Below are 57311 nucleotides of genomic sequence, written 5' to 3' on the forward strand. Positions count from 1 at the left end.
AGCGACATCAGCCGGTGGCATCGCCGACTGGATCGCCAGCGCGAACGCCTGCGCGCTGGGGAATCGCTCTCCTGGCTCCTTGCGCAACGCCCGTTGCAGCACCTGATCGAACGCCGTCGGCAAGCCCGGCACGCGATGCGACGGCGGCTCGAACGTGTCATTGACAACCGCCTGACCGATCGCCGCCATGGTTTTGCCGGTGAACGGGCGAGACCCCGTTAGCATCTCATAGAACAGCACGCCGCACGACCAGATATCGGAATGGAAATCGATCGGGTCCCTGGCGGTGAACTGTTCGGGGGACATGTAGGGCGGCGTGCCCATCACTGTTCCGACCAGCGTCAATTCGCTGTTCTCGATCCGGACGATGCCGAAATCCGCCAGCTTCACCCCGCCATCCGCGGGCAGCATGATGTTGCTTGGCTTGATGTCGCGATGCACCACCGACAGCCGATGGCAGTTGTCCAACGCCTGCAGCACACCGCGCATGATCTCTCCGGCCCGAGCCAGCGTCATCCGTTCGGGGCGGTCCAGCACCGCCTTTAGGGTCTCCCCATCGACGAATTCCATGACGATGTAGGCCTCGCCGTCTTCCTCGCCGTAATCGTAGACCTGCACCACGCCGACGTTCGACAAGCGGCCGGCGACCTGCGCTTCCTGCCGGAATCGGGCCAGTAGTTCCTCAATTTCCAGCACATCCATGTCGCCGGGTCGCACGACCTTGATGGCAACGCGGCGGGTCAGCGACGTGTCCCACGCTTCCCACACCGTCCCGGCCGCACCGCGTCCGACCGGTCGACGAAGCTCGTAGCGGCCCAGTCGTTTGTCCACGTGCCCTCTCTTTCGGATCGCGCACAATATTATAGACTGACGGCAACAAGGCGCGAAGATACTGACCGGGGTTAAATCGGTAGCGAGTGGTTTACCAAGACCGATTTGCCGGATTTGTCACGGCGAAGGAACATGATGCTCGAAGCCAGGCTGACGATCGAAGGCAATCCGCAGCCCATCTCCCTCATCGGCGCCGGCCCCTGGCAGGTCGGTCGTTCGGCTGAGGCGGATGTCGCCTTTCCGGACGACCACTCCTGCTCCCGCCAACAGGCTCGTATTATCCGAACCGACGATGGGTTTGCGATCCAGCACCTGTCGCGCGGCACGCCCACCGCGATCGATGGCGAACCCATCGCCGGCACCGTTCCCCTGCTGGACGGCGCCCGGATCACCTTCGGCGTCCAGCGCGTGCTGTTCACGCTGATCGAGGCGGAATTCCACGAGGCAACGATAATCGGGCGGGCCGAACCCATCATGGCCAGTCCCGATCGCCTGTCGCTGGATCGCAGCCTGACGGTCGGACGGCAGGATCACCCCGGGCAGATCGTGTTCGACCATCCGGCGGTATCCCGCCGCCACGCGGCCTTCGACGTTGCCAACGGTTCGGTCGCCGTGCGCGACCTGGGCAGCACCAACGGCACCTTCGTCAACGGCACGCGCATCGACCGGCCGCACCCGATCGCGCCCGGCGACCGGGTCGATATCGGACCATTCCAACTGACCTTCGACGGCAAGGGGCTCACCAGCACCTCCCGCGCCGGCAACGCCGCGCTCACCGTCAGCGGCGTCAGTTGCGACGTGCGGATGGCCGGCGCCCCCGTGCGCATCCTGGACGGCGCGACGTTCGACATCAAACCGCGTGAATTCGTCTGCATTATCGGTGCCAGCGGGTCGGGCAAATCCACCCTCATGAACATCCTCGCCGGACGCGCCCTGCCCAGCACCGGTGAGGTCATGCTGAACGGCACCAACCTGCACAATTCCTTCGATGCCATGAAGCAGGACATCGCTTTCGTCCCGCAGCAGGACGTGCTGCATGAGCAACTGACGCTGCGCCAGGCGCTGGATTACGCCGCCCAGTTACGCCTGCCGCGCGACACCACCCGCCAGCAACGCCAGTCCATCGTCGAAACCGCCGCGCGTAGCGTCGATCTGTCGGGACGGCTGGACACCAGGATCGGTTTGCTCAGTGGCGGTCAGAAGAAACGGGCAAGCCTGGCCAGCGAGATCCTCAATCGCCCGTCTTTGCTGTTCCTGGACGAAGTGACCAGCGGCCTCGACGAAAGCACCGACTGGGAGATCATGCGCCTGCTGCGACGGCTGGCCGACGAAGGCATGACCATCGTCGTGGTGACCCACACCTTGGCCAATGTCGAGGCGTTCTGTCACAAGGTCGTCTGTATGGGTCGCGGCGGCCACACCACGTTCGTCGGCGCGCCGGACTCCGCGCTGGCCTTCTTCGGCGTGCAACGATTGGGCGAAATCTTCAACCGCATCGAAGAAGACGGCGCCCGATTCTGGCGTGCCCGTTTTGAGGATACCGGATCAGACACGATCATCGACCTCGGCACGGTGCGCCACGCGGCACTTACGCCCGCACCGGTTTCCCGCCGACGCGAAAATCCCCTGCGCATGGCTAGTCTTGTCGCACGTCAGTTCGGGATCCTGACCCATCGCAACACCAGGCTGCTGCTGGCGGATCGGCGTACCTTGGCCATGGCGGCGGTGCAAAGCATCCTGATCGGCGGCCTGATGGGCTACGCATTCGGCACCTTCGGCACCGGTCCCGAAACCGTCACCGGCAAGAACGCCCTGCTCTTCCTGCTCGGTTTGACATCGATATGGTTGGGCTGCAACGGCGCCTCGAAGGACATCGTCGGCGAACTGGTGATCTATAAGCGGGAGCGCGACATCAACCTGTCCACCGCGGCCTTCGTCGCGTCGAAATATGTCGTCACCGGATTGTTCACCATCCTGCAACTCACGATCGTGTTTGCCCTGACCGCCCTGCTGGCGGAACGCATTCCCGGCCGCGCCCTGCCGCAGTTCGGCATCCTGCTGGCGGGCGGCCTGGCAGGCACGGCGATCGGGCTGGTGATCTCGGCCTTTTCCAACACCCGCGACCAGGCCACCACGATCGTTCCGCTGGCGCTGGTGCCGCAGATCATCCTGGCCGGCATCCTGGTGCCGCATCTGCCCGCCCCGGCGACGCTGTTCGCCAAGGTCGCGGTCAGCAGCTTCTGGCTGACCGAGGCCATGAAGTCCGTCTACATCGCCGCAGAGGGCCCGATCGCCAACATGACCGCCGAACCGACCGGCACCGGCGTCCTGATCGTCATCGCCCACGCCGCCGTGTTCCTGCTGATCACCTACCTGGCCGCCCTGCTGCGCCACGGCGGCCGCAGACGGCGCGCCTGACGCGGTCGCACGAAACCGACGCACCGAACCGGCGTTTCCACCGTGGTCCTTGAAGCGGAGCAACGGCGATGGATGATGTCGGGCTGGAAACCAAGCATTACGAGGGACCGGCCGGCGGCTGGGGGTCCCTGGGTGGCATCGGACGTGTCCTCGCGCGCGAACTCTCGACGCCCGCCGTCCTCGAAACGCTGGTTCGGCAGAACAAGACCGAAGGCCACATGTGCACGTCCTGCGCCTGGGGTAAGCCGGCGCATCCCCATATCTTCGAGTTCTGTGAGAACGGCGCGAAGGCGACAATCTGGGAACTGACGCGCGACCGCTGCACGCCCGAATTCTTCGAGCAGCACACCGTGGCCGAACTGCTGACCTGGCAGGACTACGACCTGGAAATGCAGGGCCGGCTGACGCAGCCGATGCGATACGACGCGGCCACGGACAAGTATGTCGCGTGCGAATGGGACCAGGCTTTTGCCGAAATCGGCCACGAACTACGAAAGCTGGAGCCCAAATCGACGGTTTTCTATGCATCGGGAAAAGCCAGTCTTGAGGCGTCTTATCTCTACAGCCTGTTCGCCCGATTTTACGGGCACAACAACCTGCCCGACAGCTCCAACATGTGTCACGAGACAACATCTGTCGGCTTGAAGAAGGTCCTCGGTTCGGCGGTCGGCACCTGCGTGCTGGAGGATTTCGATCACTGCGACGCGATCTTCTACTTCGGGCAGAATCCCGGCACCAACAGCCCCCGGTTCCTGCATCCGCTGCAGGATGCGGTCCGGCGCGGCTGCAAAATCGTCACGTTCAATCCGGTGCGTGAAAAAGGCCTGGAGCGCTTCGTCAATCCGCAAAACCCCATCGAGATGCTGACCGGGCACGGCACCGATCTGTCGTGCATGTATCTACAGGTGCGCCCCGGCGGCGACATCGCGGCCCTGATGGGCCTGTGCAAGCATGTGCTGTGCGTGGATGCACAGCGGCTGCTCGACGGCGAACCCGGCGTGATCGACCGTGCGTTCATCGCCCAGCACACACATGATTTCGGGACCTTCGCGGCGGCCGTGGCTGCCGCCGAATGGGACGAGATCGAGCATGTTTCGGGAATCTCACGCACCGAACTGGAAAGCGCCGCGGACATCTATATCGCGGCGGAACGGACGATCGCCGTTTACGGCATGGGGCTGACGCAGCACGTCCATGGCTCCCAGAGCATCGGCATGCTGGTCAACCTGATGCTGCTGAAGGGCAATGTCGGCCGCCAGGGCGCGGGCGTGTCGCCGGTACGCGGCCATTCCAACGTGCAGGGCCAGCGGACGGTCGGCATCTCCGAAAAGCCGGAGCTTGTGCCTCTCGACAAGCTGGCGACGATGTTCGATTTCGACCCGCCGCGCGAAAAAGGCCTGACCACGGTTGATGCCTGCCAAGGCGTGCTCGATGGGTCGGTCCGAGCCTTCGTCAGCCTGGGCGGCAATTTCGTGCGCGCGATCCCCGAGCGGGAGGCGATGGAGGCGGCTTGGACGAATATGGCACTCACGGTGTCGATCGCCATCAAGCTCAATCGCAGCCACCTGGTTCATGGCAATGCGGCTTACATTCTGCCGTGCCTGGCGCGATCGGAACAGGACATGCAGGCCAGCGGCCCACAATCTGTTTCGATGGAGGATAGTTTCAGTCACATCTATGGGTCGGTCGGGAAACGTGGGCCGGCCAGCACGCATATTTTATCCGAACTGGCGATCGTCGCCGGTATGGCAAAAGCAACGTTGCCGGCGCACCCCAAATGGCGCTGGGATGCGTGGACAGCCGACTATGCCATCGTGCGCGACCTGATCGCCGAGACCTATTCGGAGGAATTTCACGACTTCAATGCGCGCCTGTTCACGCCGGGCGGGTTCTATCGCGGCAACAAAGCGCACGACCGGGTCTGGAAAACCGCAAGCGGCAAGGCCGAGTTCACATCGCCTACCGGACTGTCCGCGTTGGGCGTCGGGGACGCGCCCGGCCGGTTTCATCTGATCACGATGCGGTCGAACGACCAGTTCAATACAACGATTTATGGTTTCAGCGACCGGCTGCGGGGATTGGAAGGATCGCGCATGATCCTGCTGATCAATCCCGGCGACATGGTTCGGCAGGGGTTGAAGGAAGGCGATATTGTCAGCCTGACCTCCGATGCCGGCGACGGCGTCGATCGGCTTGTGGCGGGACTGACCGTCACCCCATTCGACCTGCCCGATGGGTGCCTGGGCGGCTACTATCCCGAAATGAACCCGCTGATACCCCTGTGGCTGCACGACGAAGCGTCCAAGACGCCGGCATCCAAAGGGGTTCCCGTGCGCATCAAAGTCTGACGGCGCCGGTCGGAAAGGCGGCTCGGCCGTGTTTCCCGGCCAGACCGGTTCGGCTATGGTTCACGCCCGGGACCCCTGTCGCCCCAACCACCGGGAGCAAACAACATGCCCACCCTGTCCCCAGCCCGCATCGGCATCGACGTCGGCCGCAAACTGCCCCTGGAGGACGCCATCGCCTGGGCTGCCACCAACGATGTCGGCATCATCGACATCCAACTCGACACCGGTGCCAACGTCGTCACCAGCTTCGACGACCGTCGCGCCCACGCCATCCGCCGGTCGTGCGATCACCACGACATCACCCTGGGCCTGCACACTTTGTCCGCCGTCAACGTCGCCGAATACGCTCCGCTGGTCGCCGACGCCGTCGACGCCTACCTGCACGCCTACATCGACGCCGCCGTCCTGCTGGGTGCGGAATGGATCGTCGTCCACGCCGGCTTTCATTTCTCCGCCGACATCCCGCAGCGCATGCAGGCCGCCCTCGACCGCCTGCGCCGCGTCGCCGACTACGCCGATCACAAATCCGTGCAACTGCTGCTGGAAAACCTGAACAAGGAACCACCGGACGCCGAGGTCCATTACCTGGCCCACACAACCGAGGAATGGCGCTGGTTCTACGAAAAACTCGAATCTCCTGCCCTGCATTTGTCCTTCACCGCCAACCACGCCCACCTTGTCCCCGAGGGCGTCGAAGGCTTCCTCGCCACCATGCCCCTGGCCCGCGTTCGCGAGGTCCGCCTCGCCGACTGTTTTCGCAATGGCAAGGAAGAACATCTGGTCCCCGGCCAAGGCGACTTCGACTTCCTGGGATTGTTCAAGGCCCTTGAAGCAAGAGGTTACACCGGTCACTACATGAACGCATTCGGCTCCCTGAACGACATGCTGGAAGCCCGAACGATGTTTGCCGGAATGGCGATGGACTGACACACTGGCGGTGTCCAAGACCAAGGGGGAACAACAATGCCTCGCCTATCGAAATTGCTGCTGGCCGCGATGGTCGGCAGTGCGCTGCCGCTCGCCGCGATGGCCGACGTGGTGGTGTCGTCCAATGACGGCCACTCCGTGATGGATGCCAAGAAAACCATCGTCGCGCCAAACCCGCTCGGCCGCGACTCCATCACCGTCATCGACGTCAAAGCCTACCCGCCCAAGATCAAGGCAACATTCGACGCCCCCGGCAGCGTCGTCGGCCCGCCCGGCGCGATTTGGCTCAGCAAGGACGAAAGCTGGGGCATCGTCACCTCCGCCACCAAGGCCGACGCGGCGGCCAAAACCGGCGGCATCTCACCCGACGACCGGGTGGCCGTGTTCGACCTGACCGCCAACCCGCCCAAGGTCACCCAGACCCTGGCCGCCGGCGCCGGCGCATCGCAGGTGCGCGTATCCCCCGACGGCACCCTGGCGCTGGTCGCCAACCGCGCCGAGGGCACGGTCTCGGTCTTCACCGTCAAGGACAAGCAACTGACCGCCGCCGGCAAAGTCGATACCGGCAACGCCAAGTCGCTGCCCAGCGCGGTGGTGTTCGTCGATGACAACAACGCCCTGCTGACCCGCGGCGGCGACAACATGGTGAACGTCCTGCACATCGACGCCGGCAAGGTCACCATCGACCCCAGGCCAATCACCACCGGCCTCGCGCCCTACACCATGGACATCAACGGCGCCCACACCCTGGCCGCCGTCTCCAACATGGGCCGCGGCGACGGCGACGAGGATTCCGTCAGCCTCATCGACCTGAAATCCAAACCCTACCGCGTGGTCGGCACAGTCGGCGTCCCCAGCGGTCCGGAGCCGATGAAGTTCTCCCCCGACGGCCGCTTCCTGGCGATTGGCGCGGAAAACGGCAGCACCAAGACCGCGGACAATCCGTTCCACAGCGACCACGGCCTGCTGGGCCTCTACGCGGTGGAGGGCCAGACCCTGCACAAGATCGCCCAAGCCAACACCGGCGCATGGATCGAGGGCATCGCCTTCGCCCGCGACGGCAAGACCGTGCTGGTGCAAGGCATGCAGGACCGCAAGGTCGAGGTCTTCCGCTGGAACGGCAAAACCCTGACCCCAGGCAAAAGCCTGACCATCGACAGCGCCGGCCCGGAATCCTTTGCCACCGCCTGGCCGTAACGAAAATGGGCAGCGCGTGAAGTGCCACGTCGCTGCCCCATCGGCCCGGGTTCACGCCGGCCCAATGTCCCAGACCCACGCCACCCTCTGGCATCGCGCCACGCCGCCCTCGCCGTCATGGCCGGGCGTAGTCCCGGCCATCTACGCACCGGCGGACGAGGCGAGGTCGGCCGACCCACACCCTCACCACCCGCGTCTATACACCCGCCACGACAACCCCAAGCCTCCGCGCCACACGCCGAGCCGTCTGCAGCCGCGTCTCGGATATCCCACGAACCGACAGCCTGGCCTTCTCCAACACACCCGCCGGCGCCGTCTCCGGCGTTCCACTGTTAAACGGCGGCTCCGGGGCATAAGCCATGTAAAGCTGGATCCCCTGCGCGACCTCATCGCCGCGCAGATTGGCCGCGACCCGCAGCGCGCCGTCAATCCCCGCCGTCACCCCGGCGGCAAACACGATGTTGCCATCGACGACAACCCGTTGGTTGACCGGAATGGCACCAAAATACGGCAGCAAATCCATCGACGCCCAATGCGTCGTCGCCCGCCGTCCCAACAGCAACCCAGCCGCGCCGCAGATCAACGCGCCGGTGCAGACCGAGAACACACACACCGCCCCCGCAGCCTGATCCCGCACCCAGGCCAGCACGGTTTCATCCTCCATCAAAGCCTCCTGCCCGAACCCACCCGGGACATGCAGGACATCAAGTTTCGGCGCGTCGGCCAGCGCCGCATCCGGCGTCAACCGCAGCCCCCGCACATCGCGCACCGGTTCAGCGGTCTTGCCGTAGACCCGGTACGTCGCATTCGGGATGCGCGACAACACCTCGAACGGACCGGTCAAATCGATCTGATCCAGCCCCTCAAACAGCAACGAGCCGATCTGCAGATGGGTGTCATGTGGAATCATGTGTGAAACTCCTCCGAGTGAAACTGTCCGAGCGCCCACGGGGCAGCCGGTTGGCGTCGGAACCGATCGCGATAGGCACCGGGCGGCGTTCCCAGATGCCGCAGGAAGGCGCGGCGCATCGTCTCCTCCGTCCCGAATCCGCAGTCGGCCGCCACCGCCGCCAGGCCGGCTTCGGCCTCCTCGAGCCGCCGCCGCGCCGCTTCCACGCGCATCCGGTCCACCATCAGCCCTGGCGAGACACCCAGTTCGCGCACGAACACCCGGGCGAATTGGCGCGGGCTGAACCGCATGCGGTCCGCGAGCATCTCAACCGTCAAAGGCCGGTTCAGGTTGTCGGCGATCCAGGCGACGAGATCGTGCAACCCGGACCCCATGGCGGTCTGCGCGGCCAGCGCGGTGCTGAACTGACCCTGGCCGCCCGGACGCCGCAGGAACATCACCAGCTCACGAGCGATCGCCAGCGCCAGACCGTGGCCATGATCCTCCTCGACCAGGGCCAGCATCAGGTCCATCCCCGCCGTGACCCCCGCCGAGGTCCAGAAATCACCGTCACGGATGTAGATCGGCTCTGCCTCGACACGGACTGCTGGATAGAGGCGCGCCAATTGGTCGCACCACCGCCAATGCGTCACCGCGCGCCTGCCATCCAGCAAACCGGTCGCGGCGAACACGAACGCCCCGGTACAGACCGACGCGACCCGCCTGGATCGGCACGCCAGCGCCCGCACCGCGGCGCGTAATTCCGGCTCCTCCGCCCGATTTCGTGCTCCTTCCCCGCCGGCGAGGACCAGCGTGTCGATCGGCCGGCTGTCGGCGAGCAACTCCGCCAGCGACCGCCCCGCCGCCACACCCACGCCGCATGTGGTGGCAGCCGCGCCCGACCCGTTGCTGGCCGGTACGACCGCCACTTCCACGTCATACAGCGGCACGGCCGCCGCCTTCAGCCGTCCCGCCTGGCCAAACACCTCCGCCGGACCCGCGAGGTCAAGCAATTGGGCCGGGGCGGGTGCGATGATCAGCGCACGCTTCGGCGGCTGGGTGATCGTGAGTGGCGTATTCATGGCGCGACGTTGCCAGGGCTGGGCTATGGCAGCAATGACATTGTCCCCACCATTTCTGCCATAAAACTACAAAGGGCTACCGATTCTGCGCCGCCAGACCGCTCCGAACCTGAAGCCCCCACCGCCGCTGCCCGGTCAGGAACGACACCCATCCCAGGGCAGCCCCGCTGTGCCGCAGCACCTGGAACGTGAACGGCTCGATCACCGCCGCCACAACCGCCCAGACCAGGTTGGCCCGAGCCATATCGCCCAGCCAACGGCGGTACAGCAGCAACGACCACAGATAGAACGCCAGATCCAAACCGATCTTCGCCGCGATCACCCAAGCGACCGGCGCCACCACCGCCGATTGCCCCGCCACCAGCGCAACCAGCAGCAACACAACGCTGGTCAGGCCATACAGCGGCTGCATCGTATCGAACGCCTTCACCGGCAGCATGCGCGTCCCCAATCGGCCATACCGCGCATTGCCCACCATATGCCGGTACCAAAGCTGCGTTTGCAGAAACCCACCGAACCAGCGTCGCCGCTGCCGCAGGAAAGCACCCACGCTAGCCGGCGCATCGGTCCGCGCCCTGGCGCCTCCGATCACATCGGTATGCCAGTCCAGACCATGCCCCACCGCGTAATCGCGCAGCCGATGCGTCAGCTCGTAATCCTCGACCAGGCAGTCGGGATCGAACCCGCCCACATCCAGCACCGCCTGCCGCCGATAAGCCGCGAAAGCGCCGGAGATCAACAGCAGTCCACCCTGCCGCGACCACGCATAGCGCGACAGGAAGTTCCGCATGTATTCATAGGTCTGGAACCACTGAAACAGTCGCCCGCTCAGGTCCCGGCCGCAGATCGGAAACAGCACACCGGTCGCCGCCACCAAGGCCCGATCACGAGCGAACGCCAGCCGCATCGCCGCGACCGCATCAGGTTCCAGGATCGTGTCGGAATCCACCGTCAGGACCAACTCAGTCCCAACCCCCTCCATCGCCATGTTCAACGCCCGCGCTTTCCCACCATGCGGCAGTCGCAGCCAGCGCAGCGACGGATACCGTTCGGATGGCCCGCTCATCCGCCCCAACTCCGGCTGCACCAGCCCATAGTCCCGCATCAGCAGCGCGGCGGTCCCGTCATCCGAACCGTCATCGGCGATCACCACCACCTCCGGCGGCTGGGTCTGCGCCAACAAACCGGCGATGGTCACCGGCAGCACCGCTGCCTCATTCCGAGCCGCCACGATCACACCAAGACTTGGCCGCTCCCCCGGATCGGCCACCACCGGCCGCCGCAGCAGCGGCAACGTCTGCGCGAAGACGAACAACAGCAGCACGGTGTCGTAACCGACATACGCCAGCCCGACCGACCAGGTGAAAACGTTCCCTGCCCCGAAAACCCGAGCGAACAGCACGATCCAAAGCAGCAGCACGCCGCCATGGATCAGCACCGCCCGCAGCGGTGTCGGCGGCGGAACATAGCGCGGCGAGACGGCATGGCGGATACGATCGAGGTCGCTGGTCAAGCCTGTCATACAGATGGTCACCGTTTCGTCGCGGATGGGATGCGGTTGCCCGCTTGCAAATGGATCAGCGTCGCGAATATCAACCCGATGCACTCACATAGACCGGAACCGCTTCGACGTTATTCCCGGGTCGCGGCAACTTTACACTGGCTGATCGCCGCCCTCATTGCGATCAATGTAACGCTCGGTTTCACGGCCGAGCTGTTTCCCGACGCCTGGATCCGCCCGGCCATCGACCTGCACAAATCCGTCGGCTTCACCGTGCTCGGCCTGGTGCTGCTGCGGATCCTGTGGCGCCTCTCCCATCCGCCACCGCCACTGCCGCGATCCTACCCCAGGCTGGAGCGGATCGGCGCCCACGCCGCCCATATCGCGCTCTACGGCCTGATCTTGCTGCTGCCGATTTCCGGCTGGATGCACGATTCCGCGTTCAAGGACGCCGCCGCCCATCCGTTGCAAATCTTCTGGATCATCCCCTGGTTCCGCATCGGCGCCCTCGCCCATCTGGAACCGGCGACGAAGGAGGTCGTCCACGGCCAGCTATTCGCCCTGCACGTCTGGGCCGGCTACGCGCTGTACGCCTTGGTCGCGCTGCACATCCTGGCCGCGCTGAAGCATCAGTTCATCGACCGGGAGCCGGAATTCCAGCGGATGCGCATAGGCCGGCCACCGGCCACATAACGCTAATTCAACCGCGGGTCAGGCACCCGCGCCGCCACCAGCACATCCACCGCCAGTGCCCCCGCCTCCAGCAACGCCGCCGTACAGGCATTGGCCGTCGCCCCCGACGTCATCACGTCGTCAACCAACAGCACCGCCCGGCCCGCAACCACCCCAACCCGAGACGGCCGCACCACAAACGACCCTGCTACCTCGCGCGCCCGCTCCTCCGGCGACTTCTCATCCAACGGCGCCGTCCGCCGGGTCCGAACCAACGCGTCGGGCACCACGGCGCGGCCCGCCAGCCGCCCCACCGCGTAAGCCAGCACCGCCGCCTGGTTATACTTGCGCTCAAACAACCGCCGCCGGTGCAGCGGCACCGGGATCAGCACATCAGCCCGCCCCAGCAGCGCCGCACCGGCTCGGGTCATCATCGGAGCCAGGATCTGGGCCAGTTCGACCCGATCGCCATGCTTCAGCGGCAGGATCAGCCGCCGCGCCTGCTCGTCATACCGCAACGCCGCCCTGGCCTGCCGGAACAGCGGCGCATGCGCGCGGCACCCCGGACACAATTCCTCCGGCCCGCCTTGCTCCACCGAGGCAAACGGCACCCCGCAGCCGGCACACAGCGGGGCGGTAACGAAATTCGTTCCACCGAAGCAAGCCGCGCAAAGCTGCCCCTGCACCACAACCGCATTGTCGCACGCTGCACAGCGCGGCGGCAGCAGCAGATCGAGCGCCATTCGCCCGGCCTGCCGCACCTTCCCCGCGATGCCAGGATCAGGCAGCAGCGTCGGTTTCTCCGGGAATGCCGAACACGACCGAACCATCGCGCTCGATCTCATGCACCAGGTCGATTTCCCACGACAGATAGGCGTTCATGGCTTCCTCGACCCCCGAGTTCCGGTCGTACGGCCGCAGATAGAAATCGATGCACGCCTCATCCGGCGGCGTGGTGCGGTCCTTCACCAGCGGCCGGCCGAAGGCGTGCCAGGCATCCGTGCCGCCATCCAGCACATGCACCTCGGCACGGGTCAGCCCCTGCACTTCCGGCACTGCCAACCTGGCCAGCATGCCATCCGGAGACGTGACCACCACATGCTTGGCCGTCGCCAGTTGCGGCTTAAGCGCATCCAGCCGAGCCCGCACGCCCCAAATCGCACCGGGGATATGCCCATCCCGGAAGTCGACGCTGCGCCCCAGGTCGAGCACCACCGTGCCCGCCCCACTATCCAGCAACTGTACCAGCCCGCTGACGTCCAGCCGGTTCACCGGCATCGCCAGTTCCGGCACCGGAACAGCCGCGGCGCCGGTCGCACTGATCGCGTCCAGGCCGCCCTCGACCACGAAGACATCCCGGTGCCCCATCTGCCGCAGCCACGCCCCGGCCATGCGCGCCCGCACGCCGGTATCGTCCACCAGCACGATACGGGCGTTCTTCACCCCGATCCAGGTGTCGGTCGCCTGCACCAACTGCCCACCCGGCGCGTTCCGGCTGTTCGGGCGATGCCCGGCCCGGAATTCAACCGGATCGCGCACATCCAGCACGTACAGCGTGCGGTCGGGATCGTCCTCAAACCGTGTCAGGTCAAGCGGTCCGATCACCCCCACACCGGACTGTTCCGCGAAGGCCTGTGCCCGCTGCAGCGCCAGCGCCAGAGTCTTCGGGGTGCCAGGCTCGAACCGCTCCGTCCGCCCGCGCTCGCACCGTAGCCCGGCGAGTTCCCAGCCCATCGTCCCATTCCGCAGCGCCACCACCTTATTGGGTATCCCCGCTCGGCGCAGGCTTTCGGCGCCCATGATGCTGCGGGTGCGGCCGGCGCAGTTGACCACCACCAGGGTCTTCGCATCGGGCACCATGTCGCCGATGCGGTACGCCAGCTCGCCGCCCGGCACGCTGATCCCGGTGGGGATCGACATGCGGGTGAATTCCTCCAGCGTGCGGCTGTCCAGCACCACCATATCGCGGCCGGAATCGATCAAGGCCTTCAGGTCGGGCGCATCGACGCTCTCGGTGCCGTAATGGTGTTCGACCCATTCGCCGAACGCCTTGGACGGGACGTTGACCCCGCTGAACAGCACATAACCCGCCGCCTCCCACGCCTTGGTGCCGCCCTCCAGGACGGAAACATCCGTGGCGCCGATAGACTCCAGCCATGCCGCCAGCGTCTCTGCGATGCCCCGCCCATCATCGACACAGCAAATCCGTGTGGACAGCCGCGGCAGCAGCGCCCGAGCCCGGATTTCTTTCCGGCCCAGCCCGCAGGGGATCGCCCAGAACAGATGCGAGGCGCCGAATTCCCCGTCCTCGCGTGCATCCAGCAACGCGAGTTCCTGCCCATCCGTGGTCCAGCCAAGCAATGTGGCAGCGCTGATGCGGTTCATTTGTCAAAATCCTATAGTAGTACCGGACGGTAGGCCGTAGCCGGACGACTTGGCAACGCATCTCCGTGAGCGCACATGCCGGTTCATGGACTCCATGCTGGTATTTGATCGCAAAGCCGTTCGCCGCCACCGCGACCGTGCGGCCACGACAGTGGATCGAGTGGCGGATGTGCTGCGCGACGCCGCCGAACGGCTGCTGGACCGGCTGGACGATACCAACCGGCGCTTCACCGACGCCCTGGATGTCGGCGGCCGCGGCGTCGTCGCCCCAATGCTGCGCCAGCGCGGCTTACAGGTGGTCAGTTGCGACCTGTCCCCCGCAATGGCCGCCCTGAACGGCACCCCGAGCGTCGCCGCCGACGAGGAATACCTGCCCTTCGCCCCGAACAGCTTCGACCTGATCGTCGCCAGCCTGTCCCTGCATTGGGTCAACGACCTGCCGGGTGCGCTGCTGCAACTGCGTCAGGCCCTGCGGCCGGAGGGCCTGCTGCTCGCCAGTCTGCCCGCCCTGGGCACCCTGTCCGAATTGCGCACCGCCCTGACCGAGGCCGAGGCCGAGATAACAGGCGGCGCCTCCCCCCGCGTCTCTCCATTCCCGGAACTACGGGATTGCGCTCATCTGCTGCAACGCGCCGGCTTCGCATTGCCCGTGGCGGATATGGAGGAGATCCGACTGCTATACGCCGATCCACTCGCACTGCTGGCCGATTTGCGCGCCGCTGGCGAAACCAACGCCATCCGCCAACGCGCTCGCGTTGCCCCCTCTCGCGCGATTTTCCCCGCCGCACTGGCAAGACTGCCGATCGAAACCGAGCGGGTCGCGGTCACGCTACGGATGGCGGTGATGACCGGATGGGCGCCGGGGCGTTGACCGACCATACCTCAGTCGCGAGAGAACCCTCGTCATGGCCCGGCCTCAGCCTGATTCGCCACGATAACGTGCCGGATCATGCTGACACCGAGGCACGACAAACCAAGACCCGACTGTAAAGCCGGACGCGACATATCAGGCGACTTTACTGATAACGAAGTCCACATGCACGGCATCATATGGAAAAACGATTCGCCCTGCTTCGTCCTTCTCCAAGACATCCACTTTCAGCAGCGCCTGAACATCGCCATGGACAGTTTTCACATCATGACCGACAAGCCGCGCCGCGCCGCGCACGCTCATCGGACCCTGCCCCGCCATAGCTCGAATCAGCTCCCAACGACGCGGCGTGAGGGCCTTCCAAAGCAACTCAACCGTTGCGAACGAAACACGCTCCCCCTGACGCTCCCCCCCGAAGGCCAAGGCCGCGCGCTGCTTCATTTGCTCTATACTCGAGACACCGATCGTGACCGTATTCACCGCTTGGCCCTCCACGCTTCTACATCAGCCCAAAAATCAGCTTGCAAGGTCTCCAAGTCGACGAAGCGATAGGGGACCTCGCGCTCCTCAACGTGCTTGTGGTCGCCTTTGCCAGCCTCGTTGTCATAGCGCATGAAGCAAACACCCCCAGCCACCAATGCCAAACGATACTTGAAAGCATGAATACAGCCGACAAGCGGCTTTGGCACCCGCCAGATAACCAGTTCCACCTTGTCCGTTTCCGATAGCCAAAGGCGCTCGCGGAGCAACAACTCAGCTTTCATGTTGGCGGATCTACCAACACTCCTATGCGTTGGCAAGATCGCCAACACTTAGCGGCCGATCGGCTCGGGGTCATGGCGCCGATGGTGATGGTGACCCCATGGTGCCAAGTTTGCCCGGGTGTCCGACTTTATGCGGCCTACCGGGCACCCTCACTGGCCGCGGAACGCCCGCGCAGAAACCGCAGCACTGCCGCGTTGAACGCCTCCGGCTTCTCCCACGCGACCGAGTGCCCGGCATCGTCGATCACCACCCATTCGTGATGCTTGATATGGCCGGCCCACACCCGCATCAGCGCCTGCGGCGCATACAGATCGGCGTCAGCCACCACAACCAGCGTCGGAACCTCGATCGTTTCGACCTTGGCGAACGTGTTTGGAGTACGCAACGGCTGCGCCGGCGCGCCCGGCTGACGGGCATTCGCCTCGATCTCGTTCCAGCGCGCCGTCCCCTCCGGATCGGCACCACGATACGACAGCCCGAGTTCGATATATTCGCCCGGCAACTTTTCCAGGCCCGGAATGGCGATCCGCTTGGTGAAATCCGTCATCACCGGTTCCGAGAACAGCCCGGTGCTCGCCGCAACGATCAGGCCGCGCAAATGCTCCTGGTGCCACGCCGCATAATCCAGGGCCGCGAAGCCGCCGCCCGCCACCCCCAGCAGATAGAATTTCCCCAGTTTCAGATAGGTCACCAACGCGTCCAGATCGCCCGCGATACTTCCGGATTGAGGTCCGGAGGCAGGATCGGCCACACTCTTGCCCCAACCGCGCCGATCGAACGCGATAACCCGATATCCCGCTTGGGCGAACGCCTCGTTCTGCTTCGCCCAAACCGCACTGGTGCCGGTATTGGCATGCAACAAAACGATCGGCACGCCCTGACCACCGGTATCGGTGTACCACAGCTTCACGCCCGGCAGGCTGGCCAGGGACCCACGCGCCTCGACAGCCCAGGCCGGGCTGACGGCCGCCATGACAGCCAGCAGCAGCACGGCACGCCGGATCATCGCCACCATCCGTAACCCCCCTCATCAGCGTGGACACACGCCCAAGGGAAGCATCATGCATGCCGCATCCGGCCGAGCAAATGCGAACCGGGGGATTGGTTACGTCTTGGCCGGCGGCGCGGTCTTGTTGCCGGCCACCGCCGGCAAATCGGCCGTCGCCTGCTGGCTTGCCGCCGCCTGCTGCGCCGGTGACAACGTCGGAAGCAGCCGGTTGCGCTCTACCTGTGCCTGCGCGTTACCCCGCAGCGAGGCAACCTCCAGCCAGGCATACGCCGAAACCGGATCGGCCGGACCGCCGATACCGTCGCGCAGCATGCCTCCGAGATCACGTGCGGCCCGCGCATCCCCACGCCTTGCGGCCTCGGTCAGATACGTCCGCGCCATCGCGAAGTCCGGTGGAATCGCGTTGCCATCGAGATAAAGCTCGCCCAGCCGTGTCCCAGCCTGTGTGACGCCGCCGGCCCAGGCCTTCTGGTACTGCGTGATCGCGGCCTTGATGTCGGCCGGCGTGCCCAGCCCAAGGTCAAGCGCGTGACCATACCAATAAGCCGCATGGGGATCGCCCTTGTTGGCCAACGACCGGAACGCCGATGTGGCGGCGGTCAGATTTCCCGTGTCGAAATCCGAGACAGCTTGTTTTAGATTGTTCGCCGGAACGACCGCCGGACCTTGCAATGTGCGCCCGACCAAGCCGGCGCATGCCACGCCGATCAGGCCGGCGGCAAGATAAGGCAGCACCATCCCCTGGCTTGCCGGCGGCTTACGTCCCTGTTGCAGAGTGTTTGTCATGTGAAATGACCTCCACCCAACCATATGGGGCGCATGCGCGGTGCCCGCGTGACCGGCGCCTTAACATTTGACCACAAGACCGAGCTGATGCCGCGGCAACCGACACGGCCCGGCCACGCCGCGGGCTGAAAACGGCGGGGCCGGTCCGGACGCCGCCTATCCGCCCGTCACGCTCATGTGTCGAGCAACGGCCGGCTTGTCGTGACGGCGGTCGATGATGAAATCGTGGCCTTTCGGCTTGCGAGAGATCGCCTCCCGGATCGCGTCGTCCAACTGATCGTCGGTGGCGCCCGCCCGCAGCAGCGGCCGGAAGTCCGCCGAGTCCTCCTGCCCCAGACACATGTAAAGCGTGCCGGTGCAGGTCAGCCGCACCCGGTTGCAACTCTCGCAGAAATTATGCGTCATCGGCGTGATGAAGCCGATCCGCCGGCCGGTCTCCTTCACCGTGTAATACCGAGCCGGGCCGCCGGTCTTGTAGTCGGTATCCTCCAGCGACCAGGTCCGCCGCAGCCGCGCCCGCACCACCGACAACGGCAGGTACTGGTCGGTCCGGTCGCCGGTGATGTCGCCCATCGGCATCGTCTCGATCAGGCACAGGTCGAACCCATGCTCCCCGCACCACGCCAGCATGCCGTCGAATTCCGTCTCGTTCACGCCCTTCATCGCCACGGCGTTGATCTTCACCGCCAGCCCCGCCGCCTTGGCGGCGAAAATCCCGTCCAGCGTCTGCTCGATCTTGCCCCACCGCGTGATGTCGGTGAACTTCACCGGATCGAGCGTATCCAGCGAGACGTTGATCCGCTTCACCCCCGCCGCCACCAGCGTCTCGGCATGCTTCGTCAGTTGGGAGCCGTTGGTCGTGACCGTCAGCTCATCCAGCCCATGCCCAAGCCGCTCGCCCAGCCGGCCGAACAGCCGCATCACATCGCGCCGCACCAGCGGCTCGCCGCCGGTAATGCGGATTTTCGTCGTGCCCAGGCGGATGAACGCGGCGCACAGCCGGTCCAGCTCCTCCAGCGTCAGCAGGTCGCGCTTCGGCAGGAAGGTCATATCCTCGGACATGCAATAGACGCAGCGCAGATCGCAGCGATCGGTCACCGACACCCGCAGGTAGGTGATCGCTCTGCCGAACGGATCGATCATGGTGCGATTATGTCTCCTTCCGGACCGGCGTCCCGGCGCCAGCCTGCCGTTATAGGGTGTTTATCATGATCTGCGCCAGCAAGGCCGCCGGTTCAACCCCCGGCAGACCGACTCGTAAAATGTCCCGCCAATATCGACTCGCCTCAAACCCGGAATAAGCCCATCTTGCTCCGACGGCGACCCTCACAGCGGAGAGTCCATGTCCGGCACGGACAGCGCCTTGCGCCTGATCGAACTGACGTCGGCAACATTGTGGCACGATATCAGTGACTTGGTGGGATCTCTGGATCACGCCGTCTCGTCCCCGGTCAACGGATCCGCGTGCAGCCCGGAACTCCCAAAAGCCGCGCGGGACACCGCCCATGCGCTGACCGCAAGGCTGCAATTGCGCCACGCCGCCTGGGGTCCTGTGGGCGAACCCGTGACGTTGGCTCGCCTGTGCTCGCTCGCAGGCGCCCTGCCTGAACAGGTCACGGTCGATGCCTCGACGCTGGACCCGAACACCGTGTTCCCAGCGGCCACCGGCCGGATCGTCGTGAACCTTCTCCTGCTCGCCGCCGACAGCCTTCCCTCGGGTGGGACGGTTGTCCTCGCGGGGGCGCCGGACGACCTGTTCGTCAGGATCGCCGGTCCAGCCGCCGCATGGCCCGCCGGAATGGCGGTCTGCCTGTCCGATGAAGCAGAGGCGCGATCCGCGCTGACCGCGTGGCGCAATCCGCAAATGGCGCTGACCGCGTTGCTCGCACATGAAGCTGGCATACGTCTGTCTGTGCTGCTCTCCCCAACGGCGCAAAACGACCCCGCGATCCTTCGTTTGGGTGGTTAATTAAAAAATTTCGGTCGGCATTTACCTTTTGTTTGTGAAGTCCTGCCAAGGATTGACTCCCACCCGGCTGACGGGCTTGCGAGGGGGCTACCGTGGACGATCTGCTTGCCGATTTCCTGACCGAGACAAATGAAAGCCTGGCTGAACTGGACGTCGCGCTGCTGACGCTGGAACGCACGCCGGACGACGCCGAGACCCTCGGCTTTATTTTCCGCCTGGTGCATACGATCAAGGGTACCTGCGGCTTTCTGGGCCTGCCACGGTTGGAACGCGTGGCCCACGCCGGTGAGAACGTACTGGGCAAGTTGCGCGACCGCACCCTGACCGTCACCCCCGACATCGTCACCCAAGTGCTCGCGGGGATCGACCAGATCAAGGCGATCGTTTCCCACCTGAGCACCACCGGCGCCGAACCGGCGGGCGACGACACGGACCTGATCGCCGCGCTGAACCGCGTCGCGTCCCTTGACGCGCCCCCCGCGAAAAAGGCGCCCGTCACCCTCCCGGCCGCAGCCCAGCCGCCACCGGAACCCGCGCAAATAGAGGCGCCCCCCGAACTTGTCCCGGTCGAGATCATCCCGCCCACCGCGCCCACCCCCGCTGCGACCGCACTCCAGGCACAGCCGCAACCGCCGACACTGCCCAACGCCCCCGCGAACACGCAAACCATCCGCGTGACCGTCGATGTGCTCGAAGACCTGATGACCCTGGTCAGCGAGCTTGTCCTGACCCGCAACCAGCTTCTGCAACTTGCTCGGAACCAGGAAAACAGCGGCTTCACCGTGCCGCTGCAGCGGCTGTCGCACATCACCTCCGACCTGCAGGAGGGGGTGATGAAGACCCGCATGCAGCCGATCGGCAACGCCTGGAACAAACTGCCCCGGCTGGTGCGCGACCTGTCCCACGAAATGGGCAAGAAGATCGAGCTGACCATGCTGGGCGCCGAGACCGAACTCGACCGGCAGGTGCTGGAGCTCATCAAGGACCCGCTGACCCACATGGTCCGCAACAGCGGCGACCACGGGCTGGAAACCCCGGCGGAGCGGCGGGCGGCGGGCAAGCCGGAAACCGGCACCATCGTGCTGAACGCCTACCACGAAGGCGGCTACATCATCCTGGAGATCTCCGACGACGGACGCGGCCTGGCGGTGGACCGCATCCGCGCCAAGGCGCTGGCCAACGGGCTGGCGACCGAGGCCGAACTCGCCGCCATGACCGACAGCCAGATCCAGCGTTTCATCTTCCGAGCCGGCCTGTCGACGGCGCAGACGATCTCCGCCGTGTCGGGCCGGGGTGTCGGCATGGACGTGGTGAAGACCAATATCGAGAAGATCGGCGGCACTATCGAACTGAAGAGCACCCCCGGCCAGGGCACGATGTTCACGGTCAAGATCCCGCTGACCCTGGCCATCGTCTCCGCGCTGATCGTGGAATCCGGCAAGGAACGCTTCGCCATCCCGCAGCTCAGCGTGGTGGAACTGGTCCGGGCGCAGCGCGACTCCGGCCGGAACACCAACGAAGGCACCGGCAACAGCGTCATCGAGCGCATCAACGACACCCCTGTGCTGCGCCTGCGCAATCGCCTGCTGCCGCTGGTCAGCCTGACCGAACTGCTGGCCCTGGGCGTCGAGGACACCGCCGAATCGGCCGCCCACGTCGTCGTGGCGCAGGTCGGCGCACATATGATGGGCATCATCGTCGACCGCGTCTTCGACACCGAGGAAATCGTCGTCAAGCCGGTCGCCCCCATCCTGCGCCACGTCACCATGTTCAGCGGCAACACCATCCTGGGCGACGGTTCGGTCATCATGATCCTGGACCCGAACGGTATCGCCCGGGCGAGCGGCGTGGGCGCCGGGTCGGAGAACCGGCTGCTCCGCGCCAACAGCGCCGATACCCAGACCTCCGCCGACAAGACCGCGATGCTACTGTTCCGGGCTGGGGAAAGCCGGCGCATGGGCGTCCCGCTGGGCCTCGTTGCCCGCCTGGAGGACATCCCGCGTGAGAAGATCGAGATCTCCTGCGGCATGCCGGTGACCCAGTACCGCGGCAAGCTGATGCCGCTGATCGCCATCGACGGCGGCATCGACCAGCAGAAGCCGACTCAGCCATTGCTGGTGTTCGCCGAGGGCGACCGCATCATGGGCCTGATGGTCGACGAGATCATCGACGTCGTGGAGGACCGCCTGGACATCGAACTGGCCGGCGCCCGCGCGGGCCTGCTGGGAACCGCGGTGATCGGCGGCCAGGCGACCGACGTGCTGGATACCGGCTACTGGCTGATGCAGGCTTGGCAGGACTGGTTCCGCGGCGTCCCGAGGCAAGGCGCCGCCGCCGGCCAGAAGCACGTCCTGCTGGTGGACGACAGCGAGTTCTTCCGCCAGCTGATGATGCCGACCCTGGGCGCCGCCGGCTTCCGCGTCACCGCGGTGGGCAGCGCGGCCGAAGCCCTGCGGCTCCGCGACGCCGGGACCATGTTCGACGCCATCGTCTCCGACATCGAGATGCCGGAGATGGACGGGATCCAGTTCTGCCGAACCGTCCGCGCCGGCGGGCCGTGGGCCGCGCTGCCCATGCTCGCCATGACAGCGCATTCCGACATGGAGACCGCACGCCTGGGCCGCGAAGCCGGCTTCACCGACTACGTCGCCAAGTTTGAGCGTGAGGTGCTGGTCGCCAGCCTCCGCAACACGCTCGTTGAGACGGTCGCGGCGTGACCCCATTCCCGCGGAGACATCCCCGCGTGACCCCAACCGCGCGGACCCACCTCCGCGGGACCACGGAAAGGACCAGCCATGGCCACTGAATTACTGGATCGGCCGGAAACGGCCGCGGCAAACGGCACGACCGGCGAGGACACCCAGGTCCTGGTCACGCTGACCGTGGCCGACCAGCTATGCGGCATCCCCGTCCTCGCGGTGCGCGACATCCTCGGGGAACAGACGATCACCCGCATCCCGCTGGCACCGCCGGAGATCGCCGGCAGTCTGAACCTGCGCGGCCGGATCGTCACCGCCATCGACCTGCGCCAGCGGCTACGGCTGCCAAAAGCCGCGCCCGGACAGGCCCGCATGTCCGTGGTCGCCGAACAGGGCGGCGAACTGTATGCGTTGCTGGTCGACCAGGTCTCGGAAGTGCTGAGCCTGGATGCCTCGATGTTCGAGCGGAACCCGCCGACCCTGGAAAAAACCTGGGCCGAGTTCAGCACCGGCATCTTCCGCCTGGATGGGCGGCTGCTGGTCGTCCTGGACGTCTCCAGGCTGCTCGCCCTGTCAGGAGAGGAATAACCATGCCCCGTACCTGTCTGGTCGTGGACGACAGCCGTGTCGTCCGCAAAGTCGCGCGCCGCATCCTGGAATCGAACGGCTTCGACGTCACCGAGGCAGCGGACGGCCAGCTCGCGCTGGATGCCTGCCGGCAGCATCTGCCGGATTGCGTCCTGCTCGACTGGAACATGCCGGTGATGGACGGGATCACCTTCCTGCAGGCGCTGCGCAAGGAATTCGGGCCGGACAACCCGCCGGTGGTGTTCTGCACGACCGAGAACGACATGGACCACATCGAGGCGGCGATCTCGCACGGCGCGCAGGAATACATCATGAAGCCGTTCGATGAGGATATCCTGACCGGCAAATTCGCCCAGGTGGGCTTGCTGTGACCGCTCCGGTGACCGGTTTCGCGCCCGCGACGGCCACCACCACCCGATCCACCGGTTCGGCCACAAGGGTGATGATATGCGACGATTCGGTGGTGATCCGGGGTGCCCTGGCCCGCATCCTGGAATCCGACCCCGAGATCGCCGTCGTCGCCAAGGTCGAGAACGGCAAACTCGCGGTCGACCGGATCCGCGATGCCCGGGCCGACGTCGTGGTGCTGGATATCGAGATGCCGGTGATGGACGGCCTGACCGCCCTGCCCCTGCTACTTCGCGCCGACCCTGGCGTGCGGGTGATCATGGCCTCCACCCTGACCACTCGCGGTGCCGACATCGCGCTGCGCGCGCTGCGCCTGGGCGCGTCTGACTACGTCCCGAAGCCATCAAGCATCGGCACGGTCAACGACGACGGTTTCAAGCGGGAACTGCTGGAGAAGGTGAAGGGCCTGGGCCGCCTGCGCCGCCGTACGGCGATGCCCGCCCGAACCCAGCCGCCCATCGCGCTTCGGCCCGCACCGCCAATCCCCGCTCGGCTTCTCGCGGTGGGCAGTTCGACCGGCGGTCCGCAGGCGCTGTTCACCCTGGTGCAGGGCCTGGGACGCGCCGTCGGGGTGCCGGTGGTGATGACACAGCACATGCCGGCGACCTTCACACCGATCCTGGCCGATCATCTCAACCGCCTCGGACAGTTGCCCTGCACCGAGGCGCGCGACGGCCAGGCCCTGGTCGCCGGTCAGATCTACCTGGCGCCCGGCGACCGGCATCTGCTGGTCGAAGGCAACCGCACCAGCCTGCGCGTTCGGCTGACCACCGATCCGCCGGAGAATTTCTGCCGCCCCTCGGTCGATCCGATGTTGCGCAGCGCCGCGGCTGCGTGTGAGGGCCGGGTGCTGGTAGCCATGCTGACCGGTATGGGCCGCGACGGACTGACCGGAACAACCAAGGTGATCGAAGCCGGCGGCGCCGCCATCGGCCAGGATGAGGCCAGCAGCGTGGTCTGGGGCATGCCAGGTGCGATTGCACAGGCCGGGCTGTGCCATGCGGTGCTGCCGCTGCCGAAGATCGCCCCCAAATTGCTGGAAATGCTGAAAGGCGGACGCCCATGACCGCGTCTTTGTCCCAAGCCGCGTTCGATACGCTGGCCTCGCTGCTGAAGATGAAATCCGGGCTGATCATCGGCATGGATAAGCTGTATCTGCTGGAAACCCGGCTGGCCAGCATCGTCAAACGCGAAAAGCTGAACGATATGAACGCGCTGGCGGACCGTCTGCGGCGCCCCGGCAACGACGCGCTGGCCCGCGACGTGGTGGAGGCGATGACCACCAACGAGAGCTTCTTCTTCCGCGACGACAAGCCGTTCCTGCATTTCCGCACCCAGGCGCTGCCCCGGCTGGTCGCCGCGCGGCCGCCCGGCAGTCAGTTACGGGTCTGGTCGGCGGCGTCTTCGTCCGGCCAGGAAGCCTATTCGCTGGCGATGATCGTCGCGGAAGCCACCGCCGTGCTGGCCGCCCGCAAGGTGGAGATCGTCGGCACCGACATCGCCCGCGACCAACTCGCGCGCGCTCGGGAAGGCGTTTACTCGCAGTTCGAGGTGCAGCGCGGCCTGCCGGTGCAGATGCTGATGCGCTATTTCCGCAAGAACGAGAGCAACTGGCACATCACCGACGCGATCCGCGCCATGGCGCAGTTCCGCGAATACAATCTGCTCGCCGACCTCCGCCCGCTTGGCCGTTTCGATATCGTGTTCTGCCGCAACGTGCTGATTTATTTCGACCAGCCTACGAAAGCCCGCGTCTTGGAGGCGATCGCCGCGCTGATGCCGCCGGACGGACTGCTTTATCTGGGCGGCGCCGAGACCGTGCTGGGTATCACGTCACGCTTCGCACCGATGCCGAATGAGCGCGGCGTGTATGGCGTGGTCGCGGGAACCACACCGGCGACGACATCGCGCATGGCGGCGGTGGGGTAACAGTCAGGCCGTTACCATTGCCCCGTCAGCGGATATCGTCCGTCATGCCGATGACGAGCGGCATCCACGCCTTCTGCGTGCAAAGACAAAGGCATGTCAGGCGATCCTGCGCCCCTAACGACGACTGCACGTAAGTCCCGCGGGCGGCCGCGATCAGACCGTCTTCAGGAAGTCGGTCAGCTTGGTGATCGCGGTCTGCTTGTCGGTCTTGTCCAGCGCGCCGAGTTCCGCTGCCAGGCGATCCATCGCCGATTCGTAGATCTGCCGTTCGGAGAAACTCTGGTCCGGCTGTCCCGCATTGCGGTGCAGGTCCCGCACGACCTCGGCGATCGCCAGCGGATCGCCGGAGTTGATCTTCGCCTCGTATTCCTGCGCCCGCCGCGACCACATGGTGCGCTTGATGCGGGCCTTGCCGCGCAGGACGTTCAGCGCCTCATCGAACAGCTTGCGGCTGGCCAGCTTGCGCAGACCGGCGGTGCGAGCCTTGGCGACCGGCACCCGCAAGGTCATGCGGTTTTCCTCGAACGTGATGTGGATCAGTTCCAGCTTGTGGCCGGCGATCTCCTCGACCGCGATCCGCTCGACCTTGCCGACACCGTGCGTCGGATAGACCACGTGGTCGCCTTCCACGAAGATTTCCGCCTTCGCGATCGCCCGGGGCGTCAGGTTCGGGCCGTTATGCGGCGGCCGGACATTGGGTCGCTGTTCGGATGCGGTTGCCGGACTTTCGCCGACCGGCTGTTCGGCGACCTGGTTCGAAACGTCTTCCACTGTCTGCTGCTCGCCCATCATTTCGTCTGCTGTCTCGCCCACTTTCGCCGGCCGCTTCAGGTCATCGCGGCCAGACTGTTGTCCTTTTCGAAACCGCCACCGCTGGCGGACATCATCGTCCCTGTGTCCCCGCGACCAACGGCGCGGCGTCGGTCCCGGCGCCGCGACCGGCGGAATAACAAGGCAGCATAGCACGAAAATCGAGCCACGTCAGCGCCTAAACCCCAAACCGGAGTCTTGCGCCAACGCCAGCCGCATCAGGCTTTCCCGGGCTCCGGCGAGAACAGCTCGGCCTTGCCCGGCTTATCCTTCCATTCATCCGCGTCATCCGGAGCGACGCCCTTGCGGGTGATATTGGGCCAAAGCGTCGCGTATTTACGATTGGGTTCCACCCAGTCGGCCACTCGGTCGTCGCTATCCGGCAGAATGGCCTCGGCCGGGCATTCCGGTTCACAGACGCCGCAGTCGATGCACTCATCCGGATGGATAACCAGCATGTTCTCCCCGACGTAGAAGCAATCCACCGGACAAACCTCGACACAGTCCATGAATTTGCAGCGAATGCAGTTTTCGGTGACCACATAGGTCATTGGGGAACCTCTGGATGTCGGAAAAACGCGGCACGAAGCCGACTATCATTGCGCGCGATATGCCGACGAATCCTCTGCGATGCAAGATGTTACCGACACATCGCTGATATCCCCCGGACGGTCATCCACGGGGCTGACATCGGTATACAGCAACCGAGCCTCCGAGGCTGGCCCGCGCCGAACGGCAAGGCTGGCAACCCGGAGAACCCGCACCGAACCATGCAGTGGAATGGTCAGCACGTCGCCGACCCGCAGTTTCGCGTGGGGCTTGCCCGTGGGCTGGCGGTTGATCCGGATCGACCCTTGCGCCACCAGGCCGGCGCAATCGGTGCGCGCGCGCATCACCCTGGCGCACCACAGCCATTTGTCCAGCCGCTGCCAATCCCGGTCTTCGGTGTCCGCTATCGTGCGCCTCCCCGCTTCAAGGCCGCCAAGGCGGCAAATGGTCCCCCGGCGACCCGCACCGGTGCCGGCACATCGACCAGCGGCTTGCGGCGGCGCAACGGCATCAGCATCGCCGGCGCCGGCGGTCCGAACGCGTCGGGGTGCAGCGCGACGGCCGGCAACACCCGGAACCCCAGCGGCCGCAGCACGGCGGGCACCATGTCCGGCTTGATCGCGAAGCGCGATGCCAGCCCCGACGGCAAGGCGGCCGGCCCGCGGCGAGACCGGTAGCCGAGTTCCCCGGCGATTTTCTCGGCGATATCCAGCCGCAGCAGGATCGGGCCGGCCTCGACCCAGCCGGCCATGGCGGCAAATCCGGCCGGCCAGTCAGGCTGGTGGACCGGCACGGACACCAGTGCCGCGGCCGGCAGGGTGGGCACCCGTACGCCGTGATGCAAAGCCCACAGCCGCGCCCGCATCTCCGCCGATCGCGGCTTCATCAATGCCGGCATGAACAGTGCGAACCGCCCGGACCGCACGCCCAATGCCCGCAGCCGAGGCCTCAGTTCAGCGGACAGCGTCTCCTCGTCCACACCGGGGATCAGCCCCAACGACTCCATCAGCCTGTGCAGCGGTCCACGCAGGGCCGGATGGCTCCGCGCCAGTGTCTCGGCCGCGAACAGTGGCGCCAGGTCCGCCCTGATCCGGCCATCCAGCCAGGTTTGCAGCCGTCCCCTGACCCGTTCCCGCTCCGCGCCGTCGAGAAACTCACTGTCGAGCACCTGCACCCGCGGCCGCAATGGCACCGAACCGGGGACCAGCTTCGCCACCGGCACGCCGTCCCAGGTCAACCGGTGATCGGCGGTCAACCCGAAGGCGTCATCGGCCGCGACCTCCAACACCCCAACCCGGCGTGGCATTTCGTCGCGCAGAGCCCGCCGGGCCGCCCGCAAAACCAGCTTTTTCTCGTCACCCACGGCCAGCGGATCGGGCACGAACCCGAAGCCCTCGATACGCCCGACATCGTGCCCTTCCACGACCACTTCGCCCCGCCGCGTCACGGCGGACAGCAAATCTTTCCCTTCCGCCTCATCCAGCCGCCGCATCAGCATCGCCGAACGGCGATCGACGAACCGGCTGGTCAGGCTTTCGTGCAGCGCGTCGGACAGCTTGTCCTCGACTTCCCTGGCCCGCGCCTGCCAGTGGACCGTATCCTTCACCCAATCAGATCGAGCGGCGATGTACGACCACACCCGCACCCCCGACAGCCGTTGCATCAGCGTGTCGATATCCCCGTCCGCTCGGTCCAGCCCGGCAATCTGCGCGGCGAGCCAATCGGTCGGCAGATACGTGTCGGTCGCCACGTGCCCGAACACACGAGCGCACAGTTTGGCATGGGTATCGTCGGCCAACTTCCGAAAATCCGGAATTTGGCAGGAATCCCACAACAGCCGCATCCGCCGCCGCCCGTTCGCCAGCTTGCGGATGTCGGGATCGCGCGACAGGGCGGTCAGCGTCTCCAGGTCGGACGCCTCATTCCCGCGCATCAGGCCGGGGCGCGGCGGCGGCGCGTTCAGGCTGTCGATCAGCGAGTCCAAGGAGGCAAAATCCAGGTCGCTGTTGCGCCAGCACAGCGTCTCCAGCGAGTCGAAACTATGCGCCTCCACCGCCGCGACGACCTCATCCGGGATCGATGGGCACTCGGTGGTGGTGCCGAAGGTGCCATCCTTCATCCCGCGCCCGGCGCGTCCGGCGATTTGCGCCACTTCCGACGCCGTCAGCCGGCGCGGGCGATGGCCGTCGAACTTGCCCAGGCCGGCGAACGCGACATGATCGACGTTCATGTTCAGGCCCATGCCGATCGCGTCGGTGGCGACCAGGAAATCGACCTCCCGCTCCTGATACAGCGCCACCTGGGCGTTGCGCGTGCGCGGCGACAGGCGGCCCATGACCACCGCACAGCCGCCTTTCCGCCGCCGGATCAGCTCCGCCAACGCATAGATCTCGGCCGCGCTGAACGCGACGACGGCGGTGCGCGGCGGCAGCCGCACCAGCTTGGCCGGCCCGGCATAGGATAGCTGCGACAGCCGCGGCCGGGTCTCGATCTGGGCGGAGGGCACCAAATGCCGGATCAGCGGCGCGATGGTCTCGGCGCCGAGGAACATCGTCTCCACCATGCCGCGCGCATGCAGCAGCCGGTCGGTGAACACGTGCCCGCGGTCCGGGTCGGCGCACAGCTGAATCTCGTCCACCGCGACGAATTCGGTGTGGCGATCCAGCGGCATGGCTTCGACGGTGCAGGAGAACCACCGCGCGTCGGGCGGGATGATCTTCTCCTCACCTGTGATCAGCGCGACGTAACGGGCCCCCTTGATGGCGACCATGCGGTCATAGTTCTCACGAGCCAGCAGGCGCAGCGGGAAACCGATGATGCCGGACGAATGGGCCAGCAACCGCTCGATCGCGAGATGCGTCTTGCCGGTGTTCGTCGGGCCCAGGACGGCCTTGACGCGCGCGGCGAAACCGGAGTCGGAGCCAAGCATGGGGTGGATGTTTGGGTGTCCGGAGCCGGAATGCAAGCGGCGATGTTGTGACGACGGCGGTTCACCGGAGTACTGTCGCGGAGCGGGCCGGCACGTCAGCCGGCGCACCTGATGATTTCAGCTTCAGCCGATTAATGACATATCCTATGGGATGTCTTATATCACCTCCATGCGGCGCGTGGTGCTGGACAGTTCGGTCGTCATCTCCGCGTTTCGCAGCCGGCAAGGCGCATCACACAGGCTGCTTGGCCTTGTCTCCGATCGGCGGTTGGTGCCGCTCGCCGCGCCGGCACTCTTTCTGGAGTATGAGGCGGTGCTGAAACGCCCGGAGCAGCGCCAGATATCAGGCCTCACGCTCGCCCAGATCGATACCGCCCTCTCGGCTCTGGCGGACGTGATCGAGCCGGTGGACGTACATTTCGCGTGGCGGCCGCAACTCTCGGATTCCGACGATGAAATGGTTCTGGACGCGGCGATCAACGGGCGGGCCGAGGCGCTCGTTACCCACAATATCGCGGATTTCGTTCGACCCGCGCGCCGGTTTGGCTTGACTGTGTTACCGCCGGGCGAATTGTTGAGAAGGATTCGACAATGAGTAAAGGAACTTACCCGCTCAAGCTGCCCGCCTCCATAAAGGCGGCGGCGGCGCGATTGGCGAAAGAAGACGGTGTGTCGCTGAACCAGTGGATCGCATCCGCGGTGGCCCAAAAGGTTGGGGCCGTGGAGACCGCCGGTGCATTCTTCAAGAAACGCGCCAGGGACACACACGCGGAGGATTTGCGTGCCATCCTCGCCTTAGTGCCTGACCGGGCACCCGACCCAGGCGATGAGTTGCCGGCAGAGCCATGATGCCCCAGGACCTGCCGAACAGTCCGGGTGGGCGGGGGGCCTGGGGTGGATCCACGGCAACAGGACGCCTTCGCCGCTTGACTAACCCAACCCGCCAGGGTTTGTGTGCCGCCCCTGACAGCGCCGCCGCTTAACCGGCCGATTTCCGCGGGATACCAACGCATGCACGCCTATCGTACCCACACTTGTGGCGCCCTGCGCGCCGCCGACGCCACCAAGGACGCCCGCCTCTCGGGTTGGGTGCATGCCAAGCGCGACCACGGCGGCCTGCTGTTCATCGACCTGCGCGACCATTACGGCCTGACCCAGTGCGTGTTCGCCGCCGGGTCCCCCGCCTTCGCCGCCGCCGACGCCATCCGCCCCGAAAGCGTCATCACCGTCACCGGCCACGTCGTCATGCGCGAAGCCGGCACCGTCAACCCCCGACTGCCCACCGGCGAGGTCGAACTCCGCGTCGCCGAACTGACCGTCCAGTCCGCCGCCGAAGTCCTGCCCATGCAGGTCGCCGGCGAGGAGAAATTCCCCGAGGACATCCGCCTCAAATACCGCTTCATCGACCTGCGCCGCGAGAAGCTGCACAAGAACATGATGCTCCGGTCCCAGGTCATCACCTCGGTCCGCCGCCGCATGATCGAGCAGGGCTTCCTCGAATACCAGACGCCGATCCTGACCGCGTCCTCCCCGGAAGGCGCCCGCGACTTCCTGGTGCCGTCGCGCATCCACGCCGGCAAATTCTACGCCCTGCCCCAGGCGCCGCAGCAGTTCAAGCAGCTTCTGATGGTCGCCGGCTTCGACCGCTACTTCCAGATCGCCCCCTGCTTTCGCGACGAGGCCTCTCGCGCCGACCGCTCCCCCGGTGAATTCTACCAGCTCGATTTTGAGATGAGCTACGTCACGCAAGAGGATGTTTTTAATACAATTGAGCCCGTCATCGCCGGCGTGTTCGAGGAATTCGCCGACGGCCGCAGCGTCACCAAGCCACCGTTCCAGCGCATTCCCTACGACCAGGCGATGCTGGAATTCGGCTCCGACAAGCCCGACCTGCGCAACCCGATCCGCATCGCCGACGTCACCGAACACTATGCCGGGTCCGGCTTCGGCCTGTTCGCCCGCATCGCCGCGTCCGGCGGCATCGTCAGAGCCATCCCCGCCCCCGGCGCCGGCGCCAACCCGCGCAGCTTCTTCGACAAACTGAACGACTGGGCCAAGGCCGAGGGCCAGGGCGGCCTCGGCTACATCACCTATGACGCGGAAGGCCCGAAAGGCCCGATTGCCCGCAACCTGGAACCCGCCCGCGCCGAGGCGATCCGAACCGCCTGTGGCCTGAACCCCGGCGACGCGGTCTTCTTCGTCGGCGGCAAGCAGGATGTCGCGCAAAAATTCGCCGGCACCGTCCGCACCCGCCTGTGCGACGAACTCGGCCTGCTGGAAAAGGGCGCCTTCAAGTTCTGCTGGGTCACCGACTTTCCGATGTTCGAGCTGAATGAGGAAACCGGCCTGGTCGATTTCAGCCACAACCCGTTCAGCATGCCGCAGGGCGAACTGGAAGCGCTGAACACCAAGGACCCGCTGACCATCAAGGCCTACCAGTACGACATCGTCTGCAACGGCATCGAGCTGTCCTCCGGCGCCATCCGGAACCACCGCCCCGACATCATGATCCGGGCGTTCGAGATCGCCGGCTACACCGCGGCCGATGTGGAAGCCCGCTTCGGCGGCATGCTCAACGCCTTCCGCTACGGCGCGCCGCCGCACGGCGGGTCGGCCCCCGGCATCGACCGCATGGTCATGCTGCTGGCCGACGAACCCAACATCCGCGAGGTCATCCTGTTCCCGCTGAACCAGCAGGGCGAGGACCTGATGATGGGCGCCCCCGCCGAGGTCCCATCCGCGCGCCTGAAGGAACTGTCGCTGAAGATCGACATCCCGCCGGCGCGGCCAAAAGTCACAGGTAGCTGAGCCCGCCGCCGACCGGTGGCGCGATACCCCGAGGTATGTCTATCCTCACGCGCCCGTTCGCGGCCCAATTTCCAACGGAGTCATTCATGCGCCTTCCCGCCGTCCTTGGCGCACTGCTTCTCGCCACCGCGATCACGGTCCACCCCGCCGCCGCGGCGAACGCCCCGGTGCCCGCGATCGCGTCCAACGAGGACGGGATGCTGGCACACAAGGCGCTTTACACGCTGACGCTCGACAGCGCGAAAAGCAACGACGTGATCGGCGCCACCGGCACCATGGGCTACGAGGTCACCGACGCCTGCGATGGCTGGGCGGTGCGCCAGCGCCTGAACATGACCATCACCAATGCCGACGGACAGCAAATCCAAATGGCCTCGGATTACGCCACCTGGGAGTCGAAGGACGGCCTGAAGTTCCGCTATCACATGCGCCAGACCACCGACACGGCCGTCACCAGCCAGACCGACGGTGAAGCCACCTTGCAGAAAGTCGGCGGCCCCGGGGAAGCGCGCTATACCGCCCCCCACGACAGCGTCAGCAAGCTGCCGGCCGGCACGGTGTTCCCGATGGCGCACACCGCCGCGATCATCGCCGCCGCGCGCGACAAGCAGCATTTCCTCAGCCTGCCGCTGTTCGACGGCACGGACGAGAACGGTGTGGAGGACAGCTTCATCGTCCTGCTGGACTGGAAAGCGCCGATGCAGACCCAGTGGCCGGTGCTGTCGGTGCTGCCCAGCACCCGGATCCACATCTCGTTCTTCGACCATGCGCCCAGCGGCCTTACGCCGACCTATGAGGCCATCATGCGCTACTGGGAAAATGGCGTCGCCGACGACATGAAGATGAACTTCGGCGATTTCACGATGAACGCGAAAATGAAGGATTTCAAGCCGCAACCGCACCGCTGTTAGCCACCCGGCCAGGCTCGGGTCTCGTCACCAACGCCCGGGACAGTGCCTATGGTGGGGCCAGTTGGCCGGTGTGCCTCTCCAGCATGTCCCAGCCGTCATCCCCTATCCTCTTCCGCCAGGCCGTGTAGTAGCCGGATTTGCGGAGTTCGGATCGGAAGCCCTGGGTGTCCACGGCGTTGAACTTCATGCCCGCGGATTCCAGGTCCTGGTGTATCTTGCCGTTCGCGTCCGCCATGTCCTGGCGTTGATGCAGACCGCTCTCATTCATAGCCGCGGCGACGATGTCCTGTAACTTCGCCGGCAACTTTGCCCAGGATTTCCCGCTGACACATATCCATTCGCCGTCCCAGACATGGTTGGTCAGCGAGCAGACGGACTGCACCCTGAACAGACCGTCGGCATCGATCAGCGGCAGAATGCTCTCCTGCCCGTCGATCGCATTGGCCCGCAGGGCGGGCTCCAGCGCGCTGATCGGCATCGTCACCGGCAGTGCCTTCAGCGCCTGGAACAAGGTGATGTAATCGGGCTCCGGCGGCGTGCGCAACCGCAGGCCGGCCATGTCCGCGGGCGACTGAATGACCTTGCCGCTGGTGGTGACCTGGTGAAACCCAAAGTCCCAGCAACGCTCCATCGCCACCAGACCCAGCAACTCCTTCATCTGCGCCCGAATGTAGCCCCCGATGTCGCCGTCGAGCACGGGCCACAGTTGATCCGGACCGGTAAAGGCGAAACCCACCATCGGCAGGGCGGCAATCGGCAGGTCCTTCGTCAACACCTGGCCGGTCAGCGGCACCGCGTCGATCGTTCCGGAACGAACCTGCGCCAGCAAACCCAGCGGGCCGCCCAATTCGCTGTTGGGATGGATCTCGACCGTCATCTGCCCGTCGGAGCGACTCGCGATCGTGTCCGCGGCCTCCACCAGCCGCAGATGCGTCGGGAAATCCACCGGTGCATTATGCCCGATCCGCCATTTCACCCCCGCCGCTCGGGCCATCCGCGGCAGGAACGGGGCGGCAAGCCCGGCCGCCGCCAGCACCGCCCGCCGCGGCATCCTTTTGGCGGCCAAGTTCGGGACCGAAAGACGAGGTGACCGGGTGGCCGATCGGCCGGGTCCTTTGACGGCGTGCATGGTGTTCGTCCCTTTTGGATCGGGCGACATTTCCCATACATTCCCCCCAGAAATCCATCCCCCGATCGCAATGGAGACGTCAGCGCCGCGCCGGCGGCTGCTGCTCGTCCTTCCATTGATGCGCGGTCTCGGTGGCGTGCCGGTCCGAGGCCGGAGTTCCGGTCCGAGGCCGGAGTTCCGGTCGGACGCTCGTCTATCGACCGTTCATGCGACGGCCGATCCGGCCGTCCGACACCGGTGATTCCGGAGTTGGCCGGCGGATCGCTGGCCGGGAAGCTGTCTTCCACGGTCTTGTCGTGTTTCCCGTTGCCTGGCTGTCCCGTCTGCTTCAGGCTCATCCGTTTCGCGCCCATCCGATTCGCGCCCATCCGATTCGCGATTGTCGGCATGGCGGTTCCTTTCGTCCGGCGTGAATGCCGGTCCTGACTGGAACGCCCCGGATGTCCCCCGGTTTATCTTCCCGCATTTGCCGCCTCATGCGACAGTGCCGCCATGCTCACACCCGTCCGCCTAGGCATGCTGACCCCATCGTCCAACACCACGCTGGAACCGGTCACCGCCGCGATGCTGGCCGGCCTGCCCTCGGTCTCGGTGCATTTCGCCCGCTTCCGGGTGACCGAGATCGCCCTGACCGCCGACGCCCTCGCCCAGTTCGACGACCGCCCGATCCTGGCGGCGGCGGAGCTTCTGGCGCACGCCAAGGTCGATGTCATCGCGTGGAACGGCACGTCGTCCGGCTGGCTGGGTTTCGACGCCGACCAGCGCCTGTGCGAGCGGATTCAGGCCGCGACCGGGATCCGGACCAGCACGTCGATGCTGGCGCTGAACGAGATCCTGGCCACCACCGGCGTGAAACGGTTCGGGCTGGTGACCCCGTATATCGATGCCGTGCAGCAGCGGATCGTCGCCAATTACGCCGGACTGGGGATCGCCTGCGACGCGGAACGGCATCTCCGCATCCAGGACAATTTCGCCTTCTCCGAAGTTTCCGCCGACACCCTGACCGGCCTGATCCGCGCCGTGGCGGCGGAGAAACCGGACGCGATCGGCATCATCTGCACAAACCTGCGCGCCGCCCCGCTGGTGGCAGCACTGGAGGCGGAACTTGGGCTCCCGATCTACGACACCATCGCCACGGTGGTCTGGAAAAGCCTGAGGCTGGCAGGGATCGACCCGGCATTGGTAACCGGATGGGGCCGGGTGTTCGGCGTATGACCCGCGTGTTGCCGGCATAGGCCAGCGCTTCGAATCATCGACCCCAATCTTGGCAAGGTCGGATAAAAAGGGTGGTGCGGGCGGTCGGAATCGAACCGACACTCCTTGCGGAACCGGATTTTGAGTCCGGCGCGTCTACCAGTTCCACCACGCCCGCATCTCGCCGCAGATGCCCTCGACTCGCGCTTTGCAGATACGCGACCCGCCTCGATCCAGCGGCTTCTCAGCTACTCCACTAACCCTCTAAATCCAAACACCTTTTACCGTCTCCGCGATAAACCGCGGCATGGCAGACAAAGCACTTTTCGTGTCGACCGCATCTACCGTTCCGCCGCTCTCGCGTCCGGCCCCATAATACAGCATCGCGGCGGCACGACAACGCGCTGTTTCGTAGTTCCTCACACCCGGGCTACACGACGCCCATGCGGTTCCAGGCGTCCAGCGCGGCGATTTTGTAGGCTTCCGCCAAAGTCGGATAGTTGAAGGTATTCTCGATGAAATAATCCAGCGTGCCATGCAGGTTCAGCACGGCCTGACCGATATGCACCAGTTCGGTGGCCCCCTCGCCGACGATGTGGACACCCAGCAGGCGGCGGGTCTTCAGGGAGAAGATCATTTTCATCATGCCGTTGTTCAGGCCCATGATGTGGCCGCGCGACGTCTCCCGGAACCGGGCAATGCCGCATTCATAGGGAATGCCGCGGCGGCGGACTTCTTCCTCGCTCATGCCGACGGTGGATATTTCCGGTACCGAGTAGATGCCGTAGGGGAAGTAATCCGGTGCGGGCGGCATCGCGATGTTGAAAGCATGGCATGCGGCGATACGCCCCTGCTCCATCGACGTGGACGCCAGGCTGGGGAAGCCGATGGCATCGCCGGCCGAGTAGATGTGCGGCACTTCGGTCTGAAATGTGACGGGATCGACTTTTAGCCGGCCGCGGTCGTCAGGCACCAGGCCACAGGACGGAAGATTCAGGCTGTCGGTCGCACCGACCCGCCCGGCCGCATACAACAGCATCTCCGACCGGATACGCCGGCCGTTTTCCAGGATGGTGACCGGCCAGTCATTCTCGATCTCGATATGGGAGACCTTGGCGCCGAAGCGGATCGCCATGCCGCGATCCCGGAGCTGATGGGTGAAATCCTCGATCAACTCATGGTCGATGAAATCGAGAAGACTTGCACGTGATTCGACCAGCGCGACGCTCACGTCGAGCGCGCTGAAAATTGTCGCGTATTCGACGCCGATCACACCGCCGCCAACGACGGTCAAACTGCGTGGCAGGCGAGGAACCTCGACGATTTCATCGCTGTCGAGAATATTGATCCCGTTGAATGGCACGTCGGCCGGACGATAGGGCCGCGTGCCCACGGCAATCATGATCTTGTCGCCGGCGACAACCCGGACATCGCCATCGTTCAAAGTGACTTCAACCGCGTGGGGGTCGAGGAAGCGGCCCGTGCCAATAATGGTCTGGACTTTGTTGCGGGCGAACTGATGCTCCAGCACATCGACCTCATGATCCAAGGTCATGTGAAGCCGCATCATCAGGTCTTTGGCCTGGATGTCTTTCTTGACGCGGTAGGCGCTGCCGTAAAACCCGCGTTCGCGCCAGCCCGTCAGATTCAAGACGGTTTCACGCAGCGTTTTGGACGGGATGGTGCCGGTATGGACCGACACACCACCCACCCTGCGGCCCTTTTCCACCACAAGGACAGTATGGCCCAGCTTCGCGGCCTGAATCGCGGCACGGCGCCCGGCGGGGCCACTGCCGATGACGATAAAATCGTATCGTGTCATTACCGAGTGTGCCACCCGTCTGTTGGCAATAGACTACTCTGTTTTCGCGCCGGTGGGGAGGGGCAAATCGCCCGGATTGACGGCGGCCCGGGCAAGGGTCAGCATTTCGGCAAGGCTGATCAACGGGGAAAGGGAGGACGTGCCATGCCGCTGCCAGCGGATCAGGATGTCAGCACGCCGAAATATCTGCGGGACAAATACGCGATCGTCGGCGTTGGCGAGACGACATATACACGCGGGTCGGACAAGACGACGCGCGCACTGGGGACATGGGCGCTGCGCAATGCGGCAGCGGACGCCGGAATCAAGACCTCCGACATCGATGGCATGCTGTCGTATTCGAACAATGACAGCACCTCCGCCACCTTCATGGCCGGCGACATCGGGACCCGGTTGAATTTCTACATGGATTGCGTCGGTGGCGGATCGTCGACCGAGGCCCTGATCGGTATCGCGATCGGTGTCATGGAGGCCGGGCTATGCAACTGCGTGGCGCTGTTCCGAGCGATGAACGGCTTCTCGCAGGTCCGTATCGGGGGAACCGGCGCACGTTCGGCAACGCCGGTCGGCGGCGACATGCTGCACAGTCGCGCCTATGGCTGGCAGAGCGCGGGGCAGATGTTCAGCCCGACGTTCATGCGGCACATGTACGAATACGGCACCAAGCCGGAACAAGTCGCCATGGTGAAGGTCGTGCATTCGGAACACGCCTCCAACAATCCCAAGGCGTATTACAAAAAGCGATACACGGTGGATGACGTGCTCGGCAGCCGGATCATTTGCAAGCCGCTGCACCTGCTGGACTGCTGCGTCGAGACCGACAATGCCACCGCGATCATCATCACGCGGGCGGATCGCGCACGCGACATGCGGCACACGCCGGCGCTGATCCGCGGCATTGCCGGCCGGTGCAGCAAGCCGCGCATGGACATGCATTACCAGGCCGGACCGATCGCGCGCGTCGGCGGATATTTCGCCAAGGACATCCTGTGGCCCAATGCCGGGGTCGGTCCCGAGGATATCGACGCCACCGGGGCTTACGACGCGTTCACCTTCACCTCGATGCTGCAACTGGAGGATTACGGGTTCTGCAAGAAGGGCGAAGGCGGCGACTACGTGTCCTCGGGGATCACGCGGTTGGGCGGGCGGCGGCCGAACAACACCTCCGGCGGTCATCTGTGCGAGGGCTATACCCACGGCATGAACATGGTGATCGAGAATGTCCGCCAGCTTCGGCACGACATCGACGATTCCTGCCCGATGGGCCCGGACGGCAAGCGGCAGCACACATACGATTACCGCGAAGGCGGCTGCCGCCAGGTCAAGGATATCGAAGTGACGGCCAATCTTGGGTGGGCCAACCCGATGACGGGTTCCGCCATGGTCATGCGGCGCGGCTGAAAGGAGAAACGCTTATGTCCCTTCAAGGCAACTACCTCGGCATGTCCCTGTCGATCGACGATCTCGACAAGGAGAACCTGACCTACTTCGCGCACTGCGCCCGGCACGATTTCCATCTGCAGAAATGCGACGATTGCGGGCTGCTGCGCTATCCCCCGACGACCGGCTGCCCCTGGTGCGCCAGCCCACGGGCGACCTGGACCGCTGTCGAAGGCAAGGGCGAGGTGCATTCCTATGAGGAAGTACATCACGCGATCCAGCCCGCGTTCAAAGCCCATACGCCGTATATGGTCCTGCTGGTGGACCTCGACACCCAAAAGGGCCAGCCGTCGGAACATGAGGCGCTGCGGGTGGTCGGCAACCTGACCCTGGCTGACGGCAATCTCGCGCCGCCCGAGGCCGTGCGAAAGGTCGGTATCGGCACACGCGTCCGCCTGGCTTTCAGCGATGTGGCCGACGGGCTGTCCCTGCCGCAATGGACCGTGGACACGGACGCAAAGCAACCCGAGACGCCTTGGCGGTATCCACAAGAGTAGGATGATCTTCGACCAAGCCACGGGCGCACAGTGGGAGGCCGCCCGGATTTTCGGTGGTGCGACGATGGTGGCGTTCCTGGCGGCCCGGATGTTCCGCCGCCAGGCTCAATGGCTTCGCATCGCGGTTGCCATTCTCTATATCGCTGGCGTTCTCGGCTTTGTCGCGTACGTCCTGCTCTGAATTTCAGGCGCGGAAATCGGCGCCATCCGTCACGCCTCCGCGGAACGGCCCTTGAACCCCATCGCAACGACATACAACTCGCTGGATTCCTTGCGGCTGGACGGCGGTTTGGCATGGCGGACATGCGAGAAATTTTGCTTCAGCACGTCGAGTATCTGCTTCTCCGACCCGCCCTGGAACACCTTCGCCACGAACGCCCCGCCCGGCGACAAAATCCCCACCGCGAAATCGAGCGCCATTTCCGCCAACGCCACGATCCGGATGTGATCCGTCGCGGCGTGCCCCGTGGTGTTCGGCGCCATGTCGGACAGCACCAGGTCGGCACCGCCGCCGAGGTCCGCCGTCAACCGCACCGGCATATCCGGGTCGGTGAAATCGCCCTGGATCACCACCGCGCCCTGGATCGGATCGATCGGCAGCAGGTCCACCGCCAGCACCGAGGCCGCGCCACGCTTCACCGCCACCTGCGTCCAGCCGCCCGGTGCGGCGCCGAGATCGAGCACCCGGACGCCCTTGTGGATCAGTTTGAACTTGTCATCGAGTTCCAGCAGCTTGAATGCCGCCCGCGACCGCCAGCCCTGCTGCCGAGCCGCCGCGACGTAGGGATCGTTGAGCTGACGCTTCAGCCAGGCGGTTGAGGCGGGACTCCGGCTCTTCGCTGATTTGACGAAGACCGACAGACTTCGGGACGGCGGCTTGACAGGCGGACGGCTCATGAACGGCAGGGATCACGTCGCCGTCCCTGGCGCAAGCGGTCGGCGCGCATCAACCGCAGCAGCATGCCCTCCCGCAGGCCACGATCGGCGACGATCACGTGCGGCGCCGGCCAGACGCGGGTGATGGCGGCGAACACCGCGCAGCCGGGCAACACGAACTCGACCCGATCCGGACCGACGCAGGGGTGCAGCATCAGGCCCTCACGCCCGAGCGCCCGCAGGTGGGCCAGTGCGTCGGCCGCGGCCTGGCTGCAAAGCTCGACGCCATCCACCGCCATCCGGCGATAGCGCTCCAGCTTCAACGCGACTCCGGCCAGGGTGGTGACGGTGCCGCTAGTGCCCAGCAGGCGGACGCCGCCGCCGCGCATTTCGCGGGCGATGCAATGCACTTTCTCGAACGGTTGCAGGCGTTCGGCGACGTCGGCGACCATCGCCTCGAAGCCGTCTTCGGTGAAGCCGGCGCCGCCCCAGCGTTCCGCCAGCGTCACCACGCCGACGGGCAGGGATTCGTAGCCGATCAGTTCCGGGTGGCCGTCGGTCAGGCGCACCCAGGCGAGTTCGGTGGAACCGCCGCCGATATCGAACAGCAGCGCCCGGCGATCGCCGCACGGCAGCAGCGGGGTGCAGGATTCCAGCGCCAGCTCGGCTTCCTCGCGACTGCTGATGATGCCGAAATCGAAGCCGGTCTCCTGCTTGACGCGGCACAGGAAGGCGGGGCCGTTGGTCGCACGCCGGCAGGCCTCGGTCGCGATGGCGCGTACCTGACGCACCGGGCGTCGCGCCAGCCGGCCTGCGCAGGCGTGCAAGGCGCAGATCGCACGGTCCATCGCGGCGTCATTCAGGCAACCGGTGCTGTGCAGCCCTTCCCCCAGGCGGACGATACGGGAGAAGCTGTCGAGCACCCGGAAACTGTCGCCTGAAGGCGTTCCAACCAGCATCCTGCAATTGTTGGTGCCCAGGTCCAGGGCGGCAAAGGCGGGCCCAAACACGCGCCGGCCCGGATCGGAGCGTCCCGGATCGGGCGCCCCAAGGTCTGGCGGCGCAAGGCTCGGGGGCGCAGGATCTGGAGACGCCTGGCCGGGAGACGCGAGATCTGGCGACGCCGCCTGACCCGTCAGATTGGAGGCGGCACTATCCGGACATGTCTCATCCAGCCGCACTTCATCGCATTGTGCGGCGGTTTCAAGCTCGGCCGTGGCTTGAACCGGCATCATCCTTGGATTGTCAACCGACTGCGTGTGGCGGGCAAGCACCGAATGCAAATGTGGTGCCGGCTATCGGCTTTTTCATACCCAGGGTTCGTCCCGCGCACCCCTTCACGGCGGTGGACCTAAAAATCGCGATCGGGAATTTGCGTGGGAAACCCGCCAACCGCCGCCGCCCGTGGCCTTCACCTCGCGCGCGGCCATGTGGGCGCGGCGCAGCATCGTACGGACATCCTGGGCGCTGCCGGGGTCCCGGCTGGCGATGCCGATGGAAAAAGTCACGCCCTGAGCGTCCGGCAGGTCGTGGAAAAGCCGGCCGGCGCACAGTTCCTCGGCCCGTTCGGCGGCTGTCAGATGATCCATGCCATCCTGCCAGACGGCGAACTCATCCGCCCCCACCCGCGCGACAAGGTCGCTGGGCCGGACCGAGGCACGCAACTGACTGGCCATGCGGACAAGAATCCCGTCCCCTCGCGTCCGCCCCAGCGACAGGTTGACACGCCGCAGGTCGTCGATATCCACCAGCCACAACGTGCCGACGACGACGTCCATGTCGAGCCGGTCGATACGTCGTTCGGCCTCATCCAGGAACCAGCGGCGGTTCGGAATGCCCGTCAGCCGATCGATACCGGCCTGGCCCATGCCGGCGCCGACAGCAACACGCAGCAGCATGGCGACAGAGGCCGCAAGGTCGTGATCGGACTCGGTCCACGGCCTCGATCGCGGGGCTCGCCACAGCAGTAGGCCCCCGGGGCAGTCAGGCGGAAAGACCCAGGGACAGGCCAGAAGCGGGCGCTTGTCGGCGGTAAGGGCCTGGGAGGGGCGATTGGGGCTGGCTGCCAACAGCATGTGGCCAAGATCGGCGACGCCAGGCTCGTCGACACCCAGGAAATAGGCGACTGGCTCCTCGGCGGCATCCGCGCTCAAGTCAAGAATCGCGATCCCGTCCAGGTCCGCCGTCAGACGCAATTCCTCTAAAATCGCAACAATGGAGCCATCGTAATCGCCTCTGAACGGCACGTTCGTCTCCTCAAGCCAAAGGACGGGGAGCAGCTTAGGCTTTTTCCGCGCCAGATGGATAGAATTGGCGCCCATACCGGCCGCCCGATCGTTTGGATATCGCACGCGCGGGGTGGCAATGCACTGGCTGCACCATTCGATAATCATGTCGCCTAGGAAACGGCTCGTTACACGTCTGCCATGGTGACAGCGGTAAGGCCCGCATCCGGCTTCGATACCAGCCCACGACGGGCCGGCAGCCAGTCCCGATGCGCTGCGGCGTCACCGCTTCGGCGCTGCCATCGCCGGCGTCGTCCCGAAGGTTTCCCGAAACGCCGCCCCAAACGCCGGCACGCTGGCATAGCCGACAGCGGCCGCCACCCGGGCCGGCGGAACGCCCTGGGCAATCCTGGCCAGCGCCTCGGTCATACGCAATTGGCGGCGCCATTGCTGGAAGCTCATGCCCGTCTCCGATCGAAACAGGCGCGCCAGCGTCCGCACCGAGGCACCGGCGACCGTCGCATAACCATCCAGGTCGCGCGCATCGGCCGGATCGGCAATTAGCGCTGTCGCCACCCGAGCCAGCCTGGGATCGCGGCAGGCCGGCAAGGATAAAGGCCGCGTGCCGGCCCGCCTGATCTCATGCAGCACCAGCGCCGCCACCAGGCGGATCGGGCCGCGCGAATCCCACACCACGGGTTCCCCGCACACCGTCAGGATCAGCTCGCGCAGCAGCGGCGATACGGCGATCACCGTCGCCGCTGCCGGGCCGGACGCCGCCGCATCCGCCCGCAGGAACAGGGATCGCATCTGGACCGCGCCGTCCATCCGGACCGCGTGCCGCATGTCGGCGGGGACCCATAGGCCGGTTCCGGGCGGAACGGTGAACAAGGCGGCCTCGGTCGTGACGCGCAGCACGCCGGCGATGGCGAACAGAAGTTGCGCTCGGGGGTGCCGGTGCAGGCCGGTGTCATGGCCGGCTTGGTAGTCGTTGGAATAGCCGACCATCGGCCGGGGCGCCTGCTCGAACGGCTGCAGGCGGCTTTGGCCGGTACGCGACAGAGTTTGGCCAGACATCGCCATAGCGACAACCTATATTTTTCGTAACACAAAGGGAATGCGGATCATGACTCCAGCCGCCCGGCAGATCGTGTTCATCAACACCGCCCACACGATCACCCATTACAGCCTGCTGATCCTGCCCACCGCCGTACTGGCCATGGCCGTCCCCGGCGGTCCGTTCGGCGAGTCCTATGGGCCGATTCTGGCGCTGGCCACCGGCGGGTTCGTGTTCTACGGCCTGCTGTCGCTGCCGCAGGGATGGCTGGTGCAGCGCTTCGGCCGCAAGGCGCTGATGACAACATTTTTCCTGGGAACCGGCCTGAGTCTGATCGCCGCCGGCCTGGTCCATTCACCGATGATGCTCGGCGTGGCACTGGCCTGTGCCGGGGGCTTCGCCGCGATCTATCATCCGATCGGCACGACGATGCTGGTGGAGGCTGCGGGCGACAGACCCGGCCGCTCGATCGGGGTGAACGGGGTGTTCGGCAACCTGGGGGTCGCCTTGGCCCCGGTCGTCACCGCCTTCCTGGCCAATGAGATCGGCTGGCGCGCGGCGTTCGTCGCCCCCGGGTTACTGTGTGTGACGGCCGGGCTATTCTGGATGCGGACGCCGCTGGCGCATGTCAGCGCGCATGCCAATGCCCGCCCGTTCCCGCCGATTCCGCGGCATCTGGTCCGTCGCGCGGTGCTGGTTCTGATGCTGATCGCGATGTCGTCCGGGCTGGTGTTCAACGCCTTTACCATCCTGTTGCCCAAGCTGATGCAGGAACGGCTGGCCGACAACGCGACGTTGTTGCCGCTGGTCGGTCTGGCGGCCTTCCTGGTGACGCTGTGCGGGGCGCTGACGCAGTTCTCCGTCGGGCGGATGATCGACCGTAACACGCTGAAGACGGTGTTCCTGCCGGTCAGCATCGTGCTGGCGCCGGCGATGCTCGCGCTGTCCTTCGCCCAGGGCTGGCTGGTGCTGCCGCTGGCCGGCGCGGTGGCGGCCTCGATCTTCGGGCAGGTGACGGTGAACGAGACGATGGCGGCCCGCTATATCTCCCCTGCCCTGCGGGCGCGGATTTACTCGGTGCGGTTCTTCGTCGGATTCCTGGGGGCCGCCGCGGCAGCGCCGGTGGTTTCCACCCTATATGAGCGCACCGGCAGCGTGGCGGCGGCGACCGTGGTGCTGTCGGCATTCTCGGTGGTGACGCTGGGGTGCGCGCTGTTCTTTCCGAACCGGAAGGAGGAACTGGCCCCCGAGTTGTGGGCGGATGCAGTGCCGATGGCGGCGGAATAAGGGCACGCCAGACCTGCGGCCGTTCGCCGCCGCACACGTTAATTGCAAAGCGCCGCCGAACGCGCCACATCCCTCCGCATGCTCCTCCGCCGCTCTCTGCTGCTGTCCGCCGCGCTGCTTCCCTTAGCCCAGACGGCCAGCGCGGACCCGCCCGCTGTCGCGCTTTCCGCCTCGGACCAGGCGGATATCGGGCGAATCGAGGCCTATCTGAACGGCATTCGGACGCTGAAGGCGCATTTCCTGCAGGTGGCGCCGAATGGTGGCATCTCGGAGGGCACCGCGTGGCTGGAACGGCCGGGGCGCATGCGGTTCCAATATGATCCGCCGGCGCCGTTCCTGCTGATCGCGGCGCACGGGCAGTTGATCTTCCACGACTCGTCGCTGGGGCAGGACAGCAACATCCCCCTGAGCCGTACGCCGCTGGGTATCCTGCTGGCCGACCACGTGACGCTGGCGGGCGCGGTGACAGTGACCGCCATCCAGCACCTGCCCGGCCAGATCCAGCTGACCCTGGAGCGTACCGCCAGCCCGGGTGATGGGTCCCTGACGCTGATTTTCACCGATTCGCCACTGACTTTACGGCAATGGACCGTGGTGGACGCGCAGCGGCGTGAGACTCACGTCACCCTGTCCAACGCCCAGACCGGCGGCACATTCGACCCGACTTTGTTCGAGCAGGTCTTCGTCCCGTCGGAACAAAAACGCTGAGCTCCCGGGCCGCACGCCGATGACCGCATGACGGGCATGTGCCCGCCGGGACGAAAAAGTCTTCTTTTTGCCATCAAACTGGGGAATGATCTTTCCCAACATGAGGTCCCCGCGCGTCGTCAAGCCAATGATCGGCATCAGTTGCTGCACCAAGCAGTTTGGCATCTTCGGAATGCCGAACCATGCGGCCTCCGACACTTATGTGCGCGCGACGGATGAGGTGATTGGCGCCGTCCCGGTGCTGTTGCCCGCCAACGGCCCGATGGCGGATATCGAGACCCTGCTGGACCGACTCGACGGCATCATTCTGACCGGTAGCCGTTCCAACGTGCAACCCGGCCTGTATGATGGCCCGCCGCACGCCGAGGGCACGCCGGAAGACCCCGCCCGCGACGGAATCACCCTGCCGCTGATCAGGGCGGCGGTGGCCAGGGGGGTGCCGCTGCTGGCGATCTGCCGCGGCTTTCAGGAATTGAACGTGGCGCTGGGCGGGTCCCTGCATCAGCGAATCCAGGATCTGCCGGATCGGATGGATCATTCGACTCCGATGCAGCCGTCCTCACGGATTCGCCAGAGCAAGGCGCACGCGATCCGGGTGACGCCGGGCGGCTGGCTGCACCGCCTGGCCGGTGCGACGGAGATCGCGGTGAACTCCCTGCACAACCAGGGGATCAACCAACTGGCGCCGGGCCTGGTCGCCGAAGGCGTGGCGCCGGATGGGCTGATCGAGGCCGTCCGGGTCGCGGCCAGCGAGGCGGGGCCGGCGATCGGCTACGTCGTGGGCGTGCAGTGGCACCCGGAATACGACTGGCGCACCGACACGCTGTCCCGGGCGATTTTCGAGCAATTCGGCGCGGCCGTGCGAGCTTATGCCGACGCCGCAAGGTTGGGCGGCGTTTCCATCGCGGCCGATTAGGGTCCGGGACGCCGCAGGCCAGTCTCCAAAACCTCTACCCCCTTGTCAGACCGACCGTTTCGACCGATGTATCGGCCGGAAGACCGGACCGCACGGGTCCGGATTGATCATCATTCAGGACAGGACAGGCGCCGCCATGTTCATCGAAACCGAGGGCACTCCCAACCCCGCCACGCTCAAGTTCCTGCCGGGGCGCGACGTGATGGGCCTCTCGACCGCCGACTTCGCCTCCGCCGTCAGCGCCGTCCGCAGCCCGCTAGCGACCGGGCTGTTTGCCCTGCCGGGCGTGGCGCGCGTCTTCCTCGGCGGCGACTTCATCAGCGTTACCAAAAACGATGAGATTTCGTGGCAGGCGCTGAAGCCCCAGGTGCTGGGCGTCATCATGGATCATTTCGTCGCCGGCCTGCCGGTGATCGAGGACGGCGACACCGACTTCGACGAAGAAGACATCGACGAAGCCGACCGCGAGGTCGTGGACCAGATCAAGGAACTGCTCGATACCCGAGTCCGCCCGGCGGTGGCCGGCGACGGCGGCGACATCGTGTTCCGTGGCTACCGCCAGGGTGTCGTCCGCCTGCACATGCAGGGTTCGTGCTCCGGCTGCCCGTCCTCCAGCGCCACGCTGAAGCACGGCATCGAGAACATGCTGAAGCACTACGTGCCGGAAGTGGTCTCCGTCGAGCAGGTCGAATTCTGACCGGCCTCAGTTGACCACCGCGGGCGCATCTCTCACGCTGCGCCGCATCATATTCAGGAGTTGCCTATGACGATCGACGCCGCCGGTCACGACCTGCTGTTCAGGGAAGCCCGCACCCACAACAAGTGGCACGACACCCCGGTCCCCGACGAGACGCTGCGCGAACTCTACGACATCCTGAAGTTCGGCCCGACCTCCGCCAACAGCTCGCCGGCCCGCTTCGTGTTCATCCGCACCAAGGAAGGCAAGGAAAAGCTGGCTCCGGCGCTATCCGCCGGCAATACCGAGAAGACCATGGCCGCGCCGGTCACCGTGATCGTCGCCTACGACCCCAAATTCTTCGAGAAACTGCCGACGCTGTTTCCGCACAACCAGGATGCGATCAACTGGTTCACCAGCAACGATTCGCTGGCGGCGACCACGGCGTTCCGCAACGGCACCCTGCAGGGCGCCTACCTGATGATCGCGGCTCGGTCGCTGGGCCTGGATACCGGCGCGATGTCGGGCTTCGACAATGCTAAGGTCGACGCGGCGTTCTTCGCCGGCAACGGCTGGCGGTCGAATTTCCTGGTGAACATCGGCCACGGCGACCCGGCGGGGGTCTTCAACCGCTCGCCGCGCCTGCCGTTTGAGGAAGCCTGTCTGCTGGTCTGACGCCGGCGCGGGTTGACGTCCGGCCGCGATCACCTTAGCAGCGCGGCCGCCTCGTCCAGCCCCAACCGCCGCTCCCCCAGCAGCGCATCGGTGGCGGGCCGCCCCCACGCGGCCTCCTCCGGGGCCAGCGGGTCGGCCGCCGACAGCCGATGCGCCAACACGAACCGAGACACCAGCGCGCGCCGAGCATCCGCCCCGGGACGAGACCCCTCCCAGGCCAGCAGGATGGCGCTCGACACATCGTACAGCGCCGTCGCCGCCTGGCGTGCCAACGTCTCCTGTCCTTCTCCCGCGATCCGTTCCGCGAGCGCGACCGCTCGATCCAGCGCCCCGTCCAGTGCCGCCCTGAACGCCGCGGGCAGCACCGAAGCCGCCTCCAGCCGCTGCCGCAGCATCGCCTGCAACGCGCGATGCGCCCCGTCCTTCCCCACCGCCCGTTGGATCACATCCAGCGCGTTGATGTTGCTGGTGCCCTCCCACAGCAACCCGACCTGGGCGTCGCGGATCAACCGAGGGTTTACCCAATCCTCGATGTAGCCGTTGCCGCCGCGCGCCTCCATCGCCGCCGTCGCCACGATCACGTTGTCCCGGCAGGCCCGCAACTTCAGCAGCCCTGTGAGTATCCGCAGTTCCTCGCGCGCGCCGTGGCCCAGCGCATCGGCGGTGCACAGCGCCATCGACAACGCCTGTTCGGCCGGCACCAGCATCTTCATCAACTGCCGGCGCATCAGCGGAAAATCTGCCACCGTCCGCCCGAACGCGATGCGGCCACGAGATGCCGCCAGCGCCTCATTGACGCAGCGGCGCATCATCGCCGCCGCCCGCACCCCGTGCGACAGGCGGGACAGGTTCACCTGCTCCATCATCTGCTTCAGCCCCTGCCCCGGCTGGCCGATAAGATACGCTTCGGCGCCCTCCAGCCGGATCTCACCGCTGGCCATCGACTTGGTGCCCAGCTTGTCCTTCAGCCGGATGATCCGGTAGGCGTTGCGCGACCCGTCCCGCGTGCGCCGAGGCAGCGCGAACAACGCCAGCCCGCGCGTGCCGGCGACCGCGCCCTCGGTCCTGGCCAGCATCAGCGCGACATCCGCATCGGTGTGGGAACAGAACCACTTATCCCCGTACAGCCGCCAGATGCCGTCCTCCAGGCGGGCGATGGTTTCAATCGCACCGACATCCGATCCGCCGGCCTTCTCGGTCATGAACTGCGTGCCTTTCCACATCGTGGAAAGGTCGGCCGACAGCATCTTCGGCAGCAGGTAATCCTGCAGCGAGTTGCTGCCGAACTTGCGGATCAGGTGGATGGACGTGTCGGTGACGCTGATCGGGCACATCAGCCCGAACTCGCCCTGCACGAACAGATATTGGAACGCGTATTTGGCCACCGGCGGCAGCGGCCGGTCCATCCCCAGCACGCCGCCGCGATGCGACATCGCGTGGAACTGGAAGTCGCCGAACGCGATCTGCTCCATCTCCCGGTAGGCCGGGTGATACTCGATCCAATCAAGGTCGCGGCCAAACCGGTCACGCGCGTGCAGCACCGGCGGATGGCGGTCGGCGGTGCGCGCCAGTTCGTCCAGCCGCCCGCCGGCGAGTTGCCCCAGCCGCTGGTAATGCGGCGTCAGATGCGCCAGCACGTCCGCCGGCAGATAGATCGCCAGCAGGTCGTGCAGGCCCTGATCGGCGGCATGGAAATCCATACCGGCGCAGTCGGGCGCGATCCAGTCGGACCCGGTACGGGGACGGTCGATCGACAGATCGTGCGGCATGCGGTTGCTCCTCGGGGTTTCAATTGACCCGGCTTTCGGCGGCGATGATTATCGTGCCGACGGGTCTCTCGCATAGGGCTTTGCGAGGCGGCCCCAATCCGCTGGCCACGGCGCCGCCCGTGCCGGCCAAACACCATCAGGAACCTGTGCCGCCGATCAGCCAACGCGCTTTGCTGCCACCGCGCCTGCTCGACAGCGTGACCCGCCGCTACGGCGAGCCTCTTGTCGCGGGCCTGCCGCCGCTGAACCTCCACGATGACCCGACCGACGCCTTTGCCGAACTCCACGCCCAGTTGGAGGACGCCGGTGTCGTGCTGTTCCCGGATGTCTGGCCGGGCGACCTGGATGGGTTCTTTCGCCTGCGCCTGATCCAGGTGCTGGCCGGCCAGCCGAAGCTACCCGGACTTTCGGTCGTCATCTTGTCCGCCGTCATGGCCGGGCAACCTTTGGCGGGCGGCTTCGCGGACCGGTTCCGCTCCGCCTGGCCGTTCGCGCGCTGCGTCTTCCTGACCGAGGGCGACGATCACCCTACGCTGTCCACCCTGATCGGACTGCCCGTCGGCCCGCTGGACGATGTCTCGACCGGGGAGTCTCCGATCCTGGCTTCGGACGCCGGCACCGGACAGGCGATCGCCGTTCAGATGCAGCCCATATGGGGCCGCTGCGGCAGCACCATCCTGTTCGAGAACCAACGCGAAAACCTCGTCCGGGCCGGCTTCCTGACCATTCGCGTCTTCGCCGACGGGCAGGCTCGGCGCGGCGCGACATTGTGGTCCCGGCTGGATCACATCATCCCGGAAAACAGCACCCGAACCGGCGCGCACATCGATGTCATCGCCGTTCCCGAAGGACCGCCGTCCCGGTCCGAGGCCACCGATGTCGATGCGATGTGGCGGGATGTCCTGACGGCAACCGCCTCCGCCGTTATCCGCGACCGCGCCGTCGTGCAGGCGGCCGCACAGGCCGAATGTGTGATCGCCAACCGTGTGGAAGGCCTTGGCCCCGCCCTGATGTTCGCCCCCCAGGCCAGATTGCTGTTGTCGCCGCAAGAGGATCGCGCCGAAGCGATCTATCAGTCTGCGATCAGCAACGGCAGGGACCAGGCCGTGGCGACGCTGTTCCGGAACGCCGCGGCCAAGGTGCAGGCCCAGATGCTGGCCATCGCGGATATCTGCGGCTTCGCCAGCCAGACCGAAATGACCCGCCTGGCGCCGCAATGCCGGCGGGCCGTTATCATCCAGCCAAGCGTCTCGGCGAAACCGGTACCGGAAACCGCCGTTCCCCCATTCGACCTGCTGCTGACCGCCTCCGAGGAGGTGATGAATGTCGCATCCCTGCGATGGTTCCTGGACCAGGTTTGGCGCCCGCATCTTGAACCGCACGGGATCAGCGTCGCGATCGCGGGCCGAGCGGGGGGACACGTCCGGGATATGGGGCGTGGGTCGCCGTTGATGCATGTCCTGGGGTTCGTCGAGGACCTGGACGCGATTCGATCCTGGTGCCGCCTGACGGTCGTGCCGGACCTCGGGCGCGCCGGCGTATCGGCGAAAATGCTGACCACCCTGGCTGCCGGCCACCCGGTCGCCACCACGCCGGCGGGCTTGCGCGGCCTGGACCCGTCGGTCGCGGGGAATTTGCCGGCACGAGACACCGCCGACGCGCTTGCCGCCGATATCCGGGAGCTGCTCGGATCGCCGGAGCGATTGGCGGAACGGCGGCATCTGGTCCGCCTGGCACGCGACGCCATCAAGCCGGTAGCCGATCACGCGGCGCTGGTGATGGCGGTTCCACGCCCCTCCGGGCCGGACATCGGCGAGCGACTGCAGCGTTGGTGGCGGCTGGCCGGCTCCCCGCCGCCGCCCGACGCGGTACCGTACCGGTTCCAGTTCGATGTGGCCTTTCCGATGTCCGGCGGCCCCCGGCATGCCCAGGTCCTGCTGGATGGCTGGCACGATTCCGAACCCTGGGGCCGGTGGACCGATGGGGCCGAGGCTTCGCTGCGGATCACGTTGGCAGAACCGGTGAGCGATCCCCTGACGCTGGAACTGACGATCGTTCCGGCCGAAACCGGCGCCAACCTGCGGATTGGCTGGGATGGCACCATGCTGCCGTTGATCGATCCAGTGCCCGGTGCGAATCTGTGGGACATACCGCCCGCGTTGACGACGGGAAAAAGCAGCTTCGTGGTCTCGCTGCATGTCGGCGAGACGATGCGTCCCGCCGCCGCCGGCGACTCGGTGGACGACCGCATCCTGGGCATCGGCGTCAGTTCGGTGCGGGTACTGTCGCGCCAGCCCACGCTGTGCGAACCGAACGTCACCATGCCGATCCGGGCCGCCGCGATGCCCCGGCAAGTCCTGCTGACCGGCTGGCATGCCCCCGAGGCATGGGGCTGCTGGAGCCGGCGGACTACCGCCGCGCTGCGCCTGACCCTGGGCGAGCCGGCACCGGCCTCGATCCGGCTGGAACTGGACCTTATGCCGTCGCCGGCCAATCCGCTGTTGACGCTGTCGGTCAACGGTTCGGCGCTGCCCGGCATCACGCCCGTCGCGGGCCGCAACATCTGGGATCTGCCGACACGGGCAACCAACGGGCGAACCGATCTGCAATTGCTGCTCTCGGTCCCGGAGACGTTTTGCGCGGCTCGCGCGGGCACCGGGGCTGACGACCGCGAACTGGGGATCGGCCTGCGTGGCATCCGGCTGATCCCTTTCGTTCCGGTCTTTCAGGAACCCGGCAGGGTCCTGCGGCTGGTTCGGCCGGACGTGCTGGACGAAATCCTGCGCGAGGGCTGGCATCCGGCGGAGGATTGGGGATGCTGGACCAGCGGGCCGGATGCCATGCTGCGGCTGGCGTTCCGCGAGCCATTGTCCGGGCCGTTCCGGCTGGAGATGAATGTGTCACCCGGCCGGATCAACGCGACCCTGACCCTGTCGGTGAACGGACACGCCCTGCCGCCGATCGTTCCGCGAAGCGGCGCCAATAGCTGGGATCTGCCGGAACAGGTGACCGACAAGCAGCGGGACTTGCTGATCGCGTTGCACGTGTCGGACACGTTCACACCGGCCGATATCGCGGTTTCGACCGACAAACGGATCCTGGGCGTGGGTGTGCGGTCGCTCGTGCTGCATCGGCAGGCGGCGACCTGCCCGATCGGCCGCCTCGTCCGGATATCCAGCGAACTGGGCGACAACCCCATGCTGACGGACGGCTGGCATAAACCGGAACCTTGGGGTTGCTGGTCGTCGGGTGTGGACGCGGCGGTGCTGTTGCGGTTCGATGCGCCACTGCATGGCCCGTACGCCATCGAATTCGATATGATGGCACCGCTGCTGAACGGACCCGTCCTGTTGTCGGTCAATGGCGAAATGATGGACCCGCTGCTGGTATCGGACGGACCCAACGAATGGATCCTGCCGCGAAACCGCACCGATGGCCGGACCGTGCTGGACCTGCATCTGCTGGTGGCGCTGCCGGTGCGGCCGATGGATGTCCAGGACTCGAAGGACGATCGCGTCCTGGGCGTCGGCATCAGAAGCCTGCGGATTCGTCCGCTGAGTCAGAGTTAGGCGCTACGCCTTCCGCAAATTCCAGAACAGCGAATAACCTGTCAGCACGTCGGTGACCGTCCGCCGATAAACCGTCGGCGGCAGCGTCTGCCCCAGCGGGATATACGGCACATCGATAAAAACCTGTTCCTGGATCAGCGCCGCGATGCGCTGCCGATCCGGAAGACTGGTCGAATACAGCCATTCGTTCCGTAACGACTCCAGCCGCGGACTGGTCGGCCAGCCGCGCGACGCCGCCTTGCCGTTGCCTCGGATCGACACGTGCACAGCCGGATCGAGCTGATCCAGGCCCGACCAGTAGGTATGGAAAATACTCCAGCCGCCCTGCTCGACCGGGTCCTGCTTGGCCAACCGTTGCAGCACGCTGCCCCAGTCGGCGTATTGCGCATCGACGTTCATGCCGATGCGCTTCAGCATGTCGGCGCCGACATCGCCCAGCGCCTTCAGCGTCGGAAAGTCCGAGGGCACCAGCAGCACCGTCCGCTCGCCCTTGTAGCCGGACGCCGTCACCGCCCTGGCGACGGCGGCGAGGTCGCGCGGACCGGTCAGCACCGCCATGCCGGCTTGCGTCGCCATCGGCGTGTTCGGCGGGAATACCCCGACGCCGGCGCGCCAGTTGGCCGGATCGCCCGCCGCGGCGGCCATGTAATCGTCCTGGCTCACCGCACCCAGCAATGCCCGGCGGAGCGCCGGATTGTCGAACGGCGGTTGCAGCTGGTTCATCCGCAGCGTGCCCATATATCCCATCGGATCGGGGGGCGGCACCGTCAGGTTGGCGTTACGCCGCAATAACGGCAGCAGGTCGGCGGTTGGCGACTCCCACCAGTCCATCTCCCCGGCTTCCATCGCGGCGGCGGCAGTGCCCGCGTCCGGGATCACCGTCCATTCCACCCGGTCGACATGCACGACCTTGGGGCCAGCGATGAAGCTGGCGGTGCCATCGGGGCGTGGGACGTAGGCTGTGTTGCGCTCATACACCACGCGGGCGCCGGCAACCCGTTCATCCGGCTTGAATCGGAACGGTCCGCTGCCGGTCATTTCTGTGATCTGCTTGAACGGATCCGTCACCGCCAGCCGTTCCGGCATCATGACGCAGACGTTCGACCCTGGCTTGCCCAGAGCGGCCGGCAGCAACGGAAACGGGCGCCGCAAACGGAAGCGGATCGTGCGGTCGTCGGGCGCCGACAGGTCGTCCGTCACCGCCAGCAAGGTCTGTCCGAAGCTGTCGCGCGCGCCCCAGCGGCGGATGCTGGCGACGCAGTCGCGCGCGAGCACCTTCCCGCCATCATGCCATAGCAGCCCGTCGCGCAGCGTCAGGGCCCAGGTCAGCCCATCGGCGCTGGTCGTATCGCCCGCAACCATCTGCGGCGTGGTACGATAGGTGCCATCCATGCCGTACAGCGTATCGAACACCATCATCGCGTGGTTGCGGGTGACGTAGGCCGAGGTCCAGATCGGATCGAGCACCGCCAGGTCGGATTGCGGAATGAACCGCAGCACGGCGGCCTCCGCCCCGCGGCCGATGCGGGGCGCGGCCAGGACACCGGCCGCCGCGAGAAGCGTCCGCCGCCGCACCGTCAGATCACCCCCAGCCCGGTCAGGAACGCGGTCAGGTTGGCCCCGAGGCGTTCGACCAGGTACCCGCCCTCCTGGATCAGCACCGTCGGCAAGCCCAGGGCCGCGACCTGGCGGCCGACCGTCTCGAAACCCGCCGCGTCCACCGCCAGATTGGCGGCAGGATCGCCACGCTGCGCATCGAAGCCGACCGACACCAACAGGGCGGCCGGACGCTTGCCGGCGATGGCGCCCAACCCCTGCCCGACCGCGGCAGTGAACGCCGCGTCCTCCGCCCCGGCGGGCAACGGCAGGTTCAGGTTCCAGCCGAGGCCCCTGCCCGACCCGACCTCATCGGCATACCCGGCGAACCACGGATACAGCCCGGCCGGATCGCCATGCACCGACACGTAATGGACATCGTCGCGTTCGTAGAAAATCTGCTGCGTGCCGTTGCCGTGATGCACGTCGAAATCGAGGATCGCCACCGGACCGCCGCCGCCATCCAGCATCCGCTGAGCCGCGATCGCCGCGTTGTTCAGGTAGCAGAACCCGCCGGCCATGTCGGTATGCGCATGATGCCCGGGCGGGCGGCACAGCGCGTAGGCGTATCGTTCGCCCGCCAGCACGCGGTCGGCCGCGTCGATGGCGGCATGGGCGGATCCGATCGCGGCGGTCCAGGTGGCCGCCACGATCGGCGCGCTGGCACTGCTGAGATACCAGCCCGCCTGACCGAGCAGCGCGTCCGGACGATGCGCCTTGTGCCGCACCGCGTAGGCCTGCGCTCGCAGGATCGGCCGCGAACCGGGTACCGCCTGCCAGCGTGCGAAGGCGGTTTCCAGAAATTCCAGATAGCCGGCGTCATGCACCCGAGCGATGGGCGCCAGGCCGTGATCGGTCGTGGGTTTTGTGGTCAGCCCACCGGCACGCAGCGCACCCAACAATGCATCCGCCCTCGCCGGAACCTCCCAGTACGCGCGTGCATCGCCTGCCACGGTAAAGCGGTCCGGATCGTGGGCGGCATGGTCGGTGGTGATGACGATCATCGGTCGGTCCTTCTGTCTGAACGCGGTCGAATGGTGCTTCGGATGTGCCCCGCCTGCTGTCAATCCGCGTCCCGCGCCATCGCCCGCCGAATGCCAGGATGCCGGCGCGGGCAAGCCGCTCACATGCGGATTTCTTCACTTGCCTTTCCGCGTTCGCCCGGTATCGATGCCGCTTCCGTATCAAAAAGGGATGCCTGCATGTCACTTTCACGACGCGCGATGTTCGCCGCCGCCGCCAGCCTGACCATGGGTTCGGTCGCATTTGCCCAAACCCCCGCCCCGGCCGCGGCAACACCGCCCGCCGCCGCTCCGGCGATGGCGGCCGCCGCGGCGCCAGCCTCCGCGCCCACGCGCGTCCGCGGTGTCATCAGCAAGATCGATGCGAACGAGCTTCAGGTCACGACCCGCGGTGGGGATACGGTTACCCTGAAACTGGCCGATAATATCGGCATCCGGTGGATCGAGCCCATCGCGGTCAGCGCGATCAAGCCGGGATCGTTCATCGGCACCGCGGCGGTGTCGCAGCCGGACGGAACCTTGAAGGCCCTTGAAATACAGGTGTTTCCGGAATCGATGCGCGGCGTCGGCGAAGGCCATCGGGCGTGGGACCTCGGCGCCAACAGTTCGATGACGAACGGCACCGTCGGTGACCTGAAAGTGTCCAAGGGACGGATGCTGACGCTGACCTACAAGGGCGGCGAGCAGAAAGTGTTCGTTCCGCCGAAGGCCCCGGTGATCACCTATGCCCCGGCGACCAAGGCGGCGCTGACCAAGGGGGCCCATGTCATCGTCACCGCCCTGCATAACACGGACGGAACGCTGACGGCGGCGAACGTCGGCGTCGGCAAGCACGGCCTTGTCCCTCCGATGTAGGGTGCGGCACGGCCATTTCATCGAGGGTTGAAGTGCGTGGGCACCGAACCGGTGCGGACGGAACCGTCATCGCGGGCAAGACGCTCGCGATGACCACGCCGTAGTCGCATGGCGGAATGGCGGACAGCCTGCCGCGCGATACTAGAACATGATCGCGCTGGGCGGGACGTCCAGAGCGCGTGAATCATGCGATCAAACAAAACGCTCTAATCGTCGCGCAATTGCGGATTGTCGAAACGCGGATTCCTGACGCCGTGAACCGCGTCGCGCAACGCGTCGAACAGCGACAGCCTATCAGGTTCATGCAGGAAAGCACCGACCTCGCAGTCGCGCCCATGGCTGCTCAGCACCACCCGCGGAATACCCCGCCCCGCATCGAGTTGCACGCGCAGCCAGGCGGACGGCAGCGACATCTGTTTTCGCCGGCCGGCCGGATCGGTCTGGATCACGGTGATCTCTTGCGCAGTCAGCATGATCAGCTCGCTCGCCCGCGCCCGGCGCACATTGACCGCCAGGAGACCGCAAACCAGGGGAATCTCCAGCAGGCTGAACGCCGCGACCGGCCAGGCACCCAGCAGTAGAAACCGCAACGCGACCGCCGCACTGAACACCGTCAGAACGGCGATCACGGTCATGACACCTTTCCGCGTCAGGCTGCGGTGCGGGACGATCAGGGCTTCGAAAACGGGAGCGTGGGGCGGCACCATTCCGCCAGTC

52 protein-coding genes and 1 tRNA gene are annotated in these 57311 nt (G+C 66.0%); 27 read left to right on the forward strand and 26 right to left on the reverse strand.

The window, feature by feature from the left end; translation table 11 throughout:
* Positions 1 to 831: serine/threonine-protein kinase (locus GSQ89_RS10680; RefSeq protein WP_158924840.1), on the reverse strand; the 831-nt coding region annotated here is incomplete at its 3' end.
* 132 nt (positions 832 to 963) lie between these two features.
* Between GSQ89_RS10680 and GSQ89_RS10685 the strand changes: the two genes are divergently transcribed.
* The 4 genes from GSQ89_RS10685 to GSQ89_RS10700 all read left to right on the forward strand — a co-directional run bounded on the left by GSQ89_RS10685 (position 964) and on the right by GSQ89_RS10700 (position 7721).
* Entirely contained in the window at positions 964 to 3249 is a 2286-nt protein-coding gene (locus GSQ89_RS10685) for an FHA domain-containing protein (RefSeq protein ID WP_158924842.1), read from the forward strand.
* A gap of 68 nt (positions 3250 to 3317) precedes the next feature.
* A complete protein-coding gene (locus GSQ89_RS10690; protein WP_158924845.1) occupies positions 3318 to 5597 on the forward strand; it encodes an FdhF/YdeP family oxidoreductase in 2280 nt (759 codons plus the stop codon).
* Positions 5598 to 5702: 105 nt separating this feature from the next.
* Positions 5703 to 6524, forward strand: coding sequence for a sugar phosphate isomerase/epimerase (locus GSQ89_RS10695; RefSeq protein WP_158924847.1), 822 nt, complete (start codon positions 5703 to 5705; stop codon positions 6522 to 6524).
* Positions 6525 to 6560: 36 nt separating this feature from the next.
* Positions 6561 to 7721, forward strand: coding sequence for a YncE family protein (locus tag GSQ89_RS10700; RefSeq protein WP_158924849.1), 1161 nt, complete (start codon positions 6561 to 6563; stop codon positions 7719 to 7721).
* Positions 7722 to 7917: 196 nt separating this feature from the next.
* Here the strand turns inward: GSQ89_RS10700 and GSQ89_RS10705 are convergent, their stop codons facing one another.
* From GSQ89_RS10705 to GSQ89_RS10715, 3 genes are all read right to left on the reverse strand, one after another.
* Positions 7918 to 8631, reverse strand: coding sequence for a DJ-1/PfpI family protein (locus GSQ89_RS10705; protein WP_158924851.1), 714 nt, complete (start codon positions 8629 to 8631; stop codon positions 7918 to 7920).
* On the reverse strand, positions 8628 to 9692 hold the full coding sequence (locus tag GSQ89_RS10710; RefSeq protein WP_158924853.1) for a GlxA family transcriptional regulator: 1065 nt from the start codon (positions 9690 to 9692) through the stop codon (positions 8628 to 8630). Before GSQ89_RS10710 ends, GSQ89_RS10705 begins: the two co-directional genes overlap by 4 nt.
* Before the next feature lie 76 nt (positions 9693 to 9768).
* Positions 9769 to 11214 carry a glycosyltransferase gene (locus GSQ89_RS10715; RefSeq protein WP_158924855.1) on the reverse strand — a complete coding sequence of 482 codons (1446 nt, stop codon included), beginning with the start codon at positions 11212 to 11214 and terminating at the stop codon, positions 9769 to 9771.
* 78 nt (positions 11215 to 11292) lie between these two features.
* On the opposite strand from GSQ89_RS10715, the gene GSQ89_RS10720 reads away from it, so the two are divergent.
* Entirely contained in the window at positions 11293 to 11886 is a 594-nt protein-coding gene (locus GSQ89_RS10720) for a cytochrome b (RefSeq protein ID WP_158924857.1), read from the forward strand.
* A 2-nt stretch (positions 11887 to 11888) separates the two neighbouring features.
* On the opposite strand, the gene GSQ89_RS10725 is transcribed toward GSQ89_RS10720, so the two are convergent.
* Together GSQ89_RS10725 and GSQ89_RS10730 are read right to left on the reverse strand one after the other, a co-directional pair.
* On the reverse strand, positions 11889 to 12695 hold the full coding sequence (locus tag GSQ89_RS10725) for a ComF family protein (protein WP_158924859.1): 807 nt from the start codon (positions 12693 to 12695) through the stop codon (positions 11889 to 11891).
* Positions 12646 to 14250, reverse strand: coding sequence for a rhodanese-like domain-containing protein (locus tag GSQ89_RS10730; protein WP_158924861.1), 1605 nt, complete (start codon positions 14248 to 14250; stop codon positions 12646 to 12648). The genes GSQ89_RS10725 and GSQ89_RS10730 overlap by 50 nt, the downstream gene beginning before the upstream one ends.
* 85 nt (positions 14251 to 14335) lie before the next feature.
* On the opposite strand from GSQ89_RS10730, the gene GSQ89_RS10735 reads away from it, so the two are divergent.
* Entirely contained in the window at positions 14336 to 15121 is a 786-nt protein-coding gene (locus GSQ89_RS10735) for a methyltransferase domain-containing protein (protein ID WP_158924863.1), read from the forward strand.
* Between the two features lie 135 nt (positions 15122 to 15256).
* Here the strand turns inward: GSQ89_RS10735 and GSQ89_RS10740 are convergent, their stop codons facing one another.
* The 5 genes from GSQ89_RS10740 to moaA all read right to left on the reverse strand — a co-directional run bounded on the left by GSQ89_RS10740 (position 15257) and on the right by moaA (position 18824).
* Entirely contained in the window at positions 15257 to 15601 is a 345-nt protein-coding gene (locus GSQ89_RS10740; RefSeq protein ID WP_158924865.1) for a transcriptional regulator, read from the reverse strand.
* Positions 15598 to 15885 (reverse strand): DUF6516 family protein, encoded by a 288-nt coding sequence (locus GSQ89_RS10745; protein WP_158924867.1) that lies wholly within the window; start codon positions 15883 to 15885, stop codon positions 15598 to 15600. Before GSQ89_RS10745 ends, GSQ89_RS10740 begins: the two co-directional genes overlap by 4 nt.
* Before the next feature lie 137 nt (positions 15886 to 16022).
* Positions 16023 to 16892 (reverse strand): alpha/beta fold hydrolase, encoded by an 870-nt coding sequence (locus GSQ89_RS10750; protein ID WP_158924869.1) that lies wholly within the window; start codon positions 16890 to 16892, stop codon positions 16023 to 16025.
* A 99-nt stretch (positions 16893 to 16991) separates the two neighbouring features.
* On the reverse strand, positions 16992 to 17681 hold the full coding sequence (locus GSQ89_RS10755; protein WP_158924871.1) for a tetratricopeptide repeat protein: 690 nt from the start codon (positions 17679 to 17681) through the stop codon (positions 16992 to 16994).
* Between the two features lie 156 nt (positions 17682 to 17837).
* A complete protein-coding gene (moaA, locus tag GSQ89_RS10760) occupies positions 17838 to 18824 on the reverse strand; it encodes a GTP 3',8-cyclase MoaA (protein ID WP_158924873.1) in 987 nt (328 codons plus the stop codon).
* A 199-nt stretch (positions 18825 to 19023) separates the two neighbouring features.
* Here moaA and GSQ89_RS10765 point away from each other — a divergent pair, with 199 nt between their 5' ends.
* The 6 genes from GSQ89_RS10765 to GSQ89_RS10790 all read left to right on the forward strand — a co-directional run bounded on the left by GSQ89_RS10765 (position 19024) and on the right by GSQ89_RS10790 (position 25274).
* The gene (locus GSQ89_RS10765; RefSeq protein ID WP_158924875.1) at positions 19024 to 19650 is read left to right on the forward strand and encodes a histidine phosphotransferase family protein; all 627 of its coding nucleotides are present in this window, start codon (positions 19024 to 19026) and stop codon (positions 19648 to 19650) included.
* A 92-nt stretch (positions 19651 to 19742) separates the two neighbouring features.
* Positions 19743 to 22367, forward strand: a complete 2625-nt coding sequence (locus GSQ89_RS10770) for a chemotaxis protein CheW (RefSeq protein WP_158924877.1) — start codon at positions 19743 to 19745, stop codon at positions 22365 to 22367.
* A gap of 78 nt (positions 22368 to 22445) precedes the next feature.
* Positions 22446 to 22937: a chemotaxis protein CheW gene (locus GSQ89_RS10775; protein WP_158924879.1), complete on the forward strand. Its 492-nt coding sequence runs from the start codon at positions 22446 to 22448 to the stop codon at positions 22935 to 22937.
* A 2-nt stretch (positions 22938 to 22939) separates the two neighbouring features.
* Positions 22940 to 23308, forward strand: coding sequence for a PleD family two-component system response regulator (locus GSQ89_RS10780; protein WP_158924881.1), 369 nt, complete (start codon positions 22940 to 22942; stop codon positions 23306 to 23308).
* Positions 23309 to 23379: 71 nt separating this feature from the next.
* Entirely contained in the window at positions 23380 to 24411 is a 1032-nt protein-coding gene (locus tag GSQ89_RS10785; protein ID WP_158925274.1) for a chemotaxis response regulator protein-glutamate methylesterase, read from the forward strand.
* Positions 24408 to 25274, forward strand: a complete 867-nt coding sequence (locus tag GSQ89_RS10790) for a protein-glutamate O-methyltransferase CheR (protein ID WP_158924883.1) — start codon at positions 24408 to 24410, stop codon at positions 25272 to 25274. The genes GSQ89_RS10785 and GSQ89_RS10790 overlap by 4 nt, the downstream gene beginning before the upstream one ends.
* Before the next feature lie 153 nt (positions 25275 to 25427).
* Here GSQ89_RS10790 and GSQ89_RS10795 read toward each other — a convergent pair whose 3' ends face one another.
* From GSQ89_RS10795 to GSQ89_RS10810, 4 genes are all read right to left on the reverse strand, one after another.
* The gene (locus tag GSQ89_RS10795; protein WP_254073160.1) at positions 25428 to 26087 is read right to left on the reverse strand and encodes a CarD family transcriptional regulator; all 660 of its coding nucleotides are present in this window, start codon (positions 26085 to 26087) and stop codon (positions 25428 to 25430) included.
* A 215-nt stretch (positions 26088 to 26302) separates the two neighbouring features.
* On the reverse strand, positions 26303 to 26635 hold the full coding sequence (fdxA, locus tag GSQ89_RS10800) for a ferredoxin FdxA (protein ID WP_158924885.1): 333 nt from the start codon (positions 26633 to 26635) through the stop codon (positions 26303 to 26305).
* A 45-nt stretch (positions 26636 to 26680) separates the two neighbouring features.
* The gene (locus GSQ89_RS10805) at positions 26681 to 26977 is read right to left on the reverse strand and encodes an RNA-binding S4 domain-containing protein (RefSeq protein WP_254073161.1); all 297 of its coding nucleotides are present in this window, start codon (positions 26975 to 26977) and stop codon (positions 26681 to 26683) included.
* Positions 26978 to 27036: 59 nt separating this feature from the next.
* Complete coding sequence (locus GSQ89_RS10810; RefSeq protein WP_158924887.1) at positions 27037 to 29562, reverse strand: helicase-related protein; 2526 nt, start codon at positions 29560 to 29562, stop codon at positions 27037 to 27039.
* A gap of 181 nt (positions 29563 to 29743) precedes the next feature.
* Between GSQ89_RS10810 and GSQ89_RS10815 the strand changes: the two genes are divergently transcribed.
* The 4 genes from GSQ89_RS10815 to GSQ89_RS10830 all read left to right on the forward strand — a co-directional run bounded on the left by GSQ89_RS10815 (position 29744) and on the right by GSQ89_RS10830 (position 33281).
* Complete coding sequence (locus tag GSQ89_RS10815; protein WP_254073162.1) at positions 29744 to 30157, forward strand: putative toxin-antitoxin system toxin component, PIN family; 414 nt, start codon at positions 29744 to 29746, stop codon at positions 30155 to 30157.
* Positions 30154 to 30411, forward strand: a complete 258-nt coding sequence (locus GSQ89_RS10820) for a toxin-antitoxin system HicB family antitoxin (RefSeq protein ID WP_158924891.1) — start codon at positions 30154 to 30156, stop codon at positions 30409 to 30411. Before GSQ89_RS10815 ends, GSQ89_RS10820 begins: the two co-directional genes overlap by 4 nt.
* Before the next feature lie 162 nt (positions 30412 to 30573).
* A complete protein-coding gene (gene aspS, locus GSQ89_RS10825) occupies positions 30574 to 32370 on the forward strand; it encodes an aspartate--tRNA ligase (RefSeq protein WP_158924893.1) in 1797 nt (598 codons plus the stop codon).
* A gap of 86 nt (positions 32371 to 32456) precedes the next feature.
* Positions 32457 to 33281, forward strand: coding sequence for an EipB family protein (locus GSQ89_RS10830; protein WP_158924895.1), 825 nt, complete (start codon positions 32457 to 32459; stop codon positions 33279 to 33281).
* A gap of 46 nt (positions 33282 to 33327) precedes the next feature.
* Here the strand turns inward: GSQ89_RS10830 and GSQ89_RS10835 are convergent, their stop codons facing one another.
* The gene (locus tag GSQ89_RS10835) at positions 33328 to 34347 is read right to left on the reverse strand and encodes a TRAP transporter substrate-binding protein (RefSeq protein ID WP_158924897.1); all 1020 of its coding nucleotides are present in this window, start codon (positions 34345 to 34347) and stop codon (positions 33328 to 33330) included.
* Positions 34348 to 34902: 555 nt separating this feature from the next.
* On the opposite strand from GSQ89_RS10835, the gene GSQ89_RS10840 reads away from it, so the two are divergent.
* Positions 34903 to 35625, forward strand: coding sequence for an aspartate/glutamate racemase family protein (locus GSQ89_RS10840; protein WP_216856110.1), 723 nt, complete (start codon positions 34903 to 34905; stop codon positions 35623 to 35625).
* A 72-nt stretch (positions 35626 to 35697) separates the two neighbouring features.
* Here the strand turns inward: GSQ89_RS10840 and GSQ89_RS10845 are convergent.
* Both GSQ89_RS10845 and sthA read right to left on the reverse strand, forming a co-directional pair.
* Positions 35698 to 35782 (reverse strand) — tRNA-Leu (locus GSQ89_RS10845).
* A gap of 252 nt (positions 35783 to 36034) precedes the next feature.
* Entirely contained in the window at positions 36035 to 37426 is a 1392-nt protein-coding gene (gene sthA, locus GSQ89_RS10850) for a Si-specific NAD(P)(+) transhydrogenase (RefSeq protein WP_158924899.1), read from the reverse strand.
* Positions 37427 to 37570: 144 nt separating this feature from the next.
* Here sthA and GSQ89_RS10855 point away from each other — a divergent pair, with 144 nt between their 5' ends.
* From GSQ89_RS10855 to GSQ89_RS10865, 3 genes are read left to right on the forward strand one after another with little or no spacing between them, the layout of a single operon-like run.
* On the forward strand, positions 37571 to 38827 hold the full coding sequence (locus tag GSQ89_RS10855; protein WP_158924901.1) for a thiolase C-terminal domain-containing protein: 1257 nt from the start codon (positions 37571 to 37573) through the stop codon (positions 38825 to 38827).
* Between the two features lie 14 nt (positions 38828 to 38841).
* Complete coding sequence (locus GSQ89_RS10860; protein ID WP_158924903.1) at positions 38842 to 39363, forward strand: Zn-ribbon domain-containing OB-fold protein; 522 nt, start codon at positions 38842 to 38844, stop codon at positions 39361 to 39363.
* A 1-nt stretch (position 39364) separates the two neighbouring features.
* Positions 39365 to 39544 (forward strand): hypothetical protein, encoded by a 180-nt coding sequence (locus GSQ89_RS10865; protein ID WP_158924905.1) that lies wholly within the window; start codon positions 39365 to 39367, stop codon positions 39542 to 39544.
* Positions 39545 to 39573: 29 nt separating this feature from the next.
* On the opposite strand, the gene GSQ89_RS10870 is transcribed toward GSQ89_RS10865, so the two are convergent.
* From GSQ89_RS10870 to GSQ89_RS10885, 4 genes are all read right to left on the reverse strand, one after another.
* Positions 39574 to 40260 carry an RlmE family RNA methyltransferase gene (locus GSQ89_RS10870; protein ID WP_158924907.1) on the reverse strand — a complete coding sequence of 229 codons (687 nt, stop codon included), beginning with the start codon at positions 40258 to 40260 and terminating at the stop codon, positions 39574 to 39576.
* Complete coding sequence (locus tag GSQ89_RS10875; RefSeq protein WP_371734240.1) at positions 40257 to 41249, reverse strand: Ppx/GppA phosphatase family protein; 993 nt, start codon at positions 41247 to 41249, stop codon at positions 40257 to 40259. The genes GSQ89_RS10870 and GSQ89_RS10875 overlap by 4 nt, the downstream gene beginning before the upstream one ends.
* A 327-nt stretch (positions 41250 to 41576) precedes the next feature.
* Positions 41577 to 42485 (reverse strand): GGDEF domain-containing protein, encoded by a 909-nt coding sequence (locus GSQ89_RS10880; protein ID WP_158924915.1) that lies wholly within the window; start codon positions 42483 to 42485, stop codon positions 41577 to 41579.
* Positions 42486 to 42746: 261 nt separating this feature from the next.
* Positions 42747 to 43541, reverse strand: coding sequence for a helix-turn-helix domain-containing protein (locus tag GSQ89_RS10885; RefSeq protein WP_158924917.1), 795 nt, complete (start codon positions 43539 to 43541; stop codon positions 42747 to 42749).
* A 49-nt stretch (positions 43542 to 43590) separates the two neighbouring features.
* On the opposite strand from GSQ89_RS10885, the gene GSQ89_RS10890 reads away from it, so the two are divergent.
* The 5 genes from GSQ89_RS10890 (at position 43591) to GSQ89_RS10910 (ending at position 47783) form a co-directional block, all read left to right on the forward strand.
* Positions 43591 to 44808 (forward strand): MFS transporter, encoded by a 1218-nt coding sequence (locus tag GSQ89_RS10890; RefSeq protein ID WP_254073163.1) that lies wholly within the window; start codon positions 43591 to 43593, stop codon positions 44806 to 44808.
* A gap of 42 nt (positions 44809 to 44850) precedes the next feature.
* Entirely contained in the window at positions 44851 to 45516 is a 666-nt protein-coding gene (locus tag GSQ89_RS10895; protein WP_254073164.1) for an outer membrane lipoprotein carrier protein LolA, read from the forward strand.
* 100 nt (positions 45517 to 45616) lie between these two features.
* Complete coding sequence (locus GSQ89_RS10900; RefSeq protein ID WP_254073165.1) at positions 45617 to 46432, forward strand: gamma-glutamyl-gamma-aminobutyrate hydrolase family protein; 816 nt, start codon at positions 45617 to 45619, stop codon at positions 46430 to 46432.
* A gap of 136 nt (positions 46433 to 46568) precedes the next feature.
* Positions 46569 to 47129 (forward strand): NifU family protein, encoded by a 561-nt coding sequence (locus tag GSQ89_RS10905; RefSeq protein ID WP_158924921.1) that lies wholly within the window; start codon positions 46569 to 46571, stop codon positions 47127 to 47129.
* 66 nt (positions 47130 to 47195) lie between these two features.
* Entirely contained in the window at positions 47196 to 47783 is a 588-nt protein-coding gene (locus GSQ89_RS10910; protein WP_158924923.1) for a malonic semialdehyde reductase, read from the forward strand.
* 29 nt (positions 47784 to 47812) lie between these two features.
* Here GSQ89_RS10910 and GSQ89_RS10915 read toward each other — a convergent pair whose 3' ends face one another.
* Positions 47813 to 49552, reverse strand: coding sequence for an acyl-CoA dehydrogenase family protein (locus GSQ89_RS10915; RefSeq protein ID WP_158924925.1), 1740 nt, complete (start codon positions 49550 to 49552; stop codon positions 47813 to 47815).
* 23 nt (positions 49553 to 49575) lie between these two features.
* Between GSQ89_RS10915 and GSQ89_RS10920 the strand changes: the two genes are divergently transcribed.
* Positions 49576 to 53121, forward strand: coding sequence for a glycosyltransferase family 4 protein (locus GSQ89_RS10920; RefSeq protein WP_158924927.1), 3546 nt, complete (start codon positions 49576 to 49578; stop codon positions 53119 to 53121).
* A 3-nt stretch (positions 53122 to 53124) separates the two neighbouring features.
* Here the strand turns inward: GSQ89_RS10920 and GSQ89_RS10925 are convergent, their stop codons facing one another.
* Together GSQ89_RS10925 and GSQ89_RS10930 are read right to left on the reverse strand one after the other, a co-directional pair.
* The gene (locus tag GSQ89_RS10925; protein ID WP_158924929.1) at positions 53125 to 54696 is read right to left on the reverse strand and encodes an ABC transporter substrate-binding protein; all 1572 of its coding nucleotides are present in this window, start codon (positions 54694 to 54696) and stop codon (positions 53125 to 53127) included.
* 2 nt (positions 54697 to 54698) lie between these two features.
* Positions 54699 to 55721, reverse strand: a complete 1023-nt coding sequence (locus tag GSQ89_RS10930; RefSeq protein WP_158924931.1) for a histone deacetylase family protein — start codon at positions 55719 to 55721, stop codon at positions 54699 to 54701.
* A 198-nt stretch (positions 55722 to 55919) separates the two neighbouring features.
* Here GSQ89_RS10930 and GSQ89_RS10940 point away from each other — a divergent pair, with 198 nt between their 5' ends.
* The gene (locus GSQ89_RS10940) at positions 55920 to 56594 is read left to right on the forward strand and encodes a hypothetical protein (protein ID WP_216856111.1); all 675 of its coding nucleotides are present in this window, start codon (positions 55920 to 55922) and stop codon (positions 56592 to 56594) included.
* Between the two features lie 206 nt (positions 56595 to 56800).
* Here GSQ89_RS10940 and GSQ89_RS10945 read toward each other — a convergent pair whose 3' ends face one another.
* The gene (locus tag GSQ89_RS10945; protein WP_256367314.1) at positions 56801 to 57301 is read right to left on the reverse strand and encodes a DUF2244 domain-containing protein; all 501 of its coding nucleotides are present in this window, start codon (positions 57299 to 57301) and stop codon (positions 56801 to 56803) included.
* Positions 57302 to 57311 lie beyond the last annotated feature (10 nt).

The sequence above is a fragment of the Acidisphaera sp. S103 genome, from assembly GCF_009765975.1.
Taxonomy (GTDB): domain Bacteria; phylum Pseudomonadota; class Alphaproteobacteria; order Acetobacterales; family Acetobacteraceae; genus Rhodopila.

What these genes read in the sequence shown, in the direction of transcription:
- GSQ89_RS10890 (WP_254073163.1), top strand. Translation starts at nt 43,591, where the DNA reads ATGACTCCAGCCGCCCGGCAGATCGTGTTCATCAACACCGCCCACACG.
- GSQ89_RS10940 (WP_216856111.1), top strand. Translation starts at nt 55,920, where the DNA reads ATGTCACTTTCACGACGCGCGATGTTCGCCGCCGCCGCCAGCCTGACC.
- GSQ89_RS10860 (WP_158924903.1), top strand. Translation starts at nt 38,842, where the DNA reads ATGTCCCTTCAAGGCAACTACCTCGGCATGTCCCTGTCGATCGACGAT.
- fdxA (WP_158924885.1), bottom strand. Translation starts at nt 26,635, where the DNA reads ATGACCTATGTGGTCACCGAAAACTGCATTCGCTGCAAATTCATGGAC.
- GSQ89_RS10775 (WP_158924879.1), top strand. Translation starts at nt 22,446, where the DNA reads ATGGCCACTGAATTACTGGATCGGCCGGAAACGGCCGCGGCAAACGGC.
- GSQ89_RS10720 (WP_158924857.1), top strand. Translation starts at nt 11,293, where the DNA reads ATGCACTCACATAGACCGGAACCGCTTCGACGTTATTCCCGGGTCGCG.
- GSQ89_RS10735 (WP_158924863.1), top strand. Translation starts at nt 14,336, where the DNA reads ATGGACTCCATGCTGGTATTTGATCGCAAAGCCGTTCGCCGCCACCGC.
- GSQ89_RS10765 (WP_158924875.1), top strand. Translation starts at nt 19,024, where the DNA reads ATGTCCGGCACGGACAGCGCCTTGCGCCTGATCGAACTGACGTCGGCA.
- GSQ89_RS10830 (WP_158924895.1), top strand. Translation starts at nt 32,457, where the DNA reads ATGCGCCTTCCCGCCGTCCTTGGCGCACTGCTTCTCGCCACCGCGATC.
- GSQ89_RS10710 (WP_158924853.1), bottom strand. Translation starts at nt 9,692, where the DNA reads ATGAATACGCCACTCACGATCACCCAGCCGCCGAAGCGTGCGCTGATC.
- sthA (WP_158924899.1), bottom strand. Translation starts at nt 37,426, where the DNA reads ATGACACGATACGATTTTATCGTCATCGGCAGTGGCCCCGCCGGGCGC.
- GSQ89_RS10915 (WP_158924925.1), bottom strand. Translation starts at nt 49,552, where the DNA reads ATGCCGCACGATCTGTCGATCGACCGTCCCCGTACCGGGTCCGACTGG.
- GSQ89_RS10840 (WP_216856110.1), top strand. Translation starts at nt 34,903, where the DNA reads ATGCTCACACCCGTCCGCCTAGGCATGCTGACCCCATCGTCCAACACC.
- GSQ89_RS10780 (WP_158924881.1), top strand. Translation starts at nt 22,940, where the DNA reads ATGCCCCGTACCTGTCTGGTCGTGGACGACAGCCGTGTCGTCCGCAAA.
- GSQ89_RS10715 (WP_158924855.1), bottom strand. Translation starts at nt 11,214, where the DNA reads ATGACAGGCTTGACCAGCGACCTCGATCGTATCCGCCATGCCGTCTCG.
- GSQ89_RS10695 (WP_158924847.1), top strand. Translation starts at nt 5,703, where the DNA reads ATGCCCACCCTGTCCCCAGCCCGCATCGGCATCGACGTCGGCCGCAAA.
- GSQ89_RS10865 (WP_158924905.1), top strand. Translation starts at nt 39,365, where the DNA reads ATGATCTTCGACCAAGCCACGGGCGCACAGTGGGAGGCCGCCCGGATT.
- GSQ89_RS10685 (WP_158924842.1), top strand. Translation starts at nt 964, where the DNA reads ATGATGCTCGAAGCCAGGCTGACGATCGAAGGCAATCCGCAGCCCATC.
- GSQ89_RS10725 (WP_158924859.1), bottom strand. Translation starts at nt 12,695, where the DNA reads ATGGTTCGGTCGTGTTCGGCATTCCCGGAGAAACCGACGCTGCTGCCT.
- GSQ89_RS10820 (WP_158924891.1), top strand. Translation starts at nt 30,154, where the DNA reads ATGAGTAAAGGAACTTACCCGCTCAAGCTGCCCGCCTCCATAAAGGCG.
- GSQ89_RS10910 (WP_158924923.1), top strand. Translation starts at nt 47,196, where the DNA reads ATGACGATCGACGCCGCCGGTCACGACCTGCTGTTCAGGGAAGCCCGC.
- GSQ89_RS10700 (WP_158924849.1), top strand. Translation starts at nt 6,561, where the DNA reads ATGCCTCGCCTATCGAAATTGCTGCTGGCCGCGATGGTCGGCAGTGCG.
- GSQ89_RS10945 (WP_256367314.1), bottom strand. Translation starts at nt 57,301, where the DNA reads ATGGTGCCGCCCCACGCTCCCGTTTTCGAAGCCCTGATCGTCCCGCAC.
- moaA (WP_158924873.1), bottom strand. Translation starts at nt 18,824, where the DNA reads ATGATCGATCCGTTCGGCAGAGCGATCACCTACCTGCGGGTGTCGGTG.
- GSQ89_RS10900 (WP_254073165.1), top strand. Translation starts at nt 45,617, where the DNA reads ATGAGGTCCCCGCGCGTCGTCAAGCCAATGATCGGCATCAGTTGCTGC.
- GSQ89_RS10855 (WP_158924901.1), top strand. Translation starts at nt 37,571, where the DNA reads ATGCCGCTGCCAGCGGATCAGGATGTCAGCACGCCGAAATATCTGCGG.
- GSQ89_RS10810 (WP_158924887.1), bottom strand. Translation starts at nt 29,562, where the DNA reads ATGCTTGGCTCCGACTCCGGTTTCGCCGCGCGCGTCAAGGCCGTCCTG.
- GSQ89_RS10755 (WP_158924871.1), bottom strand. Translation starts at nt 17,681, where the DNA reads ATGACAAACACTCTGCAACAGGGACGTAAGCCGCCGGCAAGCCAGGGG.
- GSQ89_RS10730 (WP_158924861.1), bottom strand. Translation starts at nt 14,250, where the DNA reads ATGAACCGCATCAGCGCTGCCACATTGCTTGGCTGGACCACGGATGGG.
- GSQ89_RS10885 (WP_158924917.1), bottom strand. Translation starts at nt 43,541, where the DNA reads ATGTCTGGCCAAACTCTGTCGCGTACCGGCCAAAGCCGCCTGCAGCCG.
- GSQ89_RS10870 (WP_158924907.1), bottom strand. Translation starts at nt 40,260, where the DNA reads ATGAGCCGTCCGCCTGTCAAGCCGCCGTCCCGAAGTCTGTCGGTCTTC.
- GSQ89_RS10790 (WP_158924883.1), top strand. Translation starts at nt 24,408, where the DNA reads ATGACCGCGTCTTTGTCCCAAGCCGCGTTCGATACGCTGGCCTCGCTG.
- GSQ89_RS10690 (WP_158924845.1), top strand. Translation starts at nt 3,318, where the DNA reads ATGGATGATGTCGGGCTGGAAACCAAGCATTACGAGGGACCGGCCGGC.
- GSQ89_RS10805 (WP_254073161.1), bottom strand. Translation starts at nt 26,977, where the DNA reads ATGCGCGCGCGCACCGATTGCGCCGGCCTGGTGGCGCAAGGGTCGATC.
- GSQ89_RS10785 (WP_158925274.1), top strand. Translation starts at nt 23,380, where the DNA reads ATGATATGCGACGATTCGGTGGTGATCCGGGGTGCCCTGGCCCGCATC.
- GSQ89_RS10745 (WP_158924867.1), bottom strand. Translation starts at nt 15,885, where the DNA reads ATGAAAGCTGAGTTGTTGCTCCGCGAGCGCCTTTGGCTATCGGAAACG.
- aspS (WP_158924893.1), top strand. Translation starts at nt 30,574, where the DNA reads ATGCACGCCTATCGTACCCACACTTGTGGCGCCCTGCGCGCCGCCGAC.
- GSQ89_RS10905 (WP_158924921.1), top strand. Translation starts at nt 46,569, where the DNA reads ATGTTCATCGAAACCGAGGGCACTCCCAACCCCGCCACGCTCAAGTTC.
- GSQ89_RS10750 (WP_158924869.1), bottom strand. Translation starts at nt 16,892, where the DNA reads ATGATCCGGCGTGCCGTGCTGCTGCTGGCTGTCATGGCGGCCGTCAGC.
- GSQ89_RS10705 (WP_158924851.1), bottom strand. Translation starts at nt 8,631, where the DNA reads ATGATTCCACATGACACCCATCTGCAGATCGGCTCGTTGCTGTTTGAG.
- GSQ89_RS10930 (WP_158924931.1), bottom strand. Translation starts at nt 55,721, where the DNA reads ATGATCGTCATCACCACCGACCATGCCGCCCACGATCCGGACCGCTTT.